Raw genomic sequence first — 57671 nt, 5'->3', positions numbered from 1 at the left:
CGGGTGGCCGTGGTGGGATTGGTTTGAACGGGGAAAGCTTCCAACAACGAGACAAAGGGCAGGTTGCGGCTGCCGGCGATCTCTCGCAGTGCTTGCGTGATGTTTTGGAGCTGCTGGTTGTGGCGGTCGGGGTTTGGGAGCGGCGCGGGCAGGCGGAGGTGCCGGACGGGGCTGAGCACGACGGCACGGCAGCCCGGCGAGAGCTTTTCGAGCGTATCGAGCAGGCGCAGGTAGTCCTGGCGGAATTTGGGCAAACCCGCTTCTCCGGCAAACGAGGCGGCCATGCCGTAGCCGAGAAACGCCACGGTCGGCTTGGTTTCTTGAATTTGCTTTTGGAGGAGCATCCAGGCCTCGCCGGGAGGTTCGGTGCCGGCTTGCCCGAGGCTGAGGCCAAGCCTTGATTCGCCATCGGGCAGGTCCGCGCTCCAGCCGAGGTTGCGAAAGGTCACTTTCTGGTCGCGGAACGCGGTGGTCAGCATCAATTCGATCCACCCGTAGGTTTGTTCGCGCTCGATGAACGTGTCGCCGATGAACACGGCACGATCGCCATCGCGGAGTTGGAGGAGCGGACGCGACGCCGGGGCTTTGCCGGGGGCGGCCGTCGCGCGCGAGGAGGTCGACTGGGATTCACATCCGGAGAACGCGAGGGCTCCGGCAAGTCCGAGGACGCAAAGGGAGGGATGGATTCGCATAGAGTCGGGTTGGGCGTTAACGCGAGGGTTGTTGCAGGAAAACCGAGAAGCCTTTTTTGTTGGAGGACAGAATGTCCAGCTTGCCGTCACCATTGAGGTCGCCGGCGGTGATCTGGGTTCCGACTCCGGAGTCGTTGTCGATGAGATGGGGGATGAAAGAAGCGCCGCCCGGAGTGCGCTTGAGTTCGAACCAGTAGAGAACGGCCGGCGCCGAGGGTTCCGCGTCTCCCGCGGGGCCATGCGCCCAGAACCGTTTGCCCGTCACGAAATCCTTGAGGCCGTCCCCGTTGATATCGGCCAGAACCATGGCATGCGGCTGAGTGAACTGGACGCCGTAGGGATTGTCGGAAGGCTTGGTGTTGACGAGGATGTGCTCGGTAAATCCGCCGCCGGGACGCTGTTCGTACCAGGCGACGCCGTAGCCATGAGCGTCCCAGCTGGTGATGACGTCGTTGCGACCGTCGCCGTTCACGTCGTAGACGAGCATTTGGCCGCCACCGCGCAGTCCTTCAGGGGCGAAAGGCACGCGACGAAGCTTCCAAAGGCCGGCGGTGCGGTAGTCAGAGGGCTGTTCCCACCATCCATTCTTCTCCAACAAATCGGGACGGCCATCGCCATTGATGTCGCCGAAACCGTATCCGTGCGTGTATCGCTGGATGTTCTTCTTATCCTCCGGGGAGATCGGGCGGAAGGTGGCGGGCTTGGTGGGGTCTTTCCAATCGAGTTCGGCGAAACCGAATCTTCCGCCGGTATGACAAATGAGTTCGGGTTTGCCGTCGCCGTTCAGGTCGCCGAGTTGGGGCGATTCGTTGTCCGCCTCCGGCACGAGGACATGCTTGGTCCAGTGCCCGGGCTTGTTCTTGGGATTGGCGTACCACGAGGCGTCCTTGCCCGGCCAGGAGAAGACCAGAATGTCCGGCCAGTGGTCGGCGTTGAAATCGTAGGTGTAAGTGAGGAAATAATCCGAGTAACTCTTGGCGGGGTCGAACGGTTTGGCGGGGGGTGGATTGAATTCGTGGACGGTCTTGAAATCCGGACCGGCGAACCATTGCCAGCCGGCGACGAGGTCCGTGTGACCGTCGCGATTGAAGTCGGCGAAGTGGGCGCCTTCCGAGAGGAACTCGCTCGTGAGTTTGATTTTCTTGAACGAGGGCTCGGCGGCGTGGGACGCGGGCGTCAGAAGGCAAAGCGCCAGGGCGGCATGAAGTCTCGTGGGCATGGGGAAAGGATTCTCGAACCACCGAGTCGGGTCAAGCCAAGCGGGTAGAGCCTGAGATGCTGTGCTGCAACTCTCGGGTTGGGGCGTGGCGCCAGCAGGTGTTCCGCAAAGACCTTCGCAAATCCAACAAGGGTTGAGCTTCGCGGACGACCGCTACTTGGTCCGGTCAGGGCGGGGGCAACGGAACAGCGTCGGGCGGGTATCGCGCGGAAACTTGATGCGGCCTTGTCCATTGTTGTCGGTCAGCAGCCAGATGTCGGTCGAGGTGACGGCCAGGCCTTCCATGGTCCCGGTGGGAAAGGTCGTGAGATAGGCGAAGTCGGCCCGAAGTTCAATGTGGCCAAAATCAAATTGGGCGAGGACTTGCCGCGTTGAAGGGTCCACGCGCAACACCGTCCGGCTCTCGCGGAAGAGCACCCAAAGGCTGCGTTCGAAGAAGCACAAATCGGTGTAGTTGAAGTCGGCGGCATGATTGTTGAGCGGGCGCGAGATCGTTCGTTGGCCAGGTAAAGTTTTCCCTCGCCCACCGCGATGCCTTCGAACGAGGCGTTGCTGTCCCGGGAAAAATAATCGGAGACGGGGCTCCAATCGATGGGCAGTTTTTCGACGGAATCCGTCGCGGAGTCCAAGCGCAAGATCCAGCGGTCGGTTTCTTCGCAGATATAGATGCGGCCTTGCTCGTCTTGGGCGATCCCTTCGCCGTCGTACCGGTTGCGCTTGATTCCGGCAAACTTGCGCAGTTGCGCCGGGGAGAATCCGTTGGTTTTCAGCACGACGTCGGCAACGTTCGATCGCGAGCCGAAGATCACGCGGTAGAGTTCGGGCCCGCGATCGTTGATCGTCGGCAGTTCGCCGTTCGCTGCCCACAACAATCCCGAGGCATCGAAGCGGTCGCCCGGCACGTTGAGCTGCCAGAAGGCGCCGAGTTCGAGTTTGAAGTGAGGGGATGATTTCTTGCTGGTTTCCGGGCCGGCCGGAGCGGCAGCGGGCGTCGCCGGCGATAGGGTTTGATTCTGGCCCAAGGCTTGGGCCAAGGAAGCGATCAACGCCAGCGTGCTGGAGAGGACGCGGGCGAAGACCCAAGGTGAACGAATCAACATGACTCTGAAACTCCTAACCCGACCTGGGCTGCGAGGCAAGGGGAGGGCGGATTTTCGCCGCAGTTCTCATTTGGCACGGAAGAAGGTAGGGCGCGCACTCCGCTGCGCGCCGAGATCGGCTGTTTCCAAGAGCGGCGCGCAGCGGAGTGCGCGCCCTACCCGTCAAAATGAGAATTGCTGGGATGTTCGACCTTCGATGGTCCATTGGCGAACGAGGGCGACTCTCACCCGTGGAAGAATCACAGAAATCGATGTTTTGCCGCCGGCCCCATCGCCCATCAGAATTCGAACCTTGAAAATCCATCCTCCTGCCCGTTTCTTGACACCCCGGGACGGGGACTGCATTTTCGCCGCTTCGTTGGCGGTGCTCCGCCAGCGGTCTTTTTATGAGCCAACCCCATTCATTGTTTCAGTCTTTGCAAACCTTCGAGCTCGGTGGCGGGCGCCGCGGGCGGTTCTATTCGCTGCCGGCTTTGGAAGCCGCCGGGCTCGGCCCGATTTCGAGGCTCCCGGTTTCCATCCGCCTGGTGCTGGAATCCGTGTTGCGCCATTGCGACGGGTTGAAAGTGCTGGAGCGGAATGTGCGTGATTTGGCGGGTTGGAAGCCTGGCGCGGCCCGCACCGAGGAGATTCCATTCGTGGTTGCGCGCATCGTGCTGCAGGATTTTACAGGGGTGCCCTTGTTGGTGGATTTGGCCGCGATGCGGAGCGCCGTTGCCCGGATGGGGAAGAATCCCAAGCTGATCGAGCCGCTGGTGCCGGTCGATTTGGTGGTGGATCACTCGGTGCAAGTTGATTTCGCGGGGAGCACGGACTCGATGGCGAAGAATTTGGACCTGGAGTTCCAGCGCAATCGCGAACGCTACCAGTTCTTGAAGTGGGGGATGCAGGCCTTCGACACGTTCAAGGTGGTGCCGCCGGGCATTGGCATCGTGCATCAAGTCAATCTCGAGTATCTCGCCCAAGGCGTGTTGACCGGACGGGGCGAGGCATCTCCGGGACCGGACGCCGTGTATTATCCGGATACCCTGGTTGGAACGGACTCGCACACCACGATGATCAACGGTCTCGGCATCGTGGGCTGGGGCGTGGGCGGCATTGAAGCTGAGGCGGGCATGCTCGGGCAACCCGTGTATTTTTTGACGCCGGACGTTGTTGGAGTTCATCTGACCGGGACGTTGAAAGAAGGCGTGACCGCGACCGACCTGGCCCTCACGGTCACCCAACTCTTGCGGAAGACGAAGGTGGTGGGGAAATTTGTGGAATTTTTCGGGCCCGGGGCGGCAGCGCTGCCGGTGGTGGACCGCGCCACCATCGCCAACATGGCGCCCGAGTATGGGGCCACGATGGGATTCTTTCCGATCGACGAGGAATGTGTCCGCTATTTGAGAGCCACTGGACGAAGTGAGGCGCACTGCCGGATTTACGAGAATTACTACAAGGCGCAAGGCCTGTGGGGAATTCCGGAAGCGGGCCGGATTGATTACTCCCAGGTGGTGGAGCTCGACCTCGGATCCGTGAGGCCCAGCGTGGCGGGGCCGAAGCGGCCGCAGGATCGGATCGAGCTGCCGAATATGAGGCGGGAGTTTTTCAACGCCTTGCAACGCCCGGTGACGGAGAATGGATTCGGCAAGGCGAGGCAGGTGTTGGGCAAGCGTGTCGTGGTGGAGACCGCGGCCAGGAAGAAGGCGCGGATCGGCACCGGGTCGGTGCTGATTGCCGCCATCACCAGCTGCACCAACACGAGCAATCCCAGTGTGATGCTCGCCGCGGGACTGCTGGCCAAGAAGGCCGTGGAGAAGGGGTTGAAAGTCGATCCGGCGGTCAAGGCGTCGCTGGCTCCGGGTTCCCGCGTGGTGACGGATTATCTCAAAAGGACGGGACTGGCGCCTTATCTGAACAAACTTCGATTTCACACCGTGGGGTACGGCTGCACCACCTGCATCGGCAATTCGGGTCCGCTCGATCCGGCCATCGAGGACGCGGTGGTGAAGAACGATTTCGTGACGGCGAGCGTGCTGTCGGGGAACCGCAATTTCGAGGCCCGGGTTCATCAGAACGTGAAGTCAAATTTCCTGATGTCGCCCCCGTTGGTGGTGGCGTTCGCCCTGGCGGGCCGTGTGGACATCGACCTGAGCTGCGAGCCTTTGGGACAGGACAAGGAAGGCCATCCGGTGTTTCTCGCCGACCTTTGGCCCACGCTTCAGGAAGTGCGCGACGCGATGCAATCCGCCCTCAAGCCCGAGGTCTTTCGGAAACTTTACAAGGATTTCGCCGCGCAGAACCCGAAGTGGAACGAAATCCCTTCCAGTACCGGCAACGTCTACGAGTGGGATCGCGCGTCCACCTACATTCAGGAGCCGCCGTTCTTCGAGAATTTTTCGCTCACGCCGGGCGGCATTGCACCCATCCGCGGCGCGCGCGCCTTGGGCATTTTTGGGGACAGCGTGACGACGGACCATATCTCGCCTGCGGGGGCGATCAAAAAGAGTTCGCCCGCGGGGAAGTTTCTCGGAGAGCACGGGGTGACGTTCGAAGATTTCAACAGCTACGGTTCGCGCCGGGGCAACGACCGCATCATGACGCGGGGGACCTTCGCGAACGTGCGCATCAAGAACCTGATGTTGGGGGGCGAGGAGGGCGGGAACACAATGGGGCCGGGCGGGGAGAAGGTGTCGATTTATGACGCGGCGGTGGCTTACCAAGCCAAAGGCACTCCGCTCATTGTGATCGCTGGACAGGAATACGGCACAGGATCGAGCCGGGATTGGGCGGCGAAAGGGACAAACCTGCTGGGGGTGAAGGTGGTGGTGGCGCAGAGCTTCGAGCGCATCCATCGAAGCAATCTTGTCGGCATGGGGGTGCTGCCGCTGCAATTCAAGGAAGGGGTGACGGCGCAGAGCCTGAAGCTTGACGGCACAGAGACGTACGAGGTGGCGGGTTTGGACGCCCATCTCAAACCGCAGCAGGACTTGGTGCTGAGGATTGCGCGCCAGGACGGGACGGTCGAGGACGTCCCGGTTTGCTGCCGCATCGATACGCCGATCGAAATCGATTACTACCGGCATGGCGGGATCTTGCCTTATGTGCTGAGGCAGTTGATGGCGACAGCGTAAGCGGCATGACTTTGGGCCGGGAAGCCATTGGAATCGAAAATCGGCAAGCCGCCCCCCGCGGGAATGCCAGGTTATCGAGTCCGCAATGTCCTGCGGATCGGTCCCATTTCCTATCGATCTACCGGGTTTTCAAATTGAAAATCCGCTTTACAGGGGGTTGGTGGGTCGGTAGCGTCAACCCTTTGGAATACACTATTTGAGACGTCTGGATATGGAATTGAAGAGCAAGACGATTGAGCAACACCGAACGCACGACAGTGACACAGGGTCTCCTGACGTGCAAATTGCACTTTTGACGGAGCGGATTAATTCACTGACCGAGCACCTTCAGAAAAACAAGAAGGATCACAGTTCGCGACGCGGACTATTGATGCTGGTGGGCCAGCGGCGTCGGCTTTTGGATTATCTTCAGCACAAGGATGTTGGGCGGTACCAGTCCTTGACCAAGAAGCTGAAGCTCCGCAAATAAGAAACACGAAGCGCTTCCTTCCGGAGGCGCTTTTTTTGAGGTTTTCCCAGTCCTTGTGTGATTTCTAGGTCCGCCGGTGAACGCGAGCTGGCAGGGGAGAATCTTGAAACATTCTCGCGAACCCGATCTGCCTGTTGACACGGGGAAATTTCATTCAGCCACCAAGGCGGTGTTTGAATGAAGTTCCTCTGGGTCAATGGGTTGGATCAATGATTGATTATGTCCAACCAAATTGAGATCCCGATTGGATCCACCCCCATTGTTATTGAAACCGGAAAACTCGCCAAGCAAGCCGACGGAGCCGTCACGGTGCGCTTGGGCGAAACGATTGTTGTGGTCGCCGCCGTGGCTTCCATCAAGGCCAAGCCTGGCCAGGAGTTTTTTCCTCTGACCGTTGATTACCGCGAAAAGGCGGCTGCGGCAGGCAAGTTTCCCGGCGGTTACTTCAAACGTGAAGGCCGCCCCACCGAAAAAGAAATTCTGACCTGCCGGCTGACGGACCGGCCCATTCGCCCGCTTTTCCCCAAAGGCTGGTTCAATGAAGTGCAAGTCCAAAGCGTTCTGCTCAGCGCTGACGGAGAGAACGATTCGGATATCCTCAGCGTCATCGGCGCCTCCGCCGCGCTTTCCGTCAGTGACATCCCCTGGGAAGGACCGCTGGGCGCGGTCCGCGTGGGCCGGGTGGACGGCAAGTTTGTTGCCAACCCGACGCACAGCCAGCGAGCCAACAGCGACCTGGATTTGGTTTATGTCGGCAACACCACGGACGTGGTGATGTTCGAGGGGGCGGCGAATGAGATTTCGGATGCCGACTTCCTGGCTGCGCTCAAATTCGGCCATGAATGCTGCCAGCCCATCATTGCGGCTCAGAAGGAATTGATGGCCAAAGCGGGCAAGCCCAAACGCGCCATCACGGTGAATGTGGTTCCAGACGAGGTTCTCGAGGAAGCCAAACGCATCGGGGGCGATCGAATTGTGCCTGCCCTGCTTACCCCTGGCAAACTCGCCCGGGAAAGTGCTTGGTCGGCCCTGACCGAGGACATTTCCAAGAAGCTCGTCGAAAAGTTCGGCGAGGAAAAAGTGACCGAGACCGTGCGCAAGGATGCTTTCTATTACATTCAGAAAGAAGCGGTCCGCGGGCTCATTCTGGACGGGAAAAAGCGCCTCGATGGGCGTGGATTCAAGGACGTTCGCGCCATTAGCGGGGACGTGGGCCTGCTGCCGAGGGCGCATGGTTCGGCGCTGTTCTGCCGGGGAGAGACGCAAGCGATGGTCCTGGCGACGCTGGGGACCACGGAAGATTCGCAGGAGTTCGATTCTTACACCGGTGGCGAAAGTCAGAAGCAATTCATCCTCCACTACAATTTTCCCAATTTTTCGGTGGGCGAAACGGGACGGATCAGCGGGCCCGGACGACGGGAGATCGGACATGGAGCCCTGGCGGAGCGTTCGGTAGAGCCCGTGGTTCCTCTGGACACCTTTCCTTACGCGGTTCGCATCACGAGCGAAATCATGGAGTCCAATGGATCCACCTCGATGGCCACGGTGTGCGGCGCTTCGCTGGCGCTGATGGATGCCGGCGTGCCCTTGACCCGTCCGGTGGCTGGGATCAGCATCGGCATTTGCACCGAGCATGGGGAGGCTGACCGAATCAGCCGTTACCAGTTGTTGACGGACATCATCGGCTGGGAGGACGCGTTTTGCGACATGGATTGCAAGATCGCCGGCACCTCGAATGGCATCACCGGATTCCAGCTCGATCTGAAGCTCCGCGGATTGCCCCATGAAATCATGGCGGAGGCGGTGGAGGAAGCCCGCGTCGCGCGCTTATCGATTCTCGACAAGATGTCGCAAATCCTGGCTGCGCCAAGGGCGGAGCTCAGCAAGTACGCGCCGCGCATTCAAACCGTGAAGGTCAATCCGGAAAAGATTGGCGCCATCATCGGGCCCGGCGGGAAGAACATCAAACGCATCGTCGAGGAGTCGGGTTGCGAGATCAACATAGACGACGACGGCACGGTGAGGATCTACTCGCTCTCCGCCGAGGGGATGAAGATCGCCATGGAATCCATCCAGGCGATGACGGGCGAAATCGAGGTGGGGAAGATCTATCGCGGGCGGGTGGTCACCATCAAAGACTTCGGCTGTTTTGTCGAAGTGTTCCCCGGCAAGGATGGGCTCTGCCACATCAGCGAATTGGCCAATTTCCGCGTCAAGCAGACCGAGGACATCGTCAAGATGGGCGACGAAATCTGGGTCAAGTGCATTGGTGTCGATGAGAAAGGCCGCGTGAAATTGTCGCGAAAAGCGGCCATGGAAGAGCGCGACAAAGAAATGGCCCCCAAGGCTTAAATTCGGGCCACTCGCGCCAGTGGTTTTTTTGCAAGGGAGTGCCGGATTCGTTCCGGCACTCCTTTTTTTGTCTCAACCTCCCGACTAACTTGAGCATCAAGTTAGTCGGGAGGTTCAATCTTTGGCCACCGCCTTCTTCATCGAGATGGCTCTCCCGTTGTAATTGTTTCCAGGGCGAATTGGCCACGGAATCCGCGATGCCTACGGCGACGGAATCCGGCCTTCAATCCCAAAGGGATTGTGTCCTCCAGCCTAAGGTTGCGAGGAACGAGCTACGTTGGGTCGCCGTTGGGAAATGAATTCAACCGCAACGCGGTTGTGGCTTTTCCCCTGAAGATGGAGATACGACTTCGTCACAACCCCGTTGGGGTTGTTTTCCATGGGCGAACTGTGACCCAACGTAGCTCGTTCCTCGCAACCTTGGGTTTCGGGACGGAATCCTGTTGGGATTCTTGAAGTGCTCGATATGTCTGTCCTTGAGTGTTTTGGGTATTGATACCTGCGACGCTGCCATTCCTCCGGGATGCACATGCTGGGGCGACCCGGTGGACCGGTGGTATCGTCGCTGCGCTCCTCAACCACCGGCTAAAAGCTGGCAAGCCTCCGGCTTGCGACCGAGCTGCTTCACTTCACTCTGGTCTCACATCCCTTATGCATCCGTCCCGCATCTTCCGCTTGTGGTCAGGATATCTGAGGCTAGGTGCTTGACCCTATGAACGGCAATTGATCAGCATCGATCTGTCGCAAGATCTTGGCGGCAAAGGCTTTTCTTAAGTTTCGATGGATCACCTTGCGGATCCACCTCAACTTTGGTCAGGCCTTTCCCACTCAAGCTTTTGCGCATCTCGACGCTGCTGAATTGCCGTTTCCAGCAGGAAAACTCCGCCGGGCCGGGGTGCGAAATGGTGAGTAACTTCAGCATCAAGTGAGTCGGGAGGTTTAAGGTTCAAGTCTGTCCAAAATCGGCCAGATACTGTTCCACGATCATTCGCAACGCTGGAGGTCGAGGCAAACCCAGGCTTTCCGCCCGTGATCCGTCCACGTCCTCGGGCCATTGGTCCACAATGCCCTGGATGCGTTCGTCAAAAGCGTCCTCGATTCGCCCCAGCCGCAACCCGCGTTCGGCGGCGACGGTCAACAGGACCTCCTCGGCCAGCGTGGGGGTGACCCGGTGTGCGGGAAGGACGCAACCCCGGTCGTCACCCAACCGATCTTCGACCACTTCATGAAGCGCAATCAGGGAATCGATCACGGTCCGGTAGCCGGTCATGGGATGGGGTTGTGTCCGCCGGACGGGCAAGGGACAGGGCTCGCCTTTCAACGGTTCGCGAAACATTCCGCTCGCCCAGCTTGAGGCCGCCGCGTTGGGTTTGCCCGGACGAATGATCACCGTGGGCAATCGGGCGGAGCGGCCATCGAAATAGCCTTTCCGCGAATAGTCGTTGATCAGCAGTTCGCACAGCACCTTGGTCATCCCGTAGGTGGTGCGGGGCGTGAGTTTGGTGCGATCGCCATTGCGTTCCTCCATCGCGGCTCCTCCGTAGCAAGCGATGCTGCTGGTAAACACAACGCGCGGCTTTCCAGGCAGGGCGCGGACCGCTTCGAAGACGTTCCGTCCGCCGTCCAGATTGACGCGCAAGGCATCGTCGAACCGCAATTCACACTCTCCACTCACCATGGAAGCCAGATGAAAAATGGACGTCGCGGGATCATGTCCCACCGCTGCAAAGACCGCGTCGCGGCATCCGATGTCGCCGGTTTGCTGACGGACGCGGGAGTCTCCTGGAGGGGACCTGAATGCGGCGTCGAACAAAACGATTCTTTCGATGGGTTCGAGGCTGCCCGAGGGTCCTGTGATCGAACCGCGCTGCAACAAAGTCGCGCAAAGTTGGGTTCCAAGAAATCCGCCGCCGCCGGTAATGACCACGTTCATGATGCCTCACATTGTTGATTCGAGATTTGCGCTCCGCCGCCTGAAATGGGCAGCATCGAGCCGCACAGATCCTCAACCTCAGAGCAAGTGTCAAACATGGAAAAACGAATGGCTGGACACAAGATTGGATTCGTGGGACTGGGAAACATGGGCCGTCCGATGGCCCGGCATCTGCATGCGGCGGGCGCCGATGTCTGGGTGTGGAATCGGAGCGAAGGCCCGGCGGCGGAAGCGGAGACGATGGGCATGCGGCGAGCACGAAGTCTTCCGGACTTGGCTCGCGCGATGGATGGAGAGATCGTGTGCATCAATCTTACTTCCACCGCGGTGGTGGAACAGGTCGTCTTCGGTCCGGAGGGTTTGGCTGGAGGCTTGTCCCCGGACTCGTTGATCATCGATTTTGGAACGACCGGGGTTCCGGAGACGCGGCGATTCGCGGCTCACATCCCTTGGGTGGACGCGCCGGTGTCCGGCGGACAAGTGGGCGCCGAGGCGGCGACGCTCTCGATCATGGTGGGGGGCGCAGAGGAAAACGTTCGACGGGCCTGGCCTGTCCTCGAGACCGTGGGACGCAGAGTCACCTCTCTGGGGGGGCCAGGCGCGGGGCAGGTCGCGAAGCTGGCCAATCAATTGATCGTTGCCCAAACGATCGACGCCGTGGCCCAGGCACTGCGCTTGGCTGAGCTTGCCGGGTTGGACGCCGCCCGGGTGCGTGAAGCCCTGCTGGGCGGCTTTGCGGAGAGCCGCATTCTTGATTTGCACGGCAGCCGCATGGCCCGGCGGGATTTCAAAGCGGGCGGGCGCGCCGAGTTGCAACTCAAAGATGTGCGGCTGATCTGCGAACTCGCCGACACGGTAGGGCTCGAATCAGCCACTTTGCGGAATTGCCGCGCCCAGTGGGAGAAATTCGTCCACGAAAAGGGCTGGGGGGATCTGGACCACTCCGGCCTGTTCAAGCTCTATGAGTGAATCCCCTTCCATCGAGTCTCGATGAATTGGGGAGGAAGAAACGGGGCCGGGGCGCCCTTTCACGCATGCATGACTTGGCCGCCGTCGATGTTCAGAGTCTGGCCCGTGATATTGCGGGCGTGTTCGGAGGCCAGGAACACCGCCATCGCCGCGAACTCCTCCGGCGCTTGCCACCGGCCTAGGGGCGCCACCTTGCGAATCTTTTCGCTGGCCCATGTTTCATAGTCCTGCCGGGCAGACTCGGGGAGCAGTCTTTGTCCGGCCTGCCACACCGAACGATTCAAGCCGGTCTGCACCATGCCCGGCGAAAGCGCGTTGGACCGCACTCCGTACGGCGCCAGGTCTTTGGCTGCGCATTGAACAAAGTTGATCAACCCCGCTTTGGCGGCGCTGTAGGGCGGGTCGGTTTGGGATCCCATCTGGCCCGCCACGGAAACGACAAAAAGCATCGATCCCTTGCGACGATGAACCATGCCCGGGGCGCAGGCATGGGCGGCATGCACCGCTCCCAGCAAGTTGACTTCCAGCACTCGGGGCCAATCGTCCGGCGTCAGATTCCAAAAGGGGAACCCAAATTTTCCGGATCCCACCCCCACCGAGTAAACCATATGATCGACGGGGCCGCAGGCGTCCACGAAGCTCCGGACGCGATCCCACGAGGTCACATCCCCTGTTTCGAACCTTGCGGTCGAAGTGGTGGATGCGGGGGCGTGCAGCAAGTCGAAACCAAAAACCTCGCAGCCCTCGCTTGCGAATCCATCGGCGATCGCGCGTCCTAGGCCTTGTGCGGCTCCGAACACCACGACCCGCTGGCCTTGCAATTGAAGATCCATAAGCCCCGATCACGCACGCGTGGCGGTGATCCTCAGCGTTCCGCCAAAGGACGAAACCATTCCCCGCGCAACCAATCGGCCACCATGCTGATCTGCGCTTCGGTCAGCACGCCGTCGTCCGCATAACGCGGCATGCGGTCATTTTTCTTCCCGTAAAAATCCGGGTGGGCCGGGTTGGAGATGAAGCGGACCAGCCAGTCCTTGGAACCATATCCCGTCAGGTCCGGCGCGGTGGCGTCCTCATCCTTGACACGGAATTGATGGCAGTCGGTGCATCCCAGCTCGGAGCGCAGCCATTTGCGTCCATCTTCGATCAAGCCGCTTTCTCTGGCGTCGAGTTCTTTCTGAGATTCGAGATTCGCTTCCGCCGAGAGGGCGGCGATGACCTTGGTCAACTGATCCCTTTGTTCGTTGGAGTATTGGGAAACTTTCTTTTGGACGAAACCCGCCATCTTCCCATCCTTGTGGCGGCTGCCTCCGAAGTAATTCGAGGACACGATCTTCTGCGGGTCGAGGAATCCCGAGATCCACGCGCGCGTGCCGATGCCTTTCAAGTCAGGCGCACTCGGCGGGTCCGTGGGTTCATGACCCAGGCCATCGTGGCCGCCATAGCGGTGGCAGCTGGCGCAGTTCTTCGCGAAGATTTTTGGGCCTTGGGTCAGCGGATCGTTCCTCAGCAAGTTTACGGCGCCCGTCGGGGGGATGCCGGTCGGCGACTGGGCCAGCTCGACGACTCGCTGCGCTTGTGCCTCGGCGTCTTTCTCCGAGGCGAGAAACAGGGGATCCCGACCGTCCTGACGGAGCGCCAGCCCGGTGAGCAGTCCGGCGATTCCGAGCAACATGAAAAGGAAACACACATTAAACGTATGACCGAGCCTCCAGCGCGCGATGAATGGCATCAGGAAAACCACGGTGGCCGCCAGTCCGGGGAGGATGATGGCCCCGATGATTTCCGTGGTTCCCGGGAAGTATTTCAAGAGTTGAAAAAGGAAGAGAAAGTACCACTCCGGTCGGGCCGCGGAGAAAGGCTCAGTGGGATCTGCCGGCGCGCCCAGTTCTCCGCCCCGGGTTCGTATGACCAGAAACAGCACGGCCGCCATCAAAGCGAGGCAGGCGACGCCATCCTTCAAGACCTGGTCGGGCCAAAACGCGGCGTCTCTCTTTCGCAACGGTTGCTTGGCGGTGATGCCGTGCCGACGGAACAAGTAGATGTGTCCGACAATGAGAAGGCCGATTAACAGCGGCAGAATGCCCGCATGGAGCGCGAAAAAGCGCGACAACGTTTGATGTCCGTAGTCCGTGCCGCCAATGATGAGTTTCTGCAGCGAGGGGCCGATGACGGGAGTGATGCCCGCGATGTTGGTCGCCACTTTGGTGGCCCAAAACCCCTTTTGATCCCAGGGCAGGAGATAGCCTGTGAGCGAGAGGGCCAGCACGAGTTTGAAGAGGATGAGTCCAAACCAGAAATTCATTTCCCGGGGCGCCTTGTACGCCCCGTCGATGACGACCTGCATCAAATGCAACACCAGGAGCAGCGTCATGAACTGCGCCGTGTAGTGATGCACTCCGCGCAGGAACCAGCCCCCCCACAACTCATGCTGAATGTAATACACACTCTCCCACGCAGTGGTGGAGCTGGGATTGTAGGAAGTCCAGAGCAGCAGTCCGGTGATCACTTGAACCGAGAAGGCAAAAGTGAGCATGCTGCCCCAGACATAGCGCCAGCGCGCACCTCCCGGGATATTTTCGAACAGCGCCTCGTGCAGAAGCTTGCGGGCGCCCGTGCGATGGTCGAACCAATCGAGGAGGGCCTTCATGCGAGGGGGATCTTCTCTTTTTTGCCCGCTTCGAAATTCTGATATCGGACCCAGATCTCCGTCTCGTTGCGAACTTCCACCTCCAGCGAATCCATGCCTCGCGCGCTCGGGCTCTTCGCGTCCGCGATCGAGCCATCCAGGGCGAACGCGCTGTTGTGACACGGACAGAAGTAGCCCGGCTTGGCCGCCAGGAAATCGATGAAACAGCCCGCGTGCGGACAAACCACGTTCAACGCCTCGATCCGGCCTTCAGGCGTGCGCCGCAAGTAAACGGCGCCCACGGGCGTGCGCGGAAACTTGTTCCAGGCGTCGCGGCGATCCGCCAGCACGGCGAATTTGCGCGGCACGCCGTCGTTCGGCAATGCCGCCAGCGCGGCGACACGCACAAAAGCGCCTGCGTCGGACTTTCTTCGGAGAGGATCCAGGATCATCGGAACCCCTGCCAGAGGCGGCGCCGCGGCCAGGATTCCGCCCGCGACAATGGCCGATGTTTTCTTGAAAAAATCCCGGCGATTGTCATCCGGAGGAGGGTGCGGCATGGTGCTCATGGAAAATCTCGATTGGGCGAATTCGTCGCGCGGGACGCGGCGATTACGCCAGAATCCCCGGGGTGAAGCAATGCCCAGATTTCCTCGATTCGTTGGCTTGCGTCCGAGCGGGGCGCCCTTCAGATTCCCGCGTATGACCGACCTCCAGGATGCGATCCATGCGGATCTCGCGTCCCCCCGTACGCTTCCCACCCAAGTGGCCGTTCATCTTGGATCCCACCATGAAGTGGAGGCGGATCACATTGTTGCTTTTTTCAAGAACGACTTTCCGGACTTGGAGGATTACCAGGTGGATCTGATTCTTTCTCCGGCTTTTACACCCGGCCTTCAGGAACAGTCGCGGTATTCGAGATTTGTCGAAAACGCGCCCTTGACCGATTCCGACGTGGACGCGTTGATTCTTGGATTGGCCCGTCGTCCCACCCGATCCCATTTTGTCGTCTCCTCGGGAGGGGAGTTCGAGGTTCAACTTCGCGAGGTAACCTTGGATCGTTACGTGCGGCGATTGCATCTCAATCAGCCTGTGGAGCAGCCTGTGGCGGCGTGCATCCGGCATTGGGTTCCCGCGGAGGATCGCTCCCGGCTGCATGCGATCGCGCGTCGTCCCGTGTGGCGCCCTGCTCCTCGCGCCACCATGCTGCTCGACGCGCTGTCGAAATCACTCCTTGCGGAATCTTATCGGGTTGCCGATTTCGAGCTGCTGTTGCGTCTCGTGGAACAATATCTCCCTGCCCATGGACCCGAACTTTCGGGGTTGATTCCCGAATTAGTGCGCGGCGTGGAAACCGAGCTCGTGCAACGCTCGGTGCCCAAGCCTTTCTTCTCCGAGCGCATTCGGGAGATGCACGGTGGATCCCGCGATCAACGCGCCGTGGTTCATGAGCTGAGGACCGACAAACGCGCCATGCTCGACGGGTTGTCGCGTCTGGCCGCGCTGCTCCACTCCCCCAAGCCGGCGTGAACCCTTCCTTGATGCCCTTGGAGGAGGCCCGCGAGCGGATCCTTGCCGCTCTCCCTTCTCCCGCCCGGGAAACCATTTCGCTCCAGGAAGCCTCCGGAAGAATCGCGCTGGTCGATGCCGCCGCTCCCTCCGATTTACCTCCCTTTGATAATTCATCCATGGATGGTTATGCGGTCGTCGCCCAGGACACGGCGGGTGCGAACCCGAAAGAGCCCCTCAAGCTTCGTTTGACCGGACGCTTTCCCGCCGGCGGGGTCTTGCCTGCGTCCCGGGTCGGGAGTGGATGTTGCGCCCGGGTCTTCACGGGGTCTGCCCTTCCGCCCGGCGCCAATGCCGTGGTGATGCAGGAGGATACGCGTGAGGATGGGGACATGGTGGAAATCATGGACCCCGTAAAGCCTTGGGAGAATGTTCGATTGAAGGGTGAGGATGTCCGCACGGGAACGCTGCTTTGGCGCGCCGGGCAAAGACTTTCTCCGGGTCGGGTGGCCATGGCGCAGGCACTCGGTCTGGCTGAGATCGTCGTGGGACGGCGACCTGTAGTGGGTTTGATCGCCACGGGGGACGAGTTGCTCGAACCGGGTGCTCCGGCTGAACCTGGGAAGATCTACGAGTCGAATCGGACGCTGCTCAAATCCCTGGCCGGAAAGGCCGGTGCTGTCGCGCGGTGTTTTCCGATCGTGGCTGACTCCGAGGAATCGACCATCAAGGCACTCGAAGAGGCTGTTTCCACGTGCGACTTAGTGATTACCACTGGCGGTGCCTCGGTGGGCGACCACGACTGGATCAAGCCGGCTCTGAAGAAGGCGGGCGGAGTCATTGATCTGTGGAAAATCGCCGTGAAGCCGGGCAAGCCGTTTGTGTTCTCGCGACTCCGGGATAGACCGGTTTTCGGCTTGCCGGGCAATCCTGTCTCGGCGCTCGTCACGTTTGTCCTCCTGGTCCGGCCTGCGCTTCTGAGGTGGCAAGGCGCCCGGGATCTGAATTTGCCTCGATCGCGGGGAAGCCTTGCGGAAACGATACTGAACCCAGGCCCTCGCCGTCATTTCGTGCGGGTGCGGATGGAGGAGGATGGATCGGTGGTGCCGAGCGGACCCCAGGCTTCCCACATGATGTCGTCTCTCGCGTTCTCCTCAGGTTTGGTGGATGTCCCCCCGGATGGCCAAATCGCCGCTGGAACCACGGTCGAGGTTTTCCACTGGGACGCGTGATGGAGCTGGAAGCGAGCTCAGGGGCAAGCGAGGGCTGAGCCGAGGTGCCGGAAGGAATCAGAACCGTCGCTTGGGGAACTCCAACACGGGCGGTCTCGGTTGGAAGGTTGTGGCGGAAGCCGGTGTGAAGCTTGGGCTGTTGGGACTGGAAACGTTGAAGGTTCTCGAAGTGAGTTCCTCCAGGGCCGAAGCGCGGGCGGGGAGGCTGCCGGTGGGCAAGCTGCCGCTGCCCGACTCGATTCCCGAAAGCGAAGCGGGTCTTGGCAGTGGCGGTCTTGCTGCAACCCCAACGCTGGGAATCGGCAAGGTCGGATTGGCGGGAACCGAAGTCGAATCACCACGAACGTTGATGGGATCCCCGCCGGAAAGGGCGCCCAATGGGGACTGCAACATCCGCGACGTGCGATCATCCCGCAGTTGCTGCTGCTGGCGCATCGACAACGCATTCTCGGGATTCTTCGACAAAACCGGATTGTTGCCGCCAAAACCACCCAACCCGAACTCAGCCCGACCGGTGGGCCCAGGGTTCAATCCTCCGGAGACTTCCCCTAATCTCCCCACATTCGATGGGGAGTCTTTGCGAGGATTGCTGGAAGGGGATTCATTCTGGGGGGCGTCGCCTTTGGCGGTTGCGTTCACACGCCTTTCCGTTTCGCCTTCCCCCGTCTTGGGTTTGTCTTCCGTGAGGGTGGTTTCGTTGGTGCTGGTGTTGCTGACGTTGTTGGTTCCTTCAGACTTGTCCTTGTCATCGCCTTCCAGAAACTTCTCCACGCTTTTCTTGGGCTTCGCACCATCCCATGAGAGCGATTCCTCCTGCACCTTGAACATTTCCTGAAGCGAGGTTTTGCCCGCCGCCTCCTTCGGATTCACAAACATCCAGTTCTTTTTCTGGTCCAAATACTCGAAGAGTTTCTTCGACATATTCGGTTTGTTCATCAGCGGATTCGGAAGTGGCTCGACGAAACCCCCCGCAGGACTCGAGGGCTTGAGGAAATCGAACGGGCGGGAGGTTCCCATGGCGCCCCCTTGCGGCGGCAGATCCAACTTGGCGGGCTTCTTCGAGTACTCGATCTGGTCCGCGCCCCACACCGAACCCGCGAGCATCAACGCCAATCCCCCTACCCATCCCGAGGCCAGGGGTTGATGAGATCCGGTGAAGCGTGGTTTCATGGGCCGAGTAAGAAATGAATCCAACGCTTGTTTGGACCGCCGGTCAAATATTCTGTTCAAGAAATTGGGGGTGGGAAGCGAGCCTGTTCATCGACTCCGCGCTCAAAGGTCGCTGACGATAGACCGGCTCCACCATTGGCTCCGCGCTCGTGGACCGGCGGCAGCGTTCCAGCCACGAACGGTCCAGGAGTTCGTCCAGGAGTGCCGGTGACGTGGCCGCCACCGTGGTTTCCTCCTTCTCGCCCGTCGCGCATCCCCGTCCCACCCAAAATCCCGCGCAAAGCCAAGTTGCCCGCAGCATGGTGCTCCGTGAATACGTGGGCATGGCGCAAGGAGTCTTCCCCACCAGTTCCCGCATCCTGTTGAACAACGGCAGCGTCCACATCTCCGGGTTCCGGGCGGGACTGAACGCGTCGAAGAGGATCGCGCCAGGTTTGTCCCACGCTTCCGCCATCACGCGGTGAATCGCACTCGAAAAATCCACCTGCTCGAATGTCCAGTCGATTTCCAAGCCTTGTCTCCGAACGCGCGCTCTCCGATCCTCAAACAATGCCTTCAGAACCGCCTCCCAACCCCGGGGATAGACCAGCGGTTCCGCATGTTCCAAAGCACATTTTAACGGTTCGTCCGTCCGATCGAAACTCAGGATCCGCACCCGTCCGCGTTTGTTGCTCAAAGCCCTGAGTACCGCAATGGGGTTGGCGGCCCCGCCCAATCCAACGTCCCACAACGTCAACTCGCCTTCCTCTTGAAACCGCTGCTCCAGTCGAAGCTGTCTGACGTACAAGGCCTCCGCCTCCGCCGCCGGGCCGATCACGGGATGAAAGGTCTCGCCTGAATCCTGGTCCTGAATGCTCCAGACCCCTGACGGCAAAGGCACGACTCGAAAGGAACTCAAGCGCCCTCCCCTCCCTCAGGCAATGTGCCGATATAATTCCGCGAATTCAGGCTCCTCAACCGGTCTCGGATTGAACTGCGCCGTCCATTGGCGTTTGGCTTCGGCGGCCAGCGCCGGCACGTCCGTCCTGGCCACGCCACAGGCGCTCAATTTCAACGGCAGTTCGGCTCGAACCATCAATGACTCCACGGTCGACGCCAGCCATTCTGTGGCCTGCGTGCTGCTTTCAAAATCGTCCGATCCCTTCAACGCCACAGCCAATCCCCGGTACCGGTCGGCGACCTCCGCCCATCCTCCGTTGAAACGGATCACCCAGGGCAACAGCATCCCTACCGCCTGTCCATGCACCACATCGTGATGCGCCGTCAGTGGATTGGCGGCCGAGTGCGCGCATCCGAGCATGGAATTTTCGATGGCTGTCCCCGCGAACGCGGCCCCGAGCAGCATGTCACCCCGTGCCTCCACGTCGCCCGGGGCGGACAAGACTCGCGGGAATGCGCTGAAGAGCAGCTTGGCTGCGGCTTCGGAATACAACGAGGAGATGGGATTGCGTTTCGTGGTCACCCATGTCTCGAGCGCGTGCGCGATGGCGTCGATGCCCGTCACCGACGTCACCCGCTGCGGCAAGGACAGCGTCAATTCCGGATCCAGCAAAGCCACTCGCGCGGCTGCTTTGGGATCGAGGCAGGCCATTTTTTGGTGGCTTTTCTCATCGGCAATGAGTGCCGCGCTTTGGCATTCACTGCCTGTGCCGGAGGTCGTGGGCACCGCGATCAAGGGCAGCATGGGCAGCTTGGCCTTGCCCACACCCCAGTAATCCCTCATTTCTCCGCCATTGGTCAGGATGAAATTGCATCCTTTCGCAGTGTCCATGGAGCTGCCTCCTCCGAGCCCGACGAAAAGATCCGCCCCATGCGCTTTGGCGGACTCGAGACACCGGGCCACGTCCGCCGTCGTCGGGTTCTCGCGGACCTGATCGTAACAAGACACCGCCAAACCGGATTGGCTCATCGCATCGATGACGCGGTCGGCGTGTCCGGCTCGGACTAGGCCTGGATCGGTCACGACCAAGACGCGCCGGCCTCCGAGTTCCTTTGCCAAGTCGCCCACCCGGCTCAGCAGTCCTCGACCGAAAAGGAGCCTGGTTCGAGGGGCGTAATCGAACCCGCCGACAGGCAAGGGGAAACCCGGGATCATCATAGTCATGACATGTGCCGAACAGCGATCGCGGCGGAAAAGCCGCTCCTATCGGACGGCGCCCGACGCATCCGTGTTCAATTCGGGCATTTCCCAAGCTCTCTCGATCGACCTTCGACGGTAGAGAAACTCGAACATGTTGCCTTCATGCGGCTGGTCCCAGGAAATCGACATCGTCGAAACCGGGCCGAAATTGAGGCGCTCGATCTCGCGGAATTGCAACAATTTCGCCGCGAACGCGGGATCGCGAGTGATGGCCGTCACCGCGAGGGAGTAGCCGATCTTTTCCAGCATCTGCCGTGGCGGCACCTCCACGACGCTTGCATACGGGAACAGGAATTCCCGATTGGCCAGGGGATGCTCGAAATTCTCGCAAAAGACGATGCTCGGACGCATATAGACCCCGCCTTCGAACATCGTTTTCCGCGGGCCTTGCCGGTACGGCGCCGTGGTTTCGACCGCGCCCGGCGTCTTCAACCCCTCCTCAATCTGCTGATCAATGAAATCGGCCATCTTGGGATTCGCAAAACCGGAGAGCCTGGCTTGGGGATCCTCGGGCGCGGTTGGAGCGAAAGCGCCCAACCTCTTGCCCAGTTCCTCGGCAATGGCCCGCCCGTGACGAGGCACCACAACCGCTGACGCGTTGATGCAGCTGCGGCCCCCGTTGTCGGAAATGGATGACACCATGACATCGATGAACTCCGGCCATCGATCGATTTGATCCTCGCCGATTAAGATTTTGCTCCAGCCCGGGCCGTGAATTTGAATGGCCTGATTGCCCGCGTACTGCGCAGTCGTGGATTTATCCCCGAAAATCAAGGCCCTCCCGCACGATCGCAGAATCTCCCCGGCGCCCTCATGGTCGGTCGGATAGAATCCAAAGGCTTCCGCCGGACAACCGGCTTGCACGAACGCCTGGATCAGCCGGAACGGGGTCCACGGTTCTTCTCTTCCCGGCTTGAGCACCACCGGCGTTTTGAGGGGGATGGCCGACAACCACAACGAATTGACGGCCGGCGAATTGCTCGGCATGACCAGGCCGAGCGCTTTCGAGGTCGGAAAAAAGCTCAACCGCGTGCCAAACTGCTCACCCATGCCGCGGTCGAGAATGCTCAGATCCAATCCACGGGTCAGGCCGTTCAGAATCTGTCCCATGCGCGTGAGCGCGTCATGGATCTTGACCATGTTGCGGCGCACCATGGCGTGCGGCAGCCCGCTTGTGGAGCTGAGAGTTCGCACGTAGTCGTCGGCGCTTTGCACGTGTCCGCGCGTGCCGAGCGGCAGGGCGCCGTTCAAGAAGAGTTCCCCGGCTTTCTTGCAAAGGTCGAGGAGCTGCGCCGTGGTGAAACGTTGCAACGCGGCGCGCCCGGCTTGAATCCTTTGCAGATCTTTTCGAACGATGCCCGCGTTGACGCTCGACACCATCGCTTTCGCCGTCCCGCTTCGATGGTCCAGCACCGGGTGCTGTTCCAGACTCTCGTAGTCTCTGCCGAATCGCAGTACTGGCAAATGGGGTAATTCAGTCATGCTCATAAGGGTCTTGGAAAATCATGGGCTGCGGGAAGCGGCAGGTGGATGCCCTCTCCAGCCCAGCCACCGGCTGATGCCTGTCCAAGCCAGCAAGGCCATGCCCACCGGAGTCCCGGTTACGGACGTGGGCACGGCCGCGACGGCACCTAGCAACACCGCGAAAAACAGCGCGGTTCCCCAGCGCTGTCCGCGAAGCTTGCGCTGAATGACCAGCGTGGGAATCGACACCGTTAAGAAACTCGCCGGAATGGTGAGGAACCAGCTGAGCACCGTCCAGTCCGCGAGGTTCCAAAGATTGTCGACCGCGAGGAGCAGCGCGGCCGCGGCGGGGTGAACCGGAGGGCCCGGCGGAGCACCTGCTTGCGCGTGTGGATCGGCGGCGGTGGTGACCGCGACGGCCATGGCAGGCCCCTCCTTCACGGCTCAATACACTCCTTCAACGATCTGCTTCTCCATCGCGCCGAAGGGACGCACCTCGGCCACCCCGTCCCAGGCGTAGGGCTCGCGTGGTTCGCGCCGAATGGCTTCGTCGCGCTCCAGGAAGCGCGGCATGAAAAACTCGCGCGTCAACGTGGTCAGTTCCACGCGTCCCCATTCTCCGTAACCTCGCGTTTGGGACGTGTTCGCCGGATCCACCACTCTCAAAATGGCTCGTGGCTGCGGCGCGTAGTACGTGATGGAAAACTTGTCTTCAGGACGCAGCGGCACGCTGGCCGCCAGCCCCATGAGGGTATTGCCGTAAGTCGGATAAAACCCGATTTTGCCTTCGAGAACCTCCTCGACGATATAGCGCACGTATTGCGGAGCCATCGTCGTGCCGCCGCAAAACACCCCGCGGATGCCCGATTCGTAGAGATTCACCTTTTCCGCCATGGCCTCGAGGAGCTTGGGAGTGGTGAAGAGTCCGGCGACTTTGCGGTGTTTCAAAATCGTGACGCCTTGATCGACCACATGATCCATGTAAGACCGCGCGACCTCGAATTTCTTGTCCGCCAGCACCTTTTTGACAAAGCGGGGGTCCAAGTCGATGAAGTAGCAAGGACTGCCGCGAAAATTCGCGAGATGCTCGATGGCGAGCCGCAAACGGCGGGGACCGGTTGGCCCCACCATCAGCCAGGCCTCGCCCCGCGGGAAGTGAGCGTCGCTGACCTTGCCGCTGAATTCCTCGTAATCGACTTTGTAATCATTCCACCCGATGCGCTGTTTCGGCATGCCTGTGGTGCCGCCGGTTTCGAAAATATTAAACGGTTTGCCCTGAAATGCCGCCGGCACCCAGACTTCGGGCTGCAGATCCCTCAACCACTCGTCCTGGAAGTGCGGAAACTTCATGACGTCGTCCACCGTCTGGACGACCGGGCGCGGATCGAAATTCTTCCGGGCCCAATCCAGCCAGAAGGGACATCCGGTTTCGGGTGAAAAGTGCCACTGAATGATCTCGCGCAGGTGCTGGTTCAGCTGTTCGCGGGCTTTCTGGATCGCGGAGGAATCGACGGCCATAGATTAAAGGTCAGAAAAGGTTGGTTGGAGGATTCAACAACAAGGGACCGGCGCGTTGGAGCGGCGCCTTGAAGGAGTGCTAGTTCTTGGCGTCGGCCTTGGCCGGTTGATCGGGACGGCGGGACGCGTCATGGAATCCGAACAAATGGGTGTTGGATTGCACGTAAATGACGCCATTCGCCACGATGGGGGTCGAGTAAACAGGCGCGTTGAGGTTGGATTCGCTCAAGATCTTCTTGTCTTTGGACGCCGCCATGACGACGAAATCTCCGTCCTCGTCGCCGACATACACCTTGCCGTCGGCGACCAGCGTCGAACCCCACATGTGCGCCTTCATGTCGTGAATCCAATGGAGTTTACCGGTCTCCGCGTCCAGGCAATGCACGAAACCGCTGAAATCGCCGACGAAGAGCAAACCGGTTTCGGGATCGATGGAAACCGTGGAAATGCTCCGCTTGATGCCCCGATAATCCCAAAGCACGCCTGTTTTCGTCAGATGGCCCGTCTTCGTGGCATCGACGCACAGCAAGCGGCCCTCGCCCTCGCCGTGCTCCGGATCCTGTCCCGTCGCGACATAAACCCGGTTCTTGTAAAAAACAGGAGTCGAGTTGATTTCGCTCGGACCATCGGCCGCCGGATAACGAATCGGCTTCCCATCCTTCATTTTGTATTCCGGCGGATTGCAATCGACCCAAAAGACCCTTTTCAAAATGTCGTACTCCCCGTCTTTGACGGGTTTCGAATCGAACGCGTAGAGGAATCCGTCGCCCCCTCCAAAAAACACCAGCGGCTTTCCGTTGACGACCCCGGTGGAAGGCGAACTCCATTGGCCATGATAAATCCTTGGACCAATCTTGGCGTCGTCCTCGCCCACGAGCTGTCCGGTCTTCTTGTTGAGGGCGATCAAACTCGGAGACTGCGGCGAGGGGATGTTCGAGTGCGTCCAGTCCTGTCCGTTGGAAGTGCAAACGTAAAGCATGTCGCCGACGATGGAGATGGAGCAATTGGAGGCGTTGTGCGGGAACACTCCGAGCTCGTCCATCATGTCGTATTTCCAAAGAATGTCGCCATCCTTGGGGCCGACCTCGATCTTCGGTTTGCCCGGCCCTGCCACATATTGGGCTTCGTCCTGAAAGGGCCCCTCGTTGCCGTCCGCCAGCCCGTTCAGGTCGAGGCACAAGACTTCGCAGCGCGAGGTGACGACGTAAAGCCGGTTGCCCTCCACGGTGGGAGAAGAGAGCAAGCCGAGATTTTCCCAATCGTTCACTTTGCCCGAAGCGAGCTTGGGAACGATCAACTGCCAGAGGAAAGCGCCGGTCTTTTCTTCAAAGACCATCAGCACGCTCCGGTCGCCTTGATGCTTGGGATCGCGTGGAGAATCGTTGTTGGTGCCCACGAAGATCTTTCCGTCGGCCACGGTGACGTTGCCATAGCTCTGCGAGCCCAGCTTCATCACGAGTTTGACATTCTTCGTCGTGGACAGGTCGATCTCCTCGGTGCCGCGCTTGAACTTGCCGGGTTCGAATCGCTCCGGAAGCCCCTTGGCGGGAGAATACATGTTGCGGCCAGGGTCGTGTCCGCCCCATTGCGGCCAATCGGCCAGCACGGCGGCGGATGCGGTGGAAATCCCGGCGGACAGCGCGGCGGCGCCCAAGAGTGAACGGTGTAATTTCATAAGTGAAGGCCTTCGCATGCAATCGCCAGGGTCAAGGATTAGAGGTCACCACCACATTGTCAATGAACACTCTCATTTCCTGCGGCGAAAATCCAAAAAGCCCGGGGGATCCGGTCCGGTGTGCGGTCTGGTGCGGGACTTCGATCGACCAAGCCTCCGGCTCGGGATCTCCCCGTTTCCAGGCCTTGGCGCGGACCACTCCCGAACCGTCCGGGCTCACGTCGACACGCGATTTGAGCGTGTACCACACGTTGGGCGACCACTTGAAGTTCGAAGGCTCCTCCGCCGCGGGGACGCGAAGCCGCTCTTGATTGGAATTGACCTCGATTTTCTGCTCGTTGCCTTTCATCACAATCAAGTAACGCTGGTTGATCAATCCCACCTCGGACATCTTCCTCCGGTTTCCCTCGCTCATGACGTCGGCCTGAATGGTGTAATTCTTCATGTCCGGCTCGCCGATGAACACCGTGGCGCGCTGGAAGAATTTGTTGTCGATGGTCTTGGCCAGCACCTTGGCCCCGTCTTTCTCCCGCACCTCAAACTTGAACCGCGCCCCAATCCAGGGCAGCGGCGGATAGGCAAACGGGGTGGGCGGTTCGAACGCGTTGGTGGTCGTCTCGGAAAGCTGAAAGGATTCGAAATCCTGCTTCAAGGGGAACCCCGGCAGCACCCGGCCTCGAATGTATCCTTTCAATTCGCCCAGTCTGGCCTCGTAAGCCCCTGCTGAAGCCACCGGATCCGAATCCGCCACCAGCCGGCCTTCGGCGTTGAACTTGCCCTTCATGGTTGCCCGCACCCGCGCGGTCGGCGGAATGTAACTCGCCCACTGCAAGGAGGCCGGGGTCTTCACGTCCTCCACAAAGAAACCATGCCCGTCGAGTTTGCGCGCCCGGAACGACGCGGTCTCGCCAGGATGCAAGACGACTTCGGCGGGCACGAACTGAAGCTGAGCGGCCTGACCTGGCGACGGCCATGCTTCGGCAACGGGCTTTGCAAGGCCCGGATTCGGGCCGGGCTTGCCCCAGCAATAGATCTTCTCCGTCGTTTGCAGGTAAATCTTCCCGTTGTACAACGTCGCGGTTCCGAAACATCTGCCATCCACCTGGACATGGCTCAGGATTTTGCCTTCGTTTTCTCCGGGTCGTATGATGTAAAAGCCTCCTTTCGAACCGACTTCACTGGTGTCGCTCGCGGACTTGGCTCCGGGATCGTCCAGGATCGGCACGTAAAGTTTGCCATCGGCGAACACCGGCGAGGCGTTGCGTTGTTCGATGCCCAGTTTCAACTTCCAATATTGCTTCCCGGTGTTGACATCGATCGCGCAGAGATCGCCTTTCTCGGCCACCACGTAAATGCGGTCTCCGACCAAGATGGGGGAACTTGTCGAGGTGGAAACATCGATGCTCCATAATTCGACCTGAGAACGTTCCAGGACGAGCGGTCCATCAGCCGGGGTTTTGGGCAACTCGTCCGGAATGCGCATGGCCACCATTTGGCCGGGTTCATACGGCGTCCCGTAAATCACGATGACCTTGTCGTTGTTGTGCACCACCGCAGTGGCGTTGATGCCCGCTTTGGCGAGGGGGACGCGCCACAACGCATCGCCTGTACGCGCGTTCAAGCACACGACACTGCCGTCTCCGGCGGCGGAAATCAGCACGCGCTTGCCCTTCAACCAGGTGAGGTAACCCTGGGCAAAACTATTGTCCCTTGGACGATCGCCGGGGCTCGAGGCCCAGACCAAATCGCCGGTCTTTTTGTCGAACGCGTAAAACCGGTCTCCGGCCGCGCCCTGGGCACCCCAGTTGGCGGTGATGCCCCGGGTGATGACCAGATCCCGGTCCACGAGGGGCGACGCCGTGCGGCTGTTGGGAAAAGTCAACCGCCCGTTTTTTTCCATCATGGAATGCATCCAGATCGGCTGGCCGTCCGCCGTAAAAGCCCCCAGCAGGCCCTGGGTACCTTGCATGTAAACGTTCCCGGTCTCTGGATCCACGGTCGGACTGGAAGTGGAATAGCGCAGGTAGATGGTGTCGCTGAGAAAATCGTTGTAACGGCGCTCCCAGAGCCGGGTTCCTTTCTCGGCGTCGAAGCAGGCCACCCCCTCCTGCAAATCCGCCCCTTCCCCCAAATAGCCCATGATGAACAGCCTTCCATTGGCAATGACCGGGGTCGATTGCCCTGGAAACGGCGCGGTCCAGAGCGGTTTGGCTGGATCGACTTTATCCGGCAGCCCCGTTTCCGCCGAGGTGCCGTTTTGAAATGGCCCCCGCCAGGCCAGCCAGCCTTGCACTTCCGCCTGGGCTGCTGAAGTGAGCGAGCCTATCGCCACCGCCACCGCCGCCCCGCGCCACATCGCCTGGGCACCATCGCGCGTCGTTTTCATATTGTCTCGGGATAAAAGAGAGGCCCTGGAAGCGCGAGCATCCGGGAAAGGACACCCGCGACAGTTTTGCTTCCAAGACCAAGATAATTATTCTCCAGATGCCGCCCCTTTGCAAATGAAATAGTACCTATACGTATTAATTCCATTTCTCGGTTGCGTTTGAAGCCTTTCTAGCCCAGTTCTTGCCCGAATAAGCCGATGGCCTCGCCGATCCCGATCGATTCTCCGGAACGACGGCGCTTGCCGCCCACGCTCCGACGCGCCTGGTACGGGCTGAACCAGGCTTTTCGGCGCCGAATCGCCCGTCTTTCCCTGACCCCCGACCAGTTCACCGCCCTCCGGGTGCTCAAGGAAAGCGACTCCGCCGGCATCCCCCAGCGGCAATTGGCCGACCTCATGTCGAGCGACCCCAACACCGTCGCTTCCCTGCTTGAACGGATGGAACGGGCCGGCTGGGTTCAGCGCCGCCCCCATGAACTCGACCGGCGCGCCTATCGCATCAAACTCCTGCCCGCCGGACAAAAAACTTACCAAATCGCCCGCGCCGCCGCCATCGCCCTTCAGACCGAGGTGCTCGAAGCCCTGCCCGAATCCGCCCGCGAAACGTTTCTCACCCACCTCGCCATCATCGCGGACGCCTGCCGCAAAGCGGCCGAGGAAGCCCCCCGGGAATCCTCGTTCCGATCTACTCCTCCACCAGCTTGATGGAGCGGTTCTGCATCGCCCGTTTGCGGGCGGTCTCATCGAGGATTTTCTTGCGCAGACGCAGATTGCGCGGCGTCGCTTCCACGTATTCGTCCGAACCGATGTATTCCAGCGCCCTTTCCAGGCTGAGCTTGAGCGGGGGCGCCAGTTGAATGCCTTTGCCGTCCCCTTGCGAACGCATGTTCGTCAGATGCTTCGTCTTGCAGGGATTCACCGGAATGTCGTTCTCGCGCGCGTTCTCGCCCACGATCATGCCCCGGTAGATCTTCTCCCCCGGTTCAACCATCAGGCGTCCCCGCTCCTGGGTCATGTTGAGCGCGTAAGCCGTGGCCTCGCCATCCTCCATGCTCACCAGGGAGCCGTTCTTGCGCGCGGGAATTTCCCCGCGGTCGGGACCGTATTCGTGGAACAAATGACTCATCACGCCCAGGCCGCGCGTCGTGTTGACCAAGTCGGTTTCGAATCCGATCAAACCTCGCATGGGAATCATGGCCTCGATGGTCACTTGATCCCCGTGATGAATCATCCCGGTGATTTCCGCCTTGCGAAACGCGAGGTTCTCAAGAATCACTCCCATGTTTTCCTGGGGAATCTCCAGGAAAAGCTTCTCGATGGGTTCAAACAACTCGCCGGCGGCGTTTTTCTTCCAAAGCACCTCGGGGCGCGACACGAGCACCTCGTAGCCTTCCCGGCGCATCTGCTCGACCAGGATGGCGATCTGCATTTCGCCCCGTCCGTTGACCTCGAAAATCTTGGGATCCTCGGTCTGGCGGATCTTGAGCGAGACGTTGGTGCGGATTTCCTTCATCAGCCGGTCCCAGATATGCCGCGCCGTCACGAGCTTGCCGTCCTGGCCCGCCAGCGGTCCGTCGTTGACGGCAAATTCCATTTGGATGGTCGGCGGATCGATCGGCTTGGACGGCAGAGCCGGGCGCGTTTCCACGTCCACGATGGATTCTCCAATGAAGACGTCCTCGAAGCCGGTCACTCCGATGATGTCTCCGGCGTGGGCCTCCTGCACCTCGATGCGTTTCAGCCCCTCGAAATGATAGAGGCAGGTGATCTTGCCCTTGCTGATGGAGCCGTTGCGGTGAATGCAACACGACGCCTGGCCCTTGACCAGTTTCCCCGAATACACTTTTCCGAAGGCGATCCGACCCAGGTAATCACTGTAATCGAGATTGGCCACCAGCACCTGAAAACCTTCGCCCGCCATGGCGCGCGGCGGGGGCACGTGGTTCACAATCGCGTCGAACAGCGGCTCCATCGTCCCCGTGACATGGTCGAGTTCCCGCTTGGCAAACCCTTCCTTGGCGCTGGCGTAGACGAACGGAAAGTCGAGCTGCTCGTCAGTAGCGTGCAGTTGCATGAACAGCTCGAACACCTGGTCGAGGACCCGCTTGGGGTTCGCGTTTTCACGGTCGATCTTGTTGATGACCACGATCGGCTTCGCGCCCGCCTCAAGGGCTTTGCGCAGCACGAACCGCGTCTGCGCCTGGGGGCCCTCCGCGGCATCCACCACCAGCAGCACCCCGTCGATCATGTTCATGACCCGTTCGACCTCGCCTCCGAAATCCGCGTGGCCCGGCGTATCGACGATGTTGATGTGGAAATTCTTGTATTTGAACGCCGCGTTCTTGGCGCGAATGGTGATGCCCTTCTCGCGCTCCAGATCCATGGAATCCATGATGCGCTCTTCGGACGCAATGGCTTGGTTCGAACGAAACGTGCCCGATTGTTTCAACAGGCAATCCACCAGAGTGGTCTTGCCATGGTCAACGTGGGCAATAATGGCGATGTTGCGAATATGCTGCATGATGTTCACCCGCTGGAATCGCGGGCTGCGCAGTCTTGCGTCTCGCGGAAAAAGGTCAACCTCGAAGAAAATCGTGCTTCGCGAATTTCCCGCGCGGGTAGCGGGTGAGATGATCGCGAATGCATTGCAAGAAGGGTCCGGCGAACTCGGCTTGCTTGCGTTCCCCCACGCCATGAATCTGGCCGAACTCCTCCCCGGTCAGCGGGTATTCCCGGGCCATGGAGCGAAGCGAAACGTCGCCAAAGACGATGTAGGCGGGCACGCCCCGCTCCTCCGCCAGCCTCCGACGCACTCCGCGCAAGGCCTCGAAGAGGATCTCGTCGCAGTCCCAATCGCCGCGCGCATTCTTCTTTTCCCGCGCCGCCCTTTCCGGCGCCGCTTCCACGCGCGTCAAGGTCACTCGAGCCCGGCTCTTCAGCGCGGCCAAGCCCGCCGGCGTCAATTCCACCGCGTTGAATTTCTCCGCGTTCTGGCGGAGCAGGCCGAGCCGCACCAGCTCGCGGCCAATGGCCGCCCATTCCGAGCGGCCGTGCTCCTTGCCGATGCCATGGGTGGAAAGCCGGTGGTGCCCGAATTTGCGGATCTTCTCGGTCGCGGCACCGCAAAGCACGTCGCACAGGTGCAGAATGCCCGCGCCAAATCCGCTGTGCTCGTGAATCCGGTAGACACAGGACATGAACTTCTGCGCGGACAACGTCCCGTCCCAGGTCGTTTTCGGCGTCAGGCAATTGTCGCAGGCGCCGCAATTCTCCGGTCCGGCGGTTTCGCCGAAGTATCCGAGCAGCGAAACCCGGCGGCAGGCCGAAGACTCCGCGTAATGCACCATCTGCTCGAGCTGGGTGCGCGCGATCTCCCGTTCGCGGGGATCCGGTTTTTCGTCGATGAATCGCGCGTGCTTGACCCGGTCTCCTGCGCTAAAGAACAGAACGCACTCGCCCGGCAACCCGTCCCGTCCCGCGCGCCCCGTTTCCTGGTAGTAGCCCTCGATGTTTTTCGGCAAATCGAAGTGGATGACGAAGCGCACGTTGGGTTTGTTGATGCCCATGCCGAACGCGATGGTGGCGCACACGACCCGAATCTCGTCGCGCAGAAATTGTTCCTGATTCGCCGCCCTCGTGGCCGCGTCCAGTCCCGCGTGATAGGGCGCCGCCCGCACGCCTGCGGCGCTCAGCTTGGCTGCAACCTGCTCGGCGGTCCGCCGCGCCTGGCAATACACGATGCCGCCTTCGCGCGGCCTCGCCCGCAGATAGGCCAGCATTCGCTCGAAGGAACGGGCCTTCGGCAGGACTTTGTAGGTCAGATTGGGGCGGTTGAAACTGGCGACGAATACTCCGGGATCCCTCAACCCCAGCTGGCGGATGACGTCTTCCCTCACCCGCTCGGTCGCGGTGGCCGTCAGCGCCATCATCGACGCCCCGGGGATGGCCTCGCGCAAAGCCGCAATCTGCCGGTACTCCGGGCGAAAATCATGCCCCCATTCGCTGATGCAGTGCGCCTCGTCCACCGCGATGACGTTCGCGCCCCAGCGCGCGAGTTGATCGGCGAATCCGGGCGCGGCCGCGCGCTCCGGCGAAACGTAGAGCAGACGAAATTGCCCCTGGTGCAAACCCCGCAGCATCGGACGCGCCTCCTCCGAGCTCAGCGCCGAGTTCAAGAGCGCCGCTGGAACTCCCGCGGCCAGCAATCCGTCCACCTGATCCTTCATCAAGGCGATCAGGGGCGAAATCACGACGGTCAAACCGGACCTCGCCAACGCTGGAAGCTGGAAGCACAGGGATTTGCCGCCACCGGTTGGCAAAATGGCGACGACGTCCCTCTGGGCGAGGACGAGTCGAATAATCTCCTCCTGCTTCGGGCGAAACGTGGAGTACCCGAAGTAACGCTTCAGCAGGGGGAGGAGATCCGTGTTCAATGCCGAAAATGGCGGTCGCCCGTGAAAACCATCGCGAGTCCTCGCGCGTTCGCGGCCTCAATCACTTCCGCATCACGCACCGATCCGCCGGGTTGAATGGCCGCCGTCGCTCCTGCCTCCGCGGCCGCGATCAAGCCGTCGGGGAAGGGGAAGAAGGCGTCGCTGCATACCACACTGCCTTGCAACGACAACCCCGCTTCCTTGGCCTTCCACACCGCAATGCGGCTGGAATCCACCCGGCTCATCTGGCCCGCGCCGATGCCCAGCGTCGCCTCGGCTCCCGCGTAGACAATGGCGTTGGATTTGACATGTTTGACCACGCGCCAGCCGAACTCCATCGCGGCCCATTCCGACTCCGTGGGCGATCGGGAGGTCAACACTCGGGCGGTCGCGCGTTGAAACGATCGCCCGTCGCGTTCCTGCGCGAGAAAGCAACCGCACCCCACTCCGCGCACTTCCCAATGGGAAGCTTCCGCCGCCAGCGTTTGGATCAAACGGAGGTTCTTCTTCTTGCGCAACAACTCGAGCGCCGCCGGCTCGAAATCAGGGGCCACGATCACCTCGCTGAAGATCTCCGCGATGGCTTCGGCGCAGGCAAGATCCAGCGGGCGATTGACCGCGATGATGCCTCCAAAAGGCGCCTGGCGGTCCGTCGCGAACGCTCGACCCCACGCTTCTCTCAGGGAGCTTCCGCGGCCCACGCCGCAGGGGTTGGTGTGTTTCAGGATCGCGAGCGTTGGCGTGCCGCCCGCAAACTCGGCGATCAAACTGGCGGCGGCGGTCAGGTCGAGAATGTTGTTGTAGGACAGTTCCTTGCCGTGGCACTGGCGGAAGCGGGTCTGGAACGGTCCGTAGAGCGCGGCGGACTGGTGCGGGTTCTCCCCGTAACGAAGAGCCTGGGCGAGGGGCGCGTGCACCGCGAGAAACGAGGGCGCCGCGTTGGCGGACGCCAGCAGCACACGCTCCAAATGAGTGGCGATCGCCGCGTCGTAGGCCGCCGTCCGGGCAAAGACCTTGACCGCAAGTTTGCGCCGCCAATCCAGCGTGGTCTCACCCTGTTCTCGAATCTGACGCTCGACCTCGGCGTAATCGGAGGGGTCTGTCACCACGGTCACGCTCTCATGATTCTTGGCCGCACTGCGCAGCATCGAGGGGCCGCCGATGTCGATATTCTCGATGGCCTCCTGCGCCGTCACCCCGGGCTTGGCCACGGTTTGCTCGAAGGGATACAGATTCACCACGACCAGATCGATCGGCGGAATGCCGTGTGCGGCCACCGCGCTTTCGTGCTCCGCGTTCCCGCGGATGTGAAGCAGCCCTCCATGCACCTTGGGATGCAAAGTCTTGACCCGCCCGTCGAGCATCTCGGGAAATCCCGTGTATTCCCCGACGTCGATGACCTTCAATCCGGCTTCCCGCAGGGCCTTGGCGGTGCCCCCCGTCGAGAGCAGCTCGATCCCCTTTTCCGCCAGCGTCCGGGCGAAGGGAACCAATCCCGTTTTGTCGGAAACCGACAGCAGAGCGCGTTGAATGCGTGCCATATGAGGGGCGCAACCTTCGAGACCCGGCACGCAACCGTCAATCGACAAAACTCGATCCAGGTCAGCCGCCCCCCGCCTCGATGCTCACGACCTCGCCGTCCTCGCAATGCACCGCGACACGCATCGGGCGGCAGCAGTTCTCGCAGTCCACGACCGTGTCGTAGTCTTCATCCAGAGACTCGACAAAAAAGGGGAACCCGTGTCCACAGTAGGGGCATTGCACCTCGGCCTCGGAATTCATGCTGGAATATAGTCCAACTTCGCCTCCCGCGTCGAGCGCCCAGAGCGCAACGTCGCCTGGTGCGATGGCCCTCGAGGTCGGCGGCGGAGTCGCGCCGGCTGCCGAGCCTGCGGTTTCGCCGCCTTCCCGTCGGCGCCGTGGGCGGCCTCCGAGGCCGCTTCTTGCTCCCCCCGCGCCACGTTTCCATCGCCACCTCGCAGGTCGGGCAACCCGCGCCAAGGCAGGCAGGGCGGTCTGCGCGACGACGAAAACTCAGTCACCGCGGACTTCGGATGACACGGCGAGTTGGGATGGAGAAGAAGGATGAAAGATTCATCATCCCCCGGCGGTGCCCTGGTCGCGCTTGGCTCGAACCTCGGTGATTCAGCCTCCATCCTTCACCAGGCGCTTGACGGGCTGCGCGAGCGATCCGTGGGTCCCGTCGAAGCGTCCTCGTTTTGGAGAACGCCTCCGGTGGATTGCCCGCCCGGTTCGCCGGACTTCCTCAACGCCGTCGCTCATTTCGAACCGCTGCCCTCGGAAACCCCGGAGTCCCTGCTCGATTTCCTTCAATCCTTGGAACGCCGGGCCGGTCGTCTTCCCAAACAGCTCCAGAACGAAGCCCGGCCTCTGGATCTCGACCTCCTTGGCTTTCGCGAGGAAGTGCGGGAAGGTCCGCGTCTGACCTTGCCCCACCCCAGAGCTTCGATTCGCCGGTTCGTGCTGCTGCCGCTGGCCGAACTCGGTCCGCAGTGGAAGCTCCCAGGTTGGTCCGAGACCGTTTCCGTGCTGCTGGATCGACTGCCGCCCGGGCCGGAGGCAAGGCTTCTCGAGCCCGCATCATTCACACTCGACTGGAATGGAAAACGATCACAAACGGGTTCACGGAATGCGGGCTAGCTCAATCCCATCCGATCTCGCGTCCAGCATTTTGTTTCTCGAGCCAGGTCATGAGCGGCGCGAAATATTCGCGCATCGCCCGTGTGCTGAGGTCTTCTCCGGTGGTTTCCCTCAACAGTTCCCTCCAATCGCGGGTGCCTCCCGCTTCGAGCATTTGGCGTAGGAACTGGCCCGTTTCCCGGCTCCCGGCGTAATTGCAGCGCTGGGGCGGCTGCCGGAGAATTTTCCGCGCGATGTGGTCGTGGAATTGAAACTTCAATACGGTGGCGATGGCGTAGCTGTAGTAATAGGCCGGATTGTCGTTGACATGCGTTTTGGTGGCGGCGTCGCAGAATGCTTCTCCTCGCGGACCGGCTCCACCCGGCGGTTCCACCCCCTGAAATTCCCTCACATACTGCCACCAGCGTTCGTTCCACTTCTCGGGCGGAAGCGAATGGGCGTAAAGATCCGCTTCCCAATGGGTCATCGTGCCGCTGGCCCAGAAGATGAAAGGAATGCTGTGCGACAACGCTGTCTCGAGCAACTCGCCGGTCTCATCCCCTTTGAAGTCCTCCGGCAAAATGCCCGTTTTCCGCAAGTATGGCGTCTGGCTGGCTGCGAGCGAAATCAGTTCTCCGATGCCCTCGTGAAACGCCGGATTCGCCCCGATCCGCAACAGGGGCGGCACCTCCCGACGGGTGTAGGCCATGAAATAATACGCGTGTCCCAATTCGTGATGCGCCGTGTAGAACCACCACGGATTCGCTTCGACGCTCATCAAGGACCGGATGTCCTGGTTCAAATCGATGTGCCAGCATGAGGCGTGCGAATTCTTTCTCCGGTCTTCCGTGGGCTTGACCGGAAAGAGATCGGACCGCATCCAAAATGTGTCCGGAAGCCGCGGGAAACCCATGCCGGTGTAAAAGGCTTCCGCCGTCTTGGTGATGCTGTCGGGGGAACGATTGGTGAAATAGCGGTCCCATTGAGCCGCCGCCGCCAACCCGCTCCATTCCTGCGCCCAGCGATTGTTGATCCAGTGGGCCGGGATCAGCTTGGGGACGGGTTGTCCGAATTTTTTCGCCAGCTCGTGTTTGGTCCAGGTGTGGAGCTGCCGGTAGAGCGGGCGCAATTCGTCCATGAACGCGCGTTGCATGGACAGCATTTCGTGCGGTTCCATGCCGTAACTCGCCACCTGGAGCGCGAAGTAATCGGCGTAACCCATCTCTTTCGCGACGCCATTCCGTAAACGCTGGAGCTTGACCAACCCCGGTTTGAGAGCCGGGCCGGTCGCCTTGGAGGCTTCCCAGGCCTTTCGACGTTCCTCAAGCCGGGCTGAGGTCTGCAGGATGCGGTCCAGGTCGTTCGCGATGACGTTGGTGCCGTCGAGTTTGAACTGAAAACCGTTGAGCGTGGAGGCTTGGGTGGTTTCGGTCGCGATCCGTTCTTTGACCAGGGCGGGCTGGGTCATGGGGCCTTCGGCGGCGTTGAGCAGAACGCGGCGCAATTGGCGCCGCTGCAAGTCCGTCAACTCCGATGCATGGGCCAGCAAGGCTTTGGATTCCTCAATGACGGCGGGGCTGCCGTTGAAGGCGGCGCGCGCTTTGCCGGCCACTTCGGCCGCCGCGTCGTGCTCTTTTTTGACGTCCGTCAAGGCTTTCCACTGCGCCTCGCTTTCGATGTGGTAGAGGGCCTGGTAACCGACGTTGACCCAGTTGAGAAAACGGTCCGCCCGTTCGCGCCAGGGATTGTCGGCCCGGGTTGAAACGACCGCAAAAAACCCGGCGGCGAGAAAGATCACGCTTCGATGCATGGGGTTACTATGCTGGGGAACGTGATGCGCGCCAAGCCGCAAGCCGCGGTCCCTGATCGCGGATGCGAGCGCTGGTTTTGAATTTTCGGTTTTTCGGCGTTGACGGCAGCCATTGTGTTCTTCAACGTTTCGCTCCCCTTGCGGGGGTGTAGCTCAATTGGTTAGAGCGCTGCCCTGTCACGGCAGAGGTTACGGGTTCGAGCCCCGCCACTCCCGCCATTCTTTTCCCTGCGCTGGGCTGGGCGTTTTGGATGCTCAAGGCGTGAGTCAAAAATTCGGCTCACTTTTTTTCGCTTCCATCCGCTTCGAGGCTCCCTAGAATCAAGTTCCCGATTGCCTTGCCAGGCGGTCGGCTGAACCTTCGGCTGAACCTTCGGCTCGACCTGGCGCGCTCCAACCGTTTTACGGAAGGGGTGCGTCCAGAGCGGAACGGAGATGATTCGTTTGCAACCGGAACCTGAATTATGCCACTGACTCACACCAAAGACCTGTTCGCCAAGGCCTTGAAGGGCAAGTACGCCCTGGGGGCCTTTAACGTCAACAACATGGAACTCTTGCAGGCCATCGTTGAGGCGTGCGAAGAGGAAAAAGCGCCCGTCATGCTGCAAATCTCCCGCGGCGCGCGCAAGTACGCGCACCCGGTCTATCTCAAGAAGTTGATCGAAGCCGCCGTCAGCCTCTCCAATATTCCCATCGCGGTCCACTTGGACCACGGCGATTCTTTCGAACTGTGCAAGGAATGCATCGACGAAGGATTCACCAGCGTGATGATTGATGGCAGTCACCTGCCCTTCGACCAGAACGTGAAGATCTGCAAGCAGGTCGTGGAATACGCGCATGCCAAGAACTGCGTGGTCGAGGGTGAGCTCGGCATGCTCGTCGGGGCGCAGCACGACGACGGCGAGGAGGGCGGGGGCTACTCGAAAGGAGGCGCTTATACCCACCCCGACGAAGCCGTGGATTTCGTCCGGCAAACGGGGGTGGATTCCCTGGCGGTGGCCATCGGAAACTCCCACGGCGCCTACAAGTTCGAGGGCGACCAGCGTTTGGACCTGGACCGGCTCAAGGCCATCAAGAAAGCCCTGAGCGATGCCGGGTTGGGGGATTATCCGCTGGTGTTGCACGGAGCTTCCAGCGTGCCGAAAGACTTGGTGGCGGACATCAACAAGTATGGCGGCGCTCTGGGCACAAATACGGCGGGCGTTCCCGAAGCCGACATCGAAGTAGCCCGGCGCGTCGGTTGCACGAAAGTCAACATCGATACCGACCTTCGCCTCGCCATGACGGCCGCCATCCGCAAGATTTTGGTGGAAAAGCCGAAGGAATTCGATCCGCGCAACATCCTCGGGCCCGCCCGCGATCGCGTGAAGGCCTTGGTCAAGCACAAGGTCCGCAACGTGCTCTGCTGCGCCGGCGAAGCCTTCTGAACGGATCGCCCGAACGCTACAACTTCCGCATCTGCAGTCCGTCCACAATCTCCTGGCCTGAGGTCAGGGCGCTGATGACGACAACCTTGTCGCCACGTTGCAATCGGCCTTGAGCCATCAATTGCCGCAGCGCCTGGTCGATGCTGGCCTCGGGGTTGATGTGGTCGAACGGCATGACGAACGGGTTGACCCCCCAGTGCAAGGCCAGTGAGCGGGCCACGGACTCGCATTCGCAAATCGCGATCAGTTCGGAACAGCGCGGGCGCATCCACGCCGTGGCGCGGGCCATGTTCCCGCGCATGGTGAAGACCAGGATCGCCCGGGCGCGCAGCTCGTTGGCCATGGCCACGCCGCTTTTCACGAGTTTTTGGCGGTCGGTGCCGAGTTCGGCCCGCTCCTGGAAACCCGCGCCGCCGCTGCGCTCAATCCGTCGCGCAATCCGGTCGAACACCTCGACGCAACGCACCGGATATTGGCCCACCGTGGTTTCCCCGCTGAGCATGATGGCGTCCGCCTGCTCATAGACCGCGTTGGCCACGTCGGTGACCTCCGCCCGGGTCGGGACCGGGCTGCCGATCATGCTCTCCAGCATGTGGGTCGCGACAATGACCGGGCGGCCCACTTTCAAACAGGATTTCACAATGCGCCGCTGAATGATCGGCAGGTCCTCGAAGGGGACCTCGATGCCCAGATCGCCGCGAGCCACCATGATGCCGTCAGCTTCCTGAATGATGGCATCCAAGTTCTTGATGGCTTGCTGATCCTCGATCTTGGCGATGATCCGCGGTCGGCGGGGGGCGTGTTCGATGACCGCGCGGAGTTGTTGCAGGTCCTTGGCCTCGCGCACGAACGAGAGGGCGATGAAATCAACGCCGACCTCGAGTCCAACCGCGATGTCGGCGAGGTCCTTCGCGGTGAGCGCGGGCAGATTCACCTTGACGCCCGGCAGATTGATATGGCGCCGGCTGCCCAGTTTGCCGGGGGTGAGCACCTCGCATTCGACCTTGTTCTGATGCTTCGCTAGCACCTTCATTTGGATCTCCCCGTTGTCCAGCAGCACGGTGTCACCGACGCTGATGTCCTGGACGAAATTCTCGTAGTTGACGTCCACCGAGGCGATCTCCTCGCTCTTCTCGCCGCGTACGGTGAGGGTGAATTTCTGGCCCGGACGAAGATCCAGAGCGGCGGACAGGTCGCCCGTGCGGATGGCGGGGCCCTGGGTGTCCATCAGGATGCCGAAGGCGAGCCCGCGAGTTTGGGCGGCGGCGCGGAGATCGCCCACGATGCGGCGGACCCAATCGTGCGGGGCATGTGACATGTTGAGCCGGGCGATATTGACACCGGCGTCCATGAGCCGGCCGAGCATCTCCGGGGAATCGGTGGCGGGTCCGAGCGTGGCGATGATTTTCGTTTTGCGCATGGGGATGGAGGATACTCGCCCGGGGACGTTTCCACGAGCCTAATGCGAGGTGGATCCGCCCGTTGCCGGGCCGCGCCGTTCACCTCAACATCACACCCATCGTTTGGGAAGTTTCACGGTCATTTTGCGGTCGGCGATGGTGAGCCCTTGAAAAGGTCCCCAATAAGTCCATGTTTTTAGGTTGATGACGGGAGATGCCCGTTCGCGCCCTTCAGGCTTGGCCCGCAAACTCAGACGTCCTGATCCCAAGCGGGAGATGCGGGATGGATGCAGAAGGGAAGTGAGACCAGAGTGACGTGAAGCGGCTCAGTCGCAAGCCGGAGGCTTGCCAGCTCTTAGCCGGTGGTTGAGGAGCGCAGCGACGATACCACCGGTCCACCGGATCGCCCAAGCATTTGCATCCCAGAGGGATGCCAGCTTCGCAGGTGCCCCTACCCGGGGTGTGCGGGTTTCAGGTTTCCAGGGCCGATTCTTCATGGGCGAGGAGCCGCAGGAGGTCGAGACAGTGCGGGCCGAGCGGTTGCTGGCGGCGGAACTCAAGCAACGCGGATGGACTGCGGCGCGACGGAAAGCCCGGCGCAAGGGCGACCCGGAGAAGATGAAGATCGCCCGCCGCCGGCGCGGGGAAACGACGATAACGACGGTCTGGATTGCCCGGGGGTTGAACATGGGTGCGGCGGGCTACTCCGCGCAATGCCTGCGCAAACTGGATGAAGGAAGAACCATGAGAAAAGCATAAGAATCGATGGGCGACTCTCCTTCTCGTGCCCCGCAGGGAGTTCGCAAGCTGTTTTGTAATAAATAAAGACTTGACCCCATTGACTCCAATTGTTCGGCCGATGCCCGACCAGGAACGGTGGACCCCGCTTCCGACGCGGGAGACAGGTCAGGAAAAGAAGCTTCCAAACACAGGAGGAATTTCGCGCGCCACGCAGCGGAGACTGGTAGCGTATTTCCTCAACTCCTCGTCGAGACGGACCGGGTCGGCGTCGGACGAAAGCGCGCGTTCGACCATCGCCCGATGCGCGGCGAATCGTTCACGATAAGGATGCCGGTCATCGGTCCAGTGCGCGAGCAGCCGAGCGCGCATTTCCGGCATGCGCCACATGCGTCGTCCGTATTCAAACCGGGCGACGTCATCCCAGTTCACGTAGTCGCCCCAGACTCGACGCGTTTCTTGCGGTTCAATTTTCATTTCAGTCCGCGAGCCAGGAGATGCTGCTTCGCCCATTCGGCGTGAATACGGTCCCGTGGTTCATTTCGTTTTGCCTTTGGGATGAGCAAGTCCTCAACCGAGGGGGCCACGACGAGAAGGTTGCCGTAATTCTTGACCCGCGCACGGCGCTCCCAATCGCACGGAAACTCGCGCATCACCAATGCCGGCATCAAATTGACGTGCCAGCCGTGGATGCGTTCGAACTCACTTCCAATCAGCGCCTCATAACAGAACCGGGCGACTTCATCCGAGTCCGTGATCGGGTCCACATCCATGCTGTTTTCAGGCAAAGGTTCCGTGACCCCGAGTTGGAACGCGTGCCAAAGCAATGCGCCAGAGCCAATCAAAGTCATCTTCGCTGGCTGCGTAATCCGGCGATTCAGATCCGTAAGCCAGCCTTCAACTTGTTGAGGGTGACGGAGTTCGCGGCGCGGCACGTCTCGCAAGCTCGCACCCTTCGCGTAAGTCGTCGATCCCGAAATTTCCGACCTGTCCTTCCATCGGCGCCAACGCGATCACACCATGAAATCCAGAATCGCAAATCCAATTTCCAAAATCGCATTCACCCTCATCGAACTCCTGGTCGTCATCGCCATCCGCATGGCCCAGTCAAAATGCATCCGAGTCGATAACAGGGGTCAAACGTGCCTCGTGCCAAAACCGGATCACTTGCACGATGTCTCCGTGAATTCAGAAAACGATGGGATAATCGCGCTAAATGATTTCGCGCACCATCGGGTCGCAAAGCTCGGGCACCACGCGTCCGCGCATTAGAAAGCGAGGCCAGAGTCAAAGCCCGTTCAATGAGACTGTTGCCGAACCGGGCCGCAATTTCGGCGCTACTACGCCGCGCGACCTAGAACACAACGGACCTGAGGTCGCGCTCGGCTTGCGGGGCGAAGACTACTTTGAACCGGTCCATTGGCGGACTCGCTCCCGCAATGTCTCAGTCGTCATTTGTTCCCCTCGATCCAACTCCGCAAGCCCATCGCGAACTCCCGCCACGAATTCGATTTCTTGGGCGATGTCGGACAGCGATGCCTCCTGAGGTGAACGCTCCCACAACCCTTTCACGATATCCTTGTTGCTCATGCGTCGATGTTACGGAGCGGCTCAAGACAAGCAAGTCGTCCAGCGCCGATTCCAATTCCCTCAGCGCATCATCGTTGAAATGAAACTCCCAATGAATACCACACTCCGTTCGGATTCGTCGATTGGAGCCCGCGGAACCGCTCACGCCTTCACCCAGGGCGGGCCCTGGTGCGGGAGGAGATCGCCGCGGCCGATGGGCGCGGGCGGAAGCGCCGCGCACGGCGCGCCCCGGCCACTTGCGGGTGCGCCGGAAATGCGCGGTGCATCCCGATGTTGCCGGTGATGCAGGTAGGGCGCGTCCGTCCCGGCGCGCCGCCGGAGCATGATGTTTTGCATCCCGTGGGCGGCGGGCTGGGACAGGCCCGCCCTACCAACAACATTGGGATACACGGGGAAATGCGGTGCGCGAACTTTCCCGCGTGACACTCCGTGGGATTCGTGGCAAAGCATCGCGCCATGAAATGGATGATTTTGGCCTGTTTAAGCGCGGGCATGTTCATGGGCGCGGTTCAAGCCGCGGAGGGCGACAAGAAAACGGACGCCGCGGTGAAAGAAGTCGCTGTGATCAAGACCAAGCACGGCGAGATGGTGGTGGAGTTTTGGGCTGACGTCGCACCGAAGACGGTCGAGAATTTCAAGAAACTCGCCAAAGAGAAGTTTTACGACGGCACCGCCTTTCACCGGATCATGAAGGGATTTATGATTCAAGGCGGCGATCCGTTGACGAAGGACGTGGCCAACGCAGACCGGTTTGGCACCGGCGGGCCCGGACACACCGTCAAGGCGGAGTTCAACGACCGCAAGCACGTGCGCGGGGTGTTGTCGATGGCCCGTTCGGCTCATCCGGACTCAGCCGGCAGCCAGTTCTTCATTTGCCTCGGCGTGGCGGATTTTCTGGACAAGAAATACACTGCGTTTGGCAGGTTGATCAAAGGCGACGAGGTGCTCGGCAAGATCGGAGATGTCGCGGTCACCGCGAACCGCAGCGGCGAACTCAGCAAACCGGTCGAGCGTCAGGAGGTGGAAAGCGTCCGCATCGTGCCCGCCGACAGCATCAAGTGATTTTGGCTTTCCCATTCCCATCGAGTCTAGACCCTTAACCAGGAGCTATTGTGCCTGAATCCTCCGTTGAAGTCGCCGTGATCCGCACCTCGCAAGGCGAGATGACGGTTTCCTTTTGGCCCGAGGTGGCGCCCAACACCGTGGAAAACTTCAAGAAGCTGGCGCGCGCGGGCGCCTACGACGGCACTTGTTTTCATCGGATCGTGAAAGGCTTCATGATCCAGGGCGGAGACCCACTCACCAAAGACCCGTCCAATGAAAATCTCTTTGGCACGGGCGGACCGGGCTACAAGATCAAGGCCGAGTTTAATGATCGCCCGCATGTTCGCGGTGTGCTTTCGATGGCGCGATCGCAGCATCCGGATTCGGCGGGCAGCCAGTTTTTCATTTGCCTGGCGGACGCGCGATTTCTGGACCGTCAATACACGGCCTTTGGCGAGTTGATTGGCGGCGACGACGTGCTGGGTCTCATTGGAGACACCCCCACGGCCTCGGGCAATGGCGGGGAGCGGAGCAAGCCGGTCACGCGCGTCCATGTCGAAAGCGTTCGGATCATTCCTGCAACGTGAGGTTGGCACTGGCCTGTCCGCCGACGAGCCGGTGATGCCGCCCGTGCCGAACGGGAAACAACATGTCCGCTGAATCCCTTGAATTGGACGCCTTGGCAGCGGCTTTGGAGTCCCTGGGATGTCCTGCCGGAAAAGCGGGTCCCATGGCGGTTCAACTTCAGCGCCGGGCCAGGCAATTGGCGGAGACCACCGGCCGTTCGGAGGAGGAGGCTCTGCGGCATTTGTTGAGCCTGATGCGGCAGGGCTGGGCGGCGAAGGAACGGGGGGCTTAGCGGCATGATTCGGCCCTGGCAGAGGCTCGGTTCGACGGCGCTGGGCGATTTCCGCATTTTCAAGCTGCGGGCGGATCGCAAGCGATCTCCGCGGAACGGTTACGAGCAGGATTTTGTCGTCCTGGAATGCGCGCACTGGGTTAACGTCGTCGCGGTGACTCCGGATCAGGAGTTGGTGATGGTGGAGCAATTCCGGCACGGTTCGGGCACGGTGGAGTTGGAGATTCCAGGCGGCATGATCGACCGCGAGGATTCCTCACCCGTGGCGGCCGGAGTGCGCGAACTACGCGAGGAGACAGGATACGAGGGCGCCGGAGCGAGGTTGCTGGGCCGCATCAGTCCGAATCCGGCCTTGATGGAGAACACCTGCTACACGGTGTTGGTGGAGCAATGCCGGCTGCGGCACGAGCTGGCTTTGGATCAGGGGGAGGATTTAGCTGTGCGGCTGGTCCCGGTGAAAGACGTGCCGAGATTGATTTCCGAGGGGCGCATTCAACACGCCCTGGTGGTGGTGGCGCTTCATTATCTCCGGATGCACCTGGAGGGTGTCGCACCCCCGGTCTGATATGAGATCCGCTTCAACTTTTCGCATCGTCTTTGTCACCGCGCCAGACTTGAACCAAGCTCGCGCCTTGGCGGACCGTTTGTTGAGGGAACGGTGCGTGGCTTGCGCCAATCTGGTGCCGGGTCTCGAATCCCGCTACTGGTGGAAGGGAAAGCTCGAATCCGCTCGGGAAATTCTGCTCATCTTGAAAACGACGCGGGCGAAGCTGCGCCAGGTCGAGTCGGTGATTCGAGAGATTCATCCCTACGATACCCCGGAGATTCTGTCGATCGAGTCCGGGGAAGGCAGCGCAAAGTATTTGGATTGGTTGAGCGCGAGTGTGCGCGGCAAGCCGTGAGCCTCGTCAAAATCCGGACTGACGGAGGGTCACCCCGGCGGGTTGGATGAAGGTGGAGATTCTGGGCTGACGGAAAATTGGCCTGTGAAGTCGAAGTCCGGACCGTCGTCGCGTAACTGGGGATAGGCTTTCCAAACCCGGCTGATCTCGCTTTTCTGGCCCGGGCTCAGGGTTTCATCGGGATCGAGGCACCAGTTGCCGTCGAGCAGCCCATCGCGGCGGAGTGCTTCGTGGATACCCGCGATGCAACCTTGAAAGTCGTTGGCGGCATCGAACAGGGCGGCATTCGCATCCGTAAGCTCCACGCCGAGTCGGAGGAGTCCGGGAGGAATCGTGCGTCCACGCATGGACACATTCAAACAGAGCTGGTGAGTTTTCACTGCTCTTCGAGTCCACACCGCCCATTGTCCCAGCAACCCTCCCACGATGTGGCGTTGGATCCGGCGACTGCCCCTGCGAAATCGGAATGGAGTGACGAGGTCACCGACGATGTGGTCGTCATTGCCGGTGTAAAGGGCCACATCGTCGCGTCCGGCCTCCACGAGCGCGCGAATCACATCGAGGGTTTGGTAACGGTTGAAAGGGGCGATCTTGACGGCAACGAGATTCTCGAGGTCCGCAATGCCCCGCCAAAAGTGGCTGCTGAGATAGCGCCCCCCCACCGCAATCTGAAGATAGAATCCGACGATGGGAATGATTTCAGAGACAACGCGGCAATGCTCGATCAAGGCTGGCTCAGATTCCGATCGCAATGCGCCCAGGCTGAGCAGTCCGGCGTGATAACCTTGAGCTCGGAGCCACTCCGCTTCCTGGATGGCCTGGGCGGTCGGTCCGCAAATTCCTCCGATACGGATCAGGTGCGGATGGTGATGCTGCATTTCGAGTCCGAGCAGCCGGGTCAGAGGTTTGAAAAGGCCGACCTTGGGGTCTCGAATGGCGAATTGAGTGGTGTGGACACCAACAGCAAGGCCGCCCGCTCCGGATTCCGAGTAATATCGAAGCAAGGCCAGTTGAGAGTCCTCATTCCATCGGCGGCCCTTGTTCAGCGCCAGCGGGCAGGCGGGTATGACTTGTCCATCGCGGAGGGATTGTTGCCATTTATCGAGTTGAAGCTGAGTTTTCATGGGCGAGCGCTTGGAGGCTGTGAGTTAAGAGTTCCGCATGAACGAAATTGCCTTGATGAGTCTTCGCAAGGTCCTGGCGATAAAGCCATTCCGAATCACTCACCAGATTTATCAAGAGTAGGCCTCGTTCTTCGTCATGTCTTTCTCATCCAGGCCTTTGTAAAACTTCACCATGTTCAACGGCCGCTTAAAGGTTTGCGCCTGCCTGACCGTGGATTTTAAGGAAAGCCAATATCAACCTCAATGGTGAATTAAACTTTTGTGCATCAATTGTTTATGTCGTGTGATGCATGAGCGTAAATGGTTGTCTTGAGATCGGGAATCAGCGACTAGCCCGGATATTTCATACTGAGCTTGAATCCGCGAAAGTACGCCGCGTGAGGCCACGCGGCCTACCATCACGACTGCCTCCGTGTTTGTAGGCCCGGTGTCCTCACCGGGCGTCCCGTGCATGAAATAGGCGGGCCAGAGACCAAGTTTCGAGAGAGAATCCAGTACATTCGTCCTTGTCGTAGAGCATCGGGGTCTTGGTCTGTGGGAAACGGTCCATTTCTTTACAGCAGGCCGTCCTGCAAGCTTGGGCAACTTCATGAGAAAATCGTCAACAATTCATTCAATTTGATGCGGATTCCTGCACAATTGGAGGATTTTTCTTGACTTCAATTCACTCCTTTCAGAAGTTCCTCTCGTTCCAATTCAACCTAAACCCTACTACTATCCCTATGACCAAAAAGATCATTGGGTTCGCGTCAGTTTTGGCCGTCGGCTCCGTACCGGTGCTGGCCATTAATGACATCGAACCGTCGAAGGAAAAGTACACCGCGCCTTTCACGGTGACGCCCATCACGCTTGATGGAAAACTCAACGAATGGGGTGGCGTGAGCCAGATCGTCGATCCCAAATTCGCTATTCCCAAAGGGTCCGGCAAGAATGCCAATCCCAATTATGTTCTTTTCGAAGAATACGCAGGCGGGACCTGGACTGGGCCCAGCGATCATACTTCCGCCGTGCAGGTGGCGTATGACGCGGACAACGTCTATTTCGGCTTCGTCGTGACCGACGAATACCATGAAAACGCGGCCAACAGCGCCTGGAACGGTGATTCCGTCCAATTGATGATCGCCAACGCGGGTCGCACCCAGCAAGTCGCCCTCTACAACTATGCGCTCGGCGGTACCGACGGCGCCCTCGGCGAAGTGATCGTGCAGCACGAAGCTGGTCCCGGTGAAACCGAAGCCATCGTGACGCGCGACACCAATGCCAAGAAAACCTACTACGAGATCAAGTTACCGGCTTCCTCGCTCGGTCTGACCAAGCTTACGCCCGGCACCAAGTTCGGTCTCGGCATGGCCATTAACGACGGTGACGAACTGACTCCCGGACAAAAGGGATGGGGTGGTCTCGGTGCTCACGCGATCGTGTTTGGCAAGACTCCCGGTGAAACCGCCGAAGTGACCCTTGGGGCGGACAAGCCGACCATCGAGATTCTCGGCGTTGGCGCCGAGTCGTTGTTGGGCAAGGACCTGACAGACCCTGAAGATGACGGCGATGAATCGGCGGGTCCCACCAGTCCGACTTGGAACTGGGCCTCGATCAATTCAAACAGCGAACCTGGTTTTGAAGGCGGCGAGTTCTCCTTCAACATTTTCGACAACAAGGTTGGCGGCGGCAACGACAAGTGGTGCTGCGAAGACCCCACCACGGCCAAACCGTTGTGGGTGGCGGTGCAGTTCAAGAATCCGGTCAAACTGACCCACTTCACCATCACCTCCGGAAATGACGCGGCGGACCGCCGTCCGACCCAGTGGCAGATCCAGGGTTCGAACGACGGAGCGAACTACACTCCGATCTATGTGTTCGACAATCCCGTGCCCATCTGGACCGAGCACAATCAAGTCGCCAAGATCACCCTGGCCACTCCTGCTGCTCCCTTCCGTTATCTGCGCTACTACGTGATCCACACCCCGGGCACCCTGCATCAGATCAACGAAATCGAGTATTTCGGCACCTTCGGTGAAGGTGGCGTCGGGTTCTTCTCGGCCGTCGGTCAGGGTATCGACACGTTCACCGCGCGCGCCAATGACAGCGGCAGCTCTGTGATCGATCCGGCCAGCATCAAGCTGACCGTCAACGGGCAGAATGTGAACCTCGGCACATTGACCAAGCGCGATGGCGCGGTCGATATCGTGCATAAGTTCGCGAAGCCCTTCCCCTCTGGAGTGGTTCAGAACTACGTCCTGACCGCGAAAGACAACAACGGCAACGTTCTCATTTCTGAAGGGCCGTTCACGCTCAGCTACGTTTCGCTGGCCGCTTCCTTGAAGGCCGCCCCTAACACCAGCAAGCCTGGTTTCCTGTGGCGCGTCTTCCAGAACCAAGCGGATACACGCAACTCGAATGTGAAGAGCGAGGAAGCCATCGCCGGCAAGTTGAAGGCCGCTGACGGCACCCCTCTCCCGAACAAAGCCAACCCTGACGCCACGGGCACAGCCTTGGCCGCCGGGAAGAAGCTGAGCAACGCGGACAATGCCCTCATCGAGTTCGAAATCCCGACGGTCATTAACTTCGATCAAGCCGGCGGATCCAATGGCGCGTTTACGCCCGATGATCAGATGCCGGGCATTCCCAGCATTGAAGATAACACCGACGGCATCGTGGCGGAGATTATCAGCTGGATCGAGCTGCCGCAGGGCCTGATCACGATGGGTGTCAACAGCGATGACGGCTTCCTGACCTCGGCTGGTTCCCTGAACGATGTGCTCATCCGCAAGAATCTGGGTGAGTTCAATGGCGGGCGCGGTGCGAGCGACACGATCTTCAGCTTTTTCGTGGAAGAAGCCGGAGTGTATCCTTTCCGCACCACCTGGCAGGAAGGCGGCGGTGGAGCCAACATCGAATGGTTCACCGTCAAGGACGGCGTGAAGAGCCTGATCAATGACACGGCCAACGGTGGATTGAAGGCCTATCGCGCGGGCGCCGGCGGCGGCGCGCTCCCGACGGCGATCACCTCGCTGACGCCTTTTCCGGGCAATTCCGCCACGGATCCCGGAACCAGCATCGAAGTCGAAATCACCGAAGGTGCCACCACCGTGGACACCGCCAGCGTGAAATTGACGCTCGACGGCGCTCCCATCGCGGCCACAGTCGCCAAGAACGGCAAGGTTGTGACGGCCAAGTTCCAGCCGGCTCCTCTGCCTCCGGCGAGCAAACACAAAGTGGGCATCTCCTTCACTCATGGCGGCGCGACACGCAATGCCGAATATGAATTCGCGGTGCCTCCGCTGTCCAAAGACAAAGTGGGCGGCATTGCTGCTCTGCTGACCGGTTCGTCCAAGTGGACCGCTGACAAGGGCGGTTTCACCGGCGCGGCGGGCGACTACGGCATGGACCTCGGTCCTGGCGGTGCTTCGCTCCTGGTGAACAACGCGGCCTTCTTCAACACCGCCACGGCGGATGACGCGGTCACGGTCTCGGTCTGGCAGAAGCGCTATGACGTTTCCAACGGGTCGATCTTCTGGTTCAATTCGCCCACGAGCAGCGGTTCGACGCGCGGCTTCCAAGCCCACGCTCCTTGGGGTGACAACACCATCTACTTCGACACCGCCGGTTGCTGCGATGGCTCGACCCAGCGCATCAGCAAGAACATCAGCGAGCTCCCGACCTTCACTGCGGGTGACAACACGTGGTGGAATCAATGGCGGCACTATGTGTTCCTCAAGAACGCGGACGTGAAGCAAGTCTGGATCGACGGTGAATTGTTCCTGGAAGGCAACAACACCGGCGTGCTCCCGACCGACTTCAACAGCATCGTCATCGGCGGTGGTCCCGCCGTGAATCAGAACCTCACGCGCGGCCTCCTGGACGACTTCGCCGTTTACAACGGCGCGCTCAACGAAGCCAACATCAAGCGTTTGGCTGGCAAGGCCGCGCCCAGCAGTGTTACAGGCCTGCTCGCTCACTGGGATTTCAACGATCCCTTGGTGCCGAAGGAAGACGTGACGCTCGCGGTGGTTCGTGACGGCGGCAACGTCAAAGTGACCTCGACCCCGGCCGCGCTCCCCGCCGGTTGGGTGCTCCAAACCGCTCCGTCGGTGACAGGTCCCTGGACCACGCAGGCCGGCACGAAGACTCCGTTCACCGCTCCGATCGGATCGGGAACGATCTTCCTCCGCGCGATCAAGCCCTAAGGCTCGTCGCATGAAGCAGCGGCCCCTGGCTGCTGCTTCAAATTGAATTCACGAAAGGGGCCGGACGAAAGTCCGGCCCCTTTTCCTTCGTATACCATCGGCTGCCGGGCCTGCGCAGAGATCCAGCGGGCGCGGAGAGTGAAAGAACCCACGCTCCGGTCTCTGCGCACTCGGCGTCTCTGCGCGAGCAAGATCGGGCGAATTCCTATGGCGGCATGGGGTCCTCGGGCAGGCCACTCACGATGCGGGTGGTCTCGTTAGGGTGCATGGCTGAATATTTTCGCGCAGAGACGCAGAGGGCGCTGAGGGTGGCTCAAGCTTCACCAATCATGGGGCTCAGTGCCCGCCAGTTACCGTGTAACCTTCACGTCGAAGATCCTCCGCGAGGTCCATCTCCATGCGGACGGCGGCTTCGAACGGCATCGGATTCAAGTGTCGATAAAGCTCAGGCAGCAATCGAATCCCGTATCGTTTCACGATCGGCGAGTCTTTCTTGCCTGACTTGTGATTCGCCAATCGTTCTTCCGGGGTGAGTCCTGTCATGCCGACATACAGGCACGGTTTGGTTGGATCCCGGGCAGGATTCAGAACCTTGACCTTGCGGAGTTTCGCCACCGCCGGATCGAGCAAGACCACGTAAACATGGTGGTGATGCGCCGTCCTCGATGGCCGCAATGGACGAAGGGTTCGCCGCTTCATTTGAGGACAGGCTCGATTTTGCCGACGGTGAACTTTAGATGGCTCCGCGTTCCCGGCATTCTTACTCGACTTGGTAAATGCCGAACCACCGCTGGCTTTCCACCGGTTGTGCCTCCACCATGAAATGCGTCTCGCCTTCGTCGGGGATCATGTCCGAGACCACGTCCATGGTGAGAATGCCAAAGCTGTCCTGGTCCGTGATTTCTTGAACCGCGTATCGGGTTTGCAGCCGCCCGTCGGGGCTGTTCCAAGTGGCGTTGTTCAAAGTGACCTCGAAGCGGGCGGCGACGTGCCCATTCACCATCAACGTGAAGCTGCCGGGAGGCTGAGATAGAAATCCCATGGCTACCGCGAAGCGAAACCGGCGTGAGCCTCTCTCTCCGGTTGCGGCCAACGGGGTCGAGGTCCAGGAAAGCTTTCCGCGTCCCGGATCAAGTCGGCACAAGGCCATGGGTAGGGGCCCCATCCAGGAACGATAAGTCACGCGTTCAGCATGAACGAGCAGGCGGACGGGGCTGCTGCCTGCGGACACGAAGCGCGCCCGTTTTTCGCCGTCGGAGTGTGTCGAGGCCCGCAAGAATTGAATGAGCGCTTCCATGTCGGGGGGCGGGAGGAGTTGCTCGAAGCCTTCGGGCATGAGGGAGAGGCCGGAGGCGTCGAGGCGCGCGATCTCAGATCGGTTCAGATGAAGTCGGACGCCGCCGGATTGCACAAGGGAAATGCCGTTGGCAGTTTCAGAACTCAGGATGCCCTGGAGTGAGCGCCCGTCCCTTGTCGCGACCTCGTAGGCGCGAAAGCGATCATCGATGGCAGAGTTGGGGTGGAGAATCGCGGTGAGCAGACTCTCGCGGCTTCGATCGGTCAGCGTTTCGAGGTCGGGTCCGACTTCCACACCTTCGCCGCGGTAGCGATGGCACGGCGCGCAATGAAGGGTGAAGAGCTCGGGACCTCGCCGGTGATTCACGGAGAGCGCAGGTTTCGATTGAACGTATCGAGCGATGAGCGCCGTCTTGGATTCGTCCGAATTTGCGGTATCGAGAAGTTCGCGCGCCTGGGCGGAAAGCTCAGGGTCCTTCATTCTGGCGAGCCGTCCGCGATGTTCGGCACTAAGCTCGCGAATGGAAAGTTGGCGGGAACGCAGGCGCTGAAGGAGTTCCTTCGTTGATTCGGCCCTGGTGAGGGCATGTTCGAGGATCTGGCGTCGATAAGCCGGCGTGAGCCGGGGGAACACATCCAAGAGAAGGCGAGTGGCAGCGGGATCAGCCGAAGCTCCGAGCGTCTCAAGGACTGCCGAGAGGAGCTCGGGCGGCTGTTCTGCATGGAGCAGGGGCTCTAGCGCCGCGGGTGCGACCGACTCGGATCGATTGAATCGCAGCAGCCGAATGGCTGCCAGGCGGCGAGGCAGGCCGGATGCCGGATCCAGCGCAAGACGCCGGGCTTCGGCTTGGACTGGGGTGAGCCAGGACCGAAGTGTTTCCGGGCGCATCGCCTGCTGTTTCGACACGGCTGCGAGATAGTCCGCCGCGCACCGCCAGCGCCAATCCTCGGCATGGCCGGGAGGAGAGGGCAGGAGTTGATCCAGGACAGCGAGATGCGCCTCTGGAGAATGGACGGTGGCAACCCCAGGGAGAATGGCTTCGAGGGCAGCCTGCACGCCAGCGCTGGCCGAGGCGAGCGGCAACAGCGAATGAAACAAACGGGGTGTCAACGAGGGAAGGGCCGTGGGGATGGCCGCCAGGATTTCGTCCGAGGGTCCCGCTTCGGCCAGCCGTTGGGCGAGGATACCAGCGACTTTCTGGTCGGCGGTGGCGACAAGGGCCAATGCGGCGTGGAAGCGAACGCTCGGATGCTTGTCGTGCAGCGATGGAACCAAATCACGCAACAGGAACGCCAAATCCTGGGATCCTTGCGCGAGGCGGTTTTCCGCCATGGAAAGGGTTGAATAACGCACTCCAGGGTGTGGATCGTTCAGTCCAAGCCTCCATAATATTCGGTTCATTTTTCCAGCGTTATTCAGCATGGCCAGGGCTTGGATGCGGACGGCAGGATGTTCGGACCGAAGGGCGAGGTGGCGCAGACGGCGATGGAGGGAGGCAGACTGGACTCCCAGCTCGAGTCGTTGCTGCACGAGGTCCCGCACGATGCCGTTCGGGGAATCCAGGGCCTCGGCGAGACCCTGGGGAGTCAGGGTCAAGAAATTGGGCACGGGACGGAGGGGGCCTGAGCGAGGGCGGACGCGATAGATGCGACCGCGATCGTCCCCGGCTCTGACATCGGCCCGTGCGAGCCGGTCTGGCGGAATCCAACGTGGATGCTCGATGACTTGGCGGTACATATCGACGATCCAGAGTGCACCATCCGGCCCGGTGCGGGCTTGGACGGGACGAAACCAATGGTCGGTCGAGGACAAAAATTCGCGCTCGGATTCTTCCGGGGCCTTTCCGGCTCGGAAGGTGATCCCCTCGGACTCCAATCGGAGCCGCCGAACCAAGTTGTGCACGGGTTCGCAGATGAACGCATTGCCTTGGAATTCCGGTCCCAGCAGGTCGTCGCGATAGAGACCTGGCCCGCACGCCGAGGTGACGCGGTTGGCATGGTGAAAGTCGTTGAACCGGGCGAGGGTTTGGCTGGTGGGAAACAACTGATGCAGGTTCTCGCGAGCGGCGACGTTCACCCGGTCGCGGGGAGGCTGCTGGTGGGGATTGCGCGTGAGTTGCGTCGAAGTGAAAGGGTAATGCCACAGGAGCGTGCTGTTGTCGTTGCCGAACCAGTTTCCGAAATCGTCGCGCACGCGCCCTTGCTGGCTGACGCCGGCGCCCGCGCGGAGTTCGCCGCTGACGGGATTCCAAAGAAAGTCCCGGTTGCGGCACTCCACCACCGGGTGGGAAGCCATCATCCAATTCGTCACGGAGCCGCCGAACAATCCTGAGGAGCCATGGATCCAGCCATCCAACCCGGCGGCAAACCCATTGACTCGCGCTTGAAAATTGTGAGTGGCAAATCCGGAAAACAGTTTTTTCACGTCGTCCGCTTTGCCGTCGCCATCGGTGTCACGGGCAAAGAGAACGTCCGGAGCCGCTCCAATCAGCACGCCGTCGCGCCAGACCATGAGTCCGGTGGGGAAGGGCAGGGATTCGAGAAAGGTATGGGCATCATCGAATCGGCCATCGCCGTCACGATCGCGGAGGAAGCGGACGCGTCCACCCGGGGCACCCTGGTTGTGGAGTCCGGACGGATAGTCGCGCATCTCGACCACCCAGAGCCTTCTGTCCGGCCCGAAGTCGATGGCTACGGGATCGACGACGAGTGGTTCCGCGGCAACGCACTCGATGGCCAGATTGGAATGCAGTGTGAATGTTGAAAGTGCCTCGGACACGGAGCGTGGCGGCGTGAGCGCGTTGGTGGGCTGGGGATTCGCGTAGGCCGCCGGGAGTATCGATTGCACCGTTTGGAGGATGAGGCTTTCGGTGGCGGGTGCGAGCCGGGCTGGACGATCGTAATACCAAAGGGAATCCTCCGCCTCGTAACCGCCTTCTGCCAATATCCGGCGGGAAGGAATGTAACACGGAACGTCGTTGGCATAAGCGTTGATCCAGAGACGCCGTCCGTCCAGGGCGTCTTTCAACCCGATCGCGTAATCCACCACGACTTCTCCCCCGAGGAAGACCATGGCGAGTTCGTGGCCGAAGGTCCAGGCTTGGACTGGATACTCGAGCGAATCGGGCAGCGTTTCCCCGCGCTTGAGCCGGGCGAGATGTTTTCGCGCGTGATAGCCGACGATGCCGGGACGCTCGGCCCGGCTTTCCCACTCGGCTTGTGAAAAATGTTTCTGATAAGGGAGGCGGATCGATCGGAAGACACCTTGAGGTGCCTGGGTCAGCGGTTTGGCAGCGGAAGCCAGGACGCGGCTTGCTTCGCGGGCCAAGGCGCGGCCGTGGGCCAGCGCATGCGCGAGACCATGGTCGGTTCCGCCGCGAGGATTCGGATTCGCGTCTGCGCCGCACCCGATGGCGACCAGAGCGATCGTCCCGGGAAAATCTTTCTCGATCGCTTCCTGGGCATGGCCGGCCCAGTCGCCATGATGCCGGTTGAATTCACCGCCGAGGGTGGTGCAGTGGCACGCGTAATTGGCGAGGATGGCGATCGTTCCCCCGTTTTCTTCGCGGGCTTCGAGCACTTGGACCGAGTGATCCACCGGACCTCCTGGGGTGCGGCGATTCGCGGCGAACCCGGCTTGACCTTGTCCCCAGCGCAGATGACCTCGCTTGAGCTTGGCAATGGCTTCCTTTGCGGCTTTTTCGATTTCGTCAACCAGTCGCGCCGAGTAGCGGTCGATCGCGGCCTGATCATCCGCAGCGATATCTTGGGCGAAGATATTGGGGGCGAAACCGTTCACCAAGGGCCCCGAGTGCGTATGCGAGGAACAGATGGTGAATCGTTCCCGGGGAATCCCGTGGGAACCTCTGAGGCGGGCTGCCACTTCCTCCGTCATGGGGGCCGGGACGCCGCAGTTGTCCACCGTGACGAGGATCGAGATCTCCCCTTTTTCCGAGCGAATGGCGAGTGCTTTGGCCCAGAGCGGTTGATCCACGCCCTCCGCGGGTTTCTGCCGGACCGCGTAGCCGGTGAGGCGGATGGGCTCGGTTGGAGTGATGTCGACGCGGGAAGCGCCCACCGAGAGCGGTTCAGCCGGCCGGGCGGCGAGTGGAATCGAGAGTGCGAGAAGGATCGGCAGGATGGGGTTGCTGATCATACGGATCACCGTCCCGCCGCGCCCGGGCCCAAAACTTCCTCGATGATCCGATAAGCCCGCTCGCGTTCCTCGGGAGGGAAGAGGTGGCCGCAGTCGGGGTGAACCACACTGAGGCCGTTCTTGCTTCCCAACAGGTCAAACACCGGCTGCGCGTGGCCGGCGACTTGATCCACGCTCCACCAGAAGAAATTCGAATCCCCTTTGGGAGCACAAAGGTGGACCCGGCGGGGCGCGATCGTGGCCAGGATTTCGTCAAAGTCGAAGGGGAGGCTGGCCGCGGTGGTTTGAGCGAGCCTCGGCATGTAGCGAACGCTGGTCCAGCCCTTGATGTTTCCCTTCATGTAGTCGCGAAAAGCATCGAGTCCACATGAGGAGACGACGGCCTTGATCCGCTCGTCGAATACCGCTGTGAAAATGCCGTTGTGGCCGCCGAGGGAATGTCCGATGGACGCGAATTGCCCCCGTTGAACTCCGGGGATGGACTCGAGGAGGTCGAGCGCGCGGAGGTTGTTCCAAACCGCCTTCATCGTTCCGCTGGCGTAGCCGAGTTTTTCGAGGTCGGGAGCATAGTCGGCGAGCAGCGGGTAGGCGGGAGCGATGCAGACATAGCCGCGCTCGACGAGTTCGACGCCGTATTGGTCATGGGGGCTTTGGCCCAGGCCGACGACGACTTTTCGACCCTGGGCGTGAGTTTGGTGGAGGCAGAGAATTCCCGGCGCTGAAGCGCCCCTGAGCACGGCTTTCGGAATGAGCAGATAAGCGGGCACGGGATCGCCCGGATCCGCCTCGAACACGATATCGCGCCGAACATAGGTCCCGGCGTCGATTTCCTCCAGAACGCGGAAGGAGGGAGGATTCGAGCGATTCTTGGCCGGCAATGGTCCCATGATGCCCTGCATCGCACTGAGAATATCGCGCCGGCGATGTTGCCATTCTTCGGGAGTCCGCACCGGTTTCAGCCCTCCCGCCGCGTCCCTCCATTGCAGCACATTTGTGCGCGAATACGTTGGGACCGGCGGACCGGCTTCACGGATGGGCCAGTGAGCGGATTCCGAGCGGGCGCGCGACAGATAGTCCACGAGCGCCTGAACTTTGTCCGGGAATACGGCGGCCAGGTTGTTGGTTTCGCCGGGGTCCGCGTCGAGATCGTAGAGTTCAAGCGGCCCTCTGGTGCCTTGGTTGCGGATGCCCTTCCAGCGTCCATCCATCAACGCGGCTTGTTTGAATCCGCGCTCGTGAAATTCCCAATAGAGGAATCGATGTTTCTCCTGGCGCTCAGGGCGTCCGCGCAGCGTGGGGACCAGGCTGAGGCTGTCGATTGGACCGGAGGGTTGGGTGGCGGCGAGTTCGGCGAATGTGGCCAGAAAGTCGCCCGCATAGCCCGTGTGGTCGGAGACGGCGCCGGCCGGAATGGCTCGCGGCCACCACGCCAGGCAAGGGACACGAATGCCGCCCTCCGTCAGGTCGCGCTTCAGTCCGCGCAACGGTCCGGCGGAGGCGAAGAACTCCGGCGAATGACCGGACTCGCGATGCGGGCCATTGTCCGAGGTGAACACGACCAGCGTGCGCTTGTCCTGTCCGGTGCGGCGCAGGTGGTCGAGGATGCGTCCCACGTAACTGTCGAGCCGGGAGACCATGGCGGCGTGCCCCTTGTTGGGCGCGGTCCAGGAGGTGGAGGTGTAGGGCTCGAGAGAAGGAACTTCGGTGCCGTTGCCGAGGGCGGCATTCCGTTCATTGTTGGCATGGGGCACGACGAACGACAGGAAAAGGAGGTAAGGCTGCTCGCGTGGCTTGGAAATGAATTGAATCGCTTCTTCGGTGAACAAGTCGTCGGCATAGACGATGGCGTTGGTGGCGTAACCACCGCCTTGTTGGCCCACGGGTGCGACGCCGTTGGGGAGGAGTTGGCGGGTTTGATTTCGCCAAAGATAGTCCGGATAATGATTGTGGGCGTGGTGCTGGCTGAGAAAACCGAAGAACTCGTCGAAGCCCTGACGGTTGGGGAGGCCTTCGTCGCCGGGCATGCCGAGTCCCCATTTCCCGATGAGCGCCGTTTGATAGCCCGCCTGCCGCAGCATCTTGGGCAGCGTGCGATCGTTGGCGGTGAGGCGCTGAGCGCCGGAGTTTTCGGGAGAAGCATTGCCTCGCACGCGAGTGCGGCCGTGATGTTGCCCGGTCATGAGCACGCTGCGGGAAGGCGCGCAGACGGTGGCTCCAGCGTAAAAGCGAGTGAAGCGAAGCCCTTCCCGAGCCATTTGATCCAGGTGCGGAGTTTTCATCCTGACCTGGCCATAGCTGCCGAGTTCGCCGTAGCCGAGGTCGTCGGCCAGGATGAGAATGATGTTGGGACGTCGGCCGAGTGCAGCCGTGACGGCGTGGGCGGTGATGGAGGCCGCGAGAACGCACAGCAGAAGACTCGCGACGGTGATGGACTTCTGCGAAACAGAACGCCCGGCAGCTCGCGCCCCTTGGCCGCCAGGCCAATGCTGAGC

45 protein-coding genes and 1 tRNA gene (1 of these 46 running past the window's edge) are annotated in these 57671 nt (G+C 60.8%); 18 read left to right on the top strand and 28 right to left on the bottom strand.

All coding sequences use genetic code 11. From position 1 onward, the window contains the following. The 3 genes from FJ404_02655 to FJ404_02645 form a co-directional block, all read right to left on the bottom strand. Positions 1–785, bottom strand: the beginning of a protein-coding gene (locus FJ404_02655; protein ID MBM3821786.1) for a sorbosone dehydrogenase. The gene continues 3760 nt to the left of window position 1, outside the view; the window shows 785 of its 4545 coding nt (coding positions 1–785); it begins with the start codon at positions 783–785; the stop codon falls past the left edge of the window. After that, on the bottom strand, positions 709–1911 hold the full coding sequence (locus FJ404_02650) for a VCBS repeat-containing protein (GenBank protein ID MBM3821785.1): 1203 nt from the start codon (positions 1909–1911) through the stop codon (positions 709–711). The genes FJ404_02655 and FJ404_02650 overlap by 77 nt, the downstream gene beginning before the upstream one ends. A gap of 242 nt (positions 1912–2153) precedes the next feature. Further along, on the bottom strand, positions 2154–3011 hold the full coding sequence (locus FJ404_02645; protein ID MBM3821784.1) for an esterase-like activity of phytase family protein: 858 nt from the start codon (positions 3009–3011) through the stop codon (positions 2154–2156). A gap of 386 nt (positions 3012–3397) precedes the next feature. Here FJ404_02645 and acnA point away from each other — a divergent pair, with 386 nt between their 5' ends. From acnA to pnp, 3 genes are all read left to right on the top strand, one after another. Beyond that, the gene (gene acnA, locus FJ404_02640) at positions 3398–6127 is read left to right on the top strand and encodes an aconitate hydratase AcnA (GenBank protein ID MBM3821783.1); all 2730 of its coding nucleotides are present in this window, start codon (positions 3398–3400) and stop codon (positions 6125–6127) included. Positions 6128–6338: 211 nt separating this feature from the next. Further along, positions 6339–6596 (top strand): 30S ribosomal protein S15, encoded by a 258-nt coding sequence (rpsO, locus tag FJ404_02635; protein MBM3821782.1) that lies wholly within the window; start codon positions 6339–6341, stop codon positions 6594–6596. Positions 6597–6815: 219 nt separating this feature from the next. Then, the gene (pnp, locus tag FJ404_02630; protein MBM3821781.1) at positions 6816–8948 is read left to right on the top strand and encodes a polyribonucleotide nucleotidyltransferase; all 2133 of its coding nucleotides are present in this window, start codon (positions 6816–6818) and stop codon (positions 8946–8948) included. A 946-nt stretch (positions 8949–9894) separates the two neighbouring features. Here pnp and FJ404_02625 read toward each other — a convergent pair. After that, on the bottom strand, positions 9895–10881 hold the full coding sequence (locus FJ404_02625) for an NAD-dependent epimerase/dehydratase family protein (protein MBM3821780.1): 987 nt from the start codon (positions 10879–10881) through the stop codon (positions 9895–9897). A gap of 45 nt (positions 10882–10926) precedes the next feature. On the opposite strand from FJ404_02625, the gene FJ404_02620 reads away from it, so the two are divergent. Next, the gene (locus tag FJ404_02620) at positions 10927–11850 is read left to right on the top strand and encodes an NAD(P)-dependent oxidoreductase (GenBank protein MBM3821779.1); all 924 of its coding nucleotides are present in this window, start codon (positions 10927–10929) and stop codon (positions 11848–11850) included. Between the two features lie 59 nt (positions 11851–11909). Here FJ404_02620 and FJ404_02615 read toward each other — a convergent pair whose 3' ends face one another. Genes FJ404_02615 through FJ404_02605 form a run of 3 tightly spaced genes read right to left on the bottom strand, consistent with a single transcriptional unit; the run spans position 11910 to position 15039 of the window. Further along, positions 11910–12683: an SDR family oxidoreductase gene (locus tag FJ404_02615; protein ID MBM3821778.1), complete on the bottom strand. Its 774-nt coding sequence runs from the start codon at positions 12681–12683 to the stop codon at positions 11910–11912. A gap of 32 nt (positions 12684–12715) precedes the next feature. Beyond that, entirely contained in the window at positions 12716–14500 is a 1785-nt protein-coding gene (locus tag FJ404_02610; GenBank protein MBM3821777.1) for a c-type cytochrome, read from the bottom strand. After that, positions 14497–15039 (bottom strand): Rieske 2Fe-2S domain-containing protein, encoded by a 543-nt coding sequence (locus tag FJ404_02605; protein ID MBM3821776.1) that lies wholly within the window; start codon positions 15037–15039, stop codon positions 14497–14499. Before FJ404_02605 ends, FJ404_02610 begins: the two co-directional genes overlap by 4 nt. A gap of 142 nt (positions 15040–15181) precedes the next feature. Between FJ404_02605 and FJ404_02600 the strand changes: the two genes are divergently transcribed. Then, positions 15182–16009 carry a hypothetical protein gene (locus FJ404_02600; GenBank protein MBM3821775.1) on the top strand — a complete coding sequence of 276 codons (828 nt, stop codon included), beginning with the start codon at positions 15182–15184 and terminating at the stop codon, positions 16007–16009. After that, positions 16006–17220 carry a molybdopterin molybdotransferase MoeA gene (locus FJ404_02595; GenBank protein ID MBM3821774.1) on the top strand — a complete coding sequence of 405 codons (1215 nt, stop codon included), beginning with the start codon at positions 16006–16008 and terminating at the stop codon, positions 17218–17220. Before FJ404_02600 ends, FJ404_02595 begins: the two co-directional genes overlap by 4 nt. A 57-nt stretch (positions 17221–17277) precedes the next feature. Here the strand turns inward: FJ404_02595 and FJ404_02590 are convergent, their stop codons facing one another. From FJ404_02590 to FJ404_02555, 8 genes are all read right to left on the bottom strand, one after another. Next, positions 17278–18390, bottom strand: coding sequence for a hypothetical protein (locus FJ404_02590; GenBank protein MBM3821773.1), 1113 nt, complete (start codon positions 18388–18390; stop codon positions 17278–17280). A 43-nt stretch (positions 18391–18433) separates the two neighbouring features. Next, positions 18434–19288 carry a hypothetical protein gene (locus FJ404_02585; GenBank protein MBM3821772.1) on the bottom strand — a complete coding sequence of 285 codons (855 nt, stop codon included), beginning with the start codon at positions 19286–19288 and terminating at the stop codon, positions 18434–18436. A gap of 15 nt (positions 19289–19303) precedes the next feature. Beyond that, positions 19304–20485: an iron-containing alcohol dehydrogenase gene (locus FJ404_02580; GenBank protein ID MBM3821771.1), complete on the bottom strand. Its 1182-nt coding sequence runs from the start codon at positions 20483–20485 to the stop codon at positions 19304–19306. A 48-nt stretch (positions 20486–20533) separates the two neighbouring features. Next, a complete protein-coding gene (locus tag FJ404_02575; protein MBM3821770.1) occupies positions 20534–22012 on the bottom strand; it encodes an aldehyde dehydrogenase family protein in 1479 nt (492 codons plus the stop codon). A gap of 21 nt (positions 22013–22033) precedes the next feature. Beyond that, on the bottom strand, positions 22034–22435 hold the full coding sequence (locus FJ404_02570) for a hypothetical protein (protein ID MBM3821769.1): 402 nt from the start codon (positions 22433–22435) through the stop codon (positions 22034–22036). A gap of 3 nt (positions 22436–22438) precedes the next feature. Next, positions 22439–23512 carry a hypothetical protein gene (locus tag FJ404_02565; protein ID MBM3821768.1) on the bottom strand — a complete coding sequence of 358 codons (1074 nt, stop codon included), beginning with the start codon at positions 23510–23512 and terminating at the stop codon, positions 22439–22441. Positions 23513–23591: 79 nt separating this feature from the next. Next, complete coding sequence (locus FJ404_02560; protein MBM3821767.1) at positions 23592–25187, bottom strand: pyrrolo-quinoline quinone; 1596 nt, start codon at positions 25185–25187, stop codon at positions 23592–23594. A 31-nt stretch (positions 25188–25218) separates the two neighbouring features. Beyond that, a complete protein-coding gene (locus FJ404_02555) occupies positions 25219–27573 on the bottom strand; it encodes a hypothetical protein (protein MBM3821766.1) in 2355 nt (784 codons plus the stop codon). 198 nt (positions 27574–27771) lie between these two features. On the opposite strand from FJ404_02555, the gene FJ404_02550 reads away from it, so the two are divergent. Beyond that, on the top strand, positions 27772–28278 hold the full coding sequence (locus FJ404_02550; protein MBM3821765.1) for a winged helix-turn-helix transcriptional regulator: 507 nt from the start codon (positions 27772–27774) through the stop codon (positions 28276–28278). Here FJ404_02550 and typA read toward each other — a convergent pair. The 4 genes from typA to FJ404_02530 form a co-directional block, all read right to left on the bottom strand. Beyond that, positions 28259–30097 carry a translational GTPase TypA gene (gene typA / locus FJ404_02545; protein MBM3821764.1) on the bottom strand — a complete coding sequence of 613 codons (1839 nt, stop codon included), beginning with the start codon at positions 30095–30097 and terminating at the stop codon, positions 28259–28261. The two genes, FJ404_02550 and typA, sit on opposite strands and share 20 nt — an antisense overlap. A gap of 52 nt (positions 30098–30149) precedes the next feature. Beyond that, complete coding sequence (gene recQ, locus FJ404_02540; GenBank protein MBM3821763.1) at positions 30150–32006, bottom strand: DNA helicase RecQ; 1857 nt, start codon at positions 32004–32006, stop codon at positions 30150–30152. After that, a complete protein-coding gene (purH, locus tag FJ404_02535; GenBank protein MBM3821762.1) occupies positions 32003–33538 on the bottom strand; it encodes a bifunctional phosphoribosylaminoimidazolecarboxamide formyltransferase/IMP cyclohydrolase in 1536 nt (511 codons plus the stop codon). The genes recQ and purH overlap by 4 nt, the downstream gene beginning before the upstream one ends. Positions 33539–33608: 70 nt before the next feature. Continuing rightward, positions 33609–33788, bottom strand: a complete 180-nt coding sequence (locus FJ404_02530) for a CPXCG motif-containing cysteine-rich protein (protein ID MBM3821761.1) — start codon at positions 33786–33788, stop codon at positions 33609–33611. A gap of 303 nt (positions 33789–34091) precedes the next feature. Between FJ404_02530 and folK the strand changes: the two genes are divergently transcribed. Continuing rightward, on the top strand, positions 34092–34667 hold the full coding sequence (folK, locus tag FJ404_02525; protein MBM3821760.1) for a 2-amino-4-hydroxy-6-hydroxymethyldihydropteridine diphosphokinase: 576 nt from the start codon (positions 34092–34094) through the stop codon (positions 34665–34667). Between the two features lies 1 nt (position 34668). Here the strand turns inward: folK and FJ404_02520 are convergent, their stop codons facing one another. Then, the gene (locus FJ404_02520; protein MBM3821759.1) at positions 34669–36456 is read right to left on the bottom strand and encodes a M2 family metallopeptidase; all 1788 of its coding nucleotides are present in this window, start codon (positions 36454–36456) and stop codon (positions 34669–34671) included. 142 nt (positions 36457–36598) lie between these two features. Between FJ404_02520 and FJ404_02515 the strand changes: the two genes are divergently transcribed. Then, a tRNA-Asp gene (locus FJ404_02515) sits at positions 36599–36675 on the top strand. A 245-nt stretch (positions 36676–36920) separates the two neighbouring features. Further along, the gene (locus FJ404_02510) at positions 36921–37883 is read left to right on the top strand and encodes a ketose-bisphosphate aldolase (GenBank protein MBM3821758.1); all 963 of its coding nucleotides are present in this window, start codon (positions 36921–36923) and stop codon (positions 37881–37883) included. Positions 37884–37899: 16 nt separating this feature from the next. Here the strand turns inward: FJ404_02510 and pyk are convergent, their stop codons facing one another. Then, positions 37900–39303 carry a pyruvate kinase gene (gene pyk, locus FJ404_02505; protein MBM3821757.1) on the bottom strand — a complete coding sequence of 468 codons (1404 nt, stop codon included), beginning with the start codon at positions 39301–39303 and terminating at the stop codon, positions 37900–37902. Positions 39304–39778: 475 nt separating this feature from the next. Here pyk and FJ404_02500 point away from each other — a divergent pair, with 475 nt between their 5' ends. Next, positions 39779–40042 (top strand): hypothetical protein, encoded by a 264-nt coding sequence (locus tag FJ404_02500; GenBank protein ID MBM3821756.1) that lies wholly within the window; start codon positions 39779–39781, stop codon positions 40040–40042. Positions 40043–40189: 147 nt separating this feature from the next. Here the strand turns inward: FJ404_02500 and FJ404_02495 are convergent, their stop codons facing one another. Continuing rightward, positions 40190–40498: a hypothetical protein gene (locus FJ404_02495; protein ID MBM3821755.1), complete on the bottom strand. Its 309-nt coding sequence runs from the start codon at positions 40496–40498 to the stop codon at positions 40190–40192. Then, the gene (locus FJ404_02490) at positions 40495–40872 is read right to left on the bottom strand and encodes a hypothetical protein (GenBank protein ID MBM3821754.1); all 378 of its coding nucleotides are present in this window, start codon (positions 40870–40872) and stop codon (positions 40495–40497) included. The genes FJ404_02495 and FJ404_02490 overlap by 4 nt, the downstream gene beginning before the upstream one ends. A 169-nt stretch (positions 40873–41041) precedes the next feature. Here FJ404_02490 and FJ404_02485 point away from each other — a divergent pair, with 169 nt between their 5' ends. Next, complete coding sequence (locus FJ404_02485) at positions 41042–41293, top strand: type II secretion system protein (protein MBM3821753.1); 252 nt, start codon at positions 41042–41044, stop codon at positions 41291–41293. Positions 41294–41422: 129 nt separating this feature from the next. Here FJ404_02485 and FJ404_02480 read toward each other — a convergent pair whose 3' ends face one another. Continuing rightward, the gene (locus tag FJ404_02480; GenBank protein ID MBM3821752.1) at positions 41423–41611 is read right to left on the bottom strand and encodes a hypothetical protein; all 189 of its coding nucleotides are present in this window, start codon (positions 41609–41611) and stop codon (positions 41423–41425) included. A 498-nt stretch (positions 41612–42109) separates the two neighbouring features. On the opposite strand from FJ404_02480, the gene FJ404_02475 reads away from it, so the two are divergent. The 5 genes from FJ404_02475 to FJ404_02455 all read left to right on the top strand — a co-directional run bounded on the left by FJ404_02475 (position 42110) and on the right by FJ404_02455 (position 44416). Continuing rightward, a complete protein-coding gene (locus FJ404_02475; GenBank protein MBM3821751.1) occupies positions 42110–42673 on the top strand; it encodes a peptidylprolyl isomerase in 564 nt (187 codons plus the stop codon). Positions 42674–42774: 101 nt separating this feature from the next. Beyond that, complete coding sequence (locus FJ404_02470) at positions 42775–43242, top strand: peptidylprolyl isomerase (GenBank protein ID MBM3821750.1); 468 nt, start codon at positions 42775–42777, stop codon at positions 43240–43242. Between the two features lie 62 nt (positions 43243–43304). Beyond that, positions 43305–43514 (top strand): hypothetical protein, encoded by a 210-nt coding sequence (locus tag FJ404_02465; GenBank protein MBM3821749.1) that lies wholly within the window; start codon positions 43305–43307, stop codon positions 43512–43514. Positions 43515–43518: 4 nt separating this feature from the next. Then, on the top strand, positions 43519–44079 hold the full coding sequence (locus tag FJ404_02460; GenBank protein ID MBM3821748.1) for an NUDIX hydrolase: 561 nt from the start codon (positions 43519–43521) through the stop codon (positions 44077–44079). A gap of 1 nt (position 44080) precedes the next feature. Next, entirely contained in the window at positions 44081–44416 is a 336-nt protein-coding gene (locus FJ404_02455) for a divalent-cation tolerance protein CutA (GenBank protein ID MBM3821747.1), read from the top strand. Positions 44417–44445: 29 nt separating this feature from the next. Here FJ404_02455 and FJ404_02450 read toward each other — a convergent pair whose 3' ends face one another. Then, positions 44446–45540 carry a dihydrodipicolinate synthase family protein gene (locus FJ404_02450; protein ID MBM3821746.1) on the bottom strand — a complete coding sequence of 365 codons (1095 nt, stop codon included), beginning with the start codon at positions 45538–45540 and terminating at the stop codon, positions 44446–44448. 722 nt (positions 45541–46262) lie between these two features. Here FJ404_02450 and FJ404_02445 point away from each other — a divergent pair. Further along, positions 46263–49727, top strand: coding sequence for a hypothetical protein (locus FJ404_02445; GenBank protein ID MBM3821745.1), 3465 nt, complete (start codon positions 46263–46265; stop codon positions 49725–49727). A gap of 336 nt (positions 49728–50063) precedes the next feature. On the opposite strand, the gene FJ404_02440 is transcribed toward FJ404_02445, so the two are convergent. The 3 genes from FJ404_02440 to FJ404_02430 all read right to left on the bottom strand — a co-directional run bounded on the left by FJ404_02440 (position 50064) and on the right by FJ404_02430 (position 57608). Continuing rightward, complete coding sequence (locus FJ404_02440) at positions 50064–50426, bottom strand: hypothetical protein (protein MBM3821744.1); 363 nt, start codon at positions 50424–50426, stop codon at positions 50064–50066. 61 nt (positions 50427–50487) lie between these two features. Then, positions 50488–55179 carry a c-type cytochrome gene (locus FJ404_02435; GenBank protein MBM3821743.1) on the bottom strand — a complete coding sequence of 1564 codons (4692 nt, stop codon included), beginning with the start codon at positions 55177–55179 and terminating at the stop codon, positions 50488–50490. 5 nt (positions 55180–55184) lie between these two features. Next, the gene (locus tag FJ404_02430; protein MBM3821742.1) at positions 55185–57608 is read right to left on the bottom strand and encodes a hypothetical protein; all 2424 of its coding nucleotides are present in this window, start codon (positions 57606–57608) and stop codon (positions 55185–55187) included. Between the last annotated feature and the right edge of the window lie 63 nt (positions 57609–57671).

The sequence above is a fragment of the Verrucomicrobiota bacterium genome (assembly GCA_016871495.1).
In the GTDB taxonomy this organism is placed as follows: Bacteria; Verrucomicrobiota; Verrucomicrobiia; order Limisphaerales; family VHDF01; genus VHDF01.
Note: the sequence above shows the minus strand (reverse complement) of the source record. Positions and strands in the feature narration are given on the sequence as shown.

What these genes read in the sequence shown, in the direction of transcription:
- FJ404_02605 (MBM3821776.1), bottom strand. Translation starts at nt 15,039, where the DNA reads ATGCCGCACCCTCCTCCGGATGACAATCGCCGGGATTTTTTCAAGAAA.
- FJ404_02470 (MBM3821750.1), top strand. Translation starts at nt 42,775, where the DNA reads ATGACGGTTTCCTTTTGGCCCGAGGTGGCGCCCAACACCGTGGAAAAC.
- FJ404_02615 (MBM3821778.1), bottom strand. Translation starts at nt 12,683, where the DNA reads ATGGATCTTCAATTGCAAGGCCAGCGGGTCGTGGTGTTCGGAGCCGCA.
- FJ404_02435 (MBM3821743.1), bottom strand. Translation starts at nt 55,179, where the DNA reads ATGATCAGCAACCCCATCCTGCCGATCCTTCTCGCACTCTCGATTCCA.
- FJ404_02555 (MBM3821766.1), bottom strand. Translation starts at nt 27,573, where the DNA reads ATGAAAACGACGCGCGATGGTGCCCAGGCGATGTGGCGCGGGGCGGCG.
- pnp (MBM3821781.1), top strand. Translation starts at nt 6,816, where the DNA reads ATGTCCAACCAAATTGAGATCCCGATTGGATCCACCCCCATTGTTATT.
- FJ404_02460 (MBM3821748.1), top strand. Translation starts at nt 43,519, where the DNA reads ATGATTCGGCCCTGGCAGAGGCTCGGTTCGACGGCGCTGGGCGATTTC.
- FJ404_02475 (MBM3821751.1), top strand. Translation starts at nt 42,110, where the DNA reads ATGGGCGCGGTTCAAGCCGCGGAGGGCGACAAGAAAACGGACGCCGCG.
- FJ404_02520 (MBM3821759.1), bottom strand. Translation starts at nt 36,456, where the DNA reads ATGCATCGAAGCGTGATCTTTCTCGCCGCCGGGTTTTTTGCGGTCGTT.
- FJ404_02480 (MBM3821752.1), bottom strand. Translation starts at nt 41,611, where the DNA reads ATGAGCAACAAGGATATCGTGAAAGGGTTGTGGGAGCGTTCACCTCAG.
- FJ404_02450 (MBM3821746.1), bottom strand. Translation starts at nt 45,540, where the DNA reads ATGAAAACTCAGCTTCAACTCGATAAATGGCAACAATCCCTCCGCGAT.
- FJ404_02625 (MBM3821780.1), bottom strand. Translation starts at nt 10,881, where the DNA reads ATGAACGTGGTCATTACCGGCGGCGGCGGATTTCTTGGAACCCAACTT.
- FJ404_02645 (MBM3821784.1), bottom strand. Translation starts at nt 3,011, where the DNA reads ATGTTGATTCGTTCACCTTGGGTCTTCGCCCGCGTCCTCTCCAGCACG.
- FJ404_02490 (MBM3821754.1), bottom strand. Translation starts at nt 40,872, where the DNA reads ATGACTTTGATTGGCTCTGGCGCATTGCTTTGGCACGCGTTCCAACTC.
- FJ404_02650 (MBM3821785.1), bottom strand. Translation starts at nt 1,911, where the DNA reads ATGCCCACGAGACTTCATGCCGCCCTGGCGCTTTGCCTTCTGACGCCC.
- acnA (MBM3821783.1), top strand. Translation starts at nt 3,398, where the DNA reads ATGAGCCAACCCCATTCATTGTTTCAGTCTTTGCAAACCTTCGAGCTC.
- FJ404_02465 (MBM3821749.1), top strand. Translation starts at nt 43,305, where the DNA reads ATGTCCGCTGAATCCCTTGAATTGGACGCCTTGGCAGCGGCTTTGGAG.
- FJ404_02590 (MBM3821773.1), bottom strand. Translation starts at nt 18,390, where the DNA reads ATGAAACCACGCTTCACCGGATCTCATCAACCCCTGGCCTCGGGATGG.
- FJ404_02610 (MBM3821777.1), bottom strand. Translation starts at nt 14,500, where the DNA reads ATGAAGGCCCTCCTCGATTGGTTCGACCATCGCACGGGCGCCCGCAAG.
- FJ404_02500 (MBM3821756.1), top strand. Translation starts at nt 39,779, where the DNA reads ATGGGCGAGGAGCCGCAGGAGGTCGAGACAGTGCGGGCCGAGCGGTTG.
- FJ404_02565 (MBM3821768.1), bottom strand. Translation starts at nt 23,512, where the DNA reads ATGGCCGTCGATTCCTCCGCGATCCAGAAAGCCCGCGAACAGCTGAAC.
- FJ404_02580 (MBM3821771.1), bottom strand. Translation starts at nt 20,485, where the DNA reads ATGATCCCGGGTTTCCCCTTGCCTGTCGGCGGGTTCGATTACGCCCCT.
- FJ404_02575 (MBM3821770.1), bottom strand. Translation starts at nt 22,012, where the DNA reads ATGACTGAATTACCCCATTTGCCAGTACTGCGATTCGGCAGAGACTAC.
- FJ404_02560 (MBM3821767.1), bottom strand. Translation starts at nt 25,187, where the DNA reads ATGAAATTACACCGTTCACTCTTGGGCGCCGCCGCGCTGTCCGCCGGG.
- FJ404_02485 (MBM3821753.1), top strand. Translation starts at nt 41,042, where the DNA reads ATGAAATCCAGAATCGCAAATCCAATTTCCAAAATCGCATTCACCCTC.
- FJ404_02510 (MBM3821758.1), top strand. Translation starts at nt 36,921, where the DNA reads ATGCCACTGACTCACACCAAAGACCTGTTCGCCAAGGCCTTGAAGGGC.
- folK (MBM3821760.1), top strand. Translation starts at nt 34,092, where the DNA reads ATGAAAGATTCATCATCCCCCGGCGGTGCCCTGGTCGCGCTTGGCTCG.
- FJ404_02445 (MBM3821745.1), top strand. Translation starts at nt 46,263, where the DNA reads ATGACCAAAAAGATCATTGGGTTCGCGTCAGTTTTGGCCGTCGGCTCC.
- pyk (MBM3821757.1), bottom strand. Translation starts at nt 39,303, where the DNA reads ATGCGCAAAACGAAAATCATCGCCACGCTCGGACCCGCCACCGATTCC.
- FJ404_02530 (MBM3821761.1), bottom strand. Translation starts at nt 33,788, where the DNA reads ATGAATTCCGAGGCCGAGGTGCAATGCCCCTACTGTGGACACGGGTTC.
- rpsO (MBM3821782.1), top strand. Translation starts at nt 6,339, where the DNA reads ATGGAATTGAAGAGCAAGACGATTGAGCAACACCGAACGCACGACAGT.
- FJ404_02455 (MBM3821747.1), top strand. Translation starts at nt 44,081, where the DNA reads ATGAGATCCGCTTCAACTTTTCGCATCGTCTTTGTCACCGCGCCAGAC.
- FJ404_02550 (MBM3821765.1), top strand. Translation starts at nt 27,772, where the DNA reads ATGGCCTCGCCGATCCCGATCGATTCTCCGGAACGACGGCGCTTGCCG.
- FJ404_02440 (MBM3821744.1), bottom strand. Translation starts at nt 50,426, where the DNA reads ATGAAGCGGCGAACCCTTCGTCCATTGCGGCCATCGAGGACGGCGCAT.
- FJ404_02600 (MBM3821775.1), top strand. Translation starts at nt 15,182, where the DNA reads ATGACCGACCTCCAGGATGCGATCCATGCGGATCTCGCGTCCCCCCGT.
- FJ404_02495 (MBM3821755.1), bottom strand. Translation starts at nt 40,498, where the DNA reads ATGAAAATTGAACCGCAAGAAACGCGTCGAGTCTGGGGCGACTACGTG.
- FJ404_02620 (MBM3821779.1), top strand. Translation starts at nt 10,927, where the DNA reads ATGGGCAGCATCGAGCCGCACAGATCCTCAACCTCAGAGCAAGTGTCA.